This is a genomic window from uncultured Aquimarina sp. (assembly GCF_947492965.1).
Classification (GTDB): domain Bacteria; phylum Bacteroidota; class Bacteroidia; order Flavobacteriales; family Flavobacteriaceae; genus Aquimarina.
The window spans coordinates 1-54883 of sequence record NZ_CANLOZ010000016.1 but is presented as its reverse complement, the minus strand read 5'-3'; the positions used below and the strand labels follow the sequence as shown (position 1 = coordinate 54883).

Annotated in this window: 36 protein-coding genes; 21 read left to right on the top strand and 15 right to left on the bottom strand. The window is 33.7% G+C overall.

Features of this window, described 5'->3' with window-relative positions:
* The 3 genes from Q1B37_RS23305 to Q1B37_RS23295 all read left to right on the top strand — a co-directional run.
* A partial coding sequence (locus Q1B37_RS23305) for a gliding motility-associated C-terminal domain-containing protein (RefSeq protein WP_299903092.1) occupies positions 1 to 1654 on the top strand: 1654 nt, incomplete at its 5' end.
* Between the two features lie 53 nt (positions 1655 to 1707).
* Entirely contained in the window at positions 1708 to 2655 is a 948-nt protein-coding gene (locus Q1B37_RS23300) for a type IX secretion system membrane protein PorP/SprF (RefSeq protein WP_299903089.1), read from the top strand.
* Between the two features lie 20 nt (positions 2656 to 2675).
* Positions 2676 to 4631, top strand: coding sequence for an OmpA family protein (locus tag Q1B37_RS23295; RefSeq protein WP_299903087.1), 1956 nt, complete (start codon positions 2676 to 2678; stop codon positions 4629 to 4631).
* A 438-nt stretch (positions 4632 to 5069) separates the two neighbouring features.
* On the opposite strand, the gene Q1B37_RS23290 is transcribed toward Q1B37_RS23295, so the two are convergent.
* The 11 genes from Q1B37_RS23290 to Q1B37_RS23240 all read right to left on the bottom strand — a co-directional run bounded on the left by Q1B37_RS23290 (position 5070) and on the right by Q1B37_RS23240 (position 13346).
* On the bottom strand, positions 5070 to 5423 hold the full coding sequence (locus Q1B37_RS23290) for a hypothetical protein (protein ID WP_299607352.1): 354 nt from the start codon (positions 5421 to 5423) through the stop codon (positions 5070 to 5072).
* A gap of 296 nt (positions 5424 to 5719) precedes the next feature.
* Positions 5720 to 5974: a hypothetical protein gene (locus tag Q1B37_RS23285; protein WP_299903085.1), complete on the bottom strand. Its 255-nt coding sequence runs from the start codon at positions 5972 to 5974 to the stop codon at positions 5720 to 5722.
* Between the two features lie 9 nt (positions 5975 to 5983).
* On the bottom strand, positions 5984 to 6400 hold the full coding sequence (locus Q1B37_RS23280) for an NUDIX hydrolase (protein ID WP_299903083.1): 417 nt from the start codon (positions 6398 to 6400) through the stop codon (positions 5984 to 5986).
* Positions 6401 to 6449: 49 nt separating this feature from the next.
* Positions 6450 to 7037, bottom strand: coding sequence for an SET domain-containing protein (locus Q1B37_RS23275; RefSeq protein ID WP_299607356.1), 588 nt, complete (start codon positions 7035 to 7037; stop codon positions 6450 to 6452).
* A complete protein-coding gene (gene rimK / locus Q1B37_RS23270; protein WP_299608088.1) occupies positions 7034 to 8410 on the bottom strand; it encodes a 30S ribosomal protein S6--L-glutamate ligase in 1377 nt (458 codons plus the stop codon). Before rimK ends, Q1B37_RS23275 begins: the two co-directional genes overlap by 4 nt.
* A 28-nt stretch (positions 8411 to 8438) precedes the next feature.
* Positions 8439 to 9218: an RMD1 family protein gene (locus Q1B37_RS23265; RefSeq protein ID WP_299903081.1), complete on the bottom strand. Its 780-nt coding sequence runs from the start codon at positions 9216 to 9218 to the stop codon at positions 8439 to 8441.
* A 4-nt stretch (positions 9219 to 9222) separates the two neighbouring features.
* Complete coding sequence (locus Q1B37_RS23260) at positions 9223 to 9639, bottom strand: VOC family protein (protein WP_299903079.1); 417 nt, start codon at positions 9637 to 9639, stop codon at positions 9223 to 9225.
* A gap of 11 nt (positions 9640 to 9650) precedes the next feature.
* Positions 9651 to 9956 carry a hypothetical protein gene (locus Q1B37_RS23255; RefSeq protein WP_299903077.1) on the bottom strand — a complete coding sequence of 102 codons (306 nt, stop codon included), beginning with the start codon at positions 9954 to 9956 and terminating at the stop codon, positions 9651 to 9653.
* Positions 9957 to 9958: 2 nt separating this feature from the next.
* Positions 9959 to 10933 carry a deoxyhypusine synthase family protein gene (locus Q1B37_RS23250; RefSeq protein WP_299607364.1) on the bottom strand — a complete coding sequence of 325 codons (975 nt, stop codon included), beginning with the start codon at positions 10931 to 10933 and terminating at the stop codon, positions 9959 to 9961.
* Positions 10923 to 11867, bottom strand: a complete 945-nt coding sequence (gene speB, locus Q1B37_RS23245; protein WP_299903075.1) for an agmatinase — start codon at positions 11865 to 11867, stop codon at positions 10923 to 10925. Before speB ends, Q1B37_RS23250 begins: the two co-directional genes overlap by 11 nt.
* Before the next feature lie 36 nt (positions 11868 to 11903).
* Complete coding sequence (locus tag Q1B37_RS23240; RefSeq protein WP_299903073.1) at positions 11904 to 13346, bottom strand: arginine decarboxylase; 1443 nt, start codon at positions 13344 to 13346, stop codon at positions 11904 to 11906.
* Between the two features lie 697 nt (positions 13347 to 14043).
* Between Q1B37_RS23240 and Q1B37_RS23235 the strand changes: the two genes are divergently transcribed.
* The 4 genes from Q1B37_RS23235 (at position 14044) to Q1B37_RS23220 (ending at position 22797) form a co-directional block, all read left to right on the top strand.
* The gene (locus Q1B37_RS23235) at positions 14044 to 16563 is read left to right on the top strand and encodes an RICIN domain-containing protein (RefSeq protein ID WP_299903071.1); all 2520 of its coding nucleotides are present in this window, start codon (positions 14044 to 14046) and stop codon (positions 16561 to 16563) included.
* A 43-nt stretch (positions 16564 to 16606) separates the two neighbouring features.
* On the top strand, positions 16607 to 19330 hold the full coding sequence (locus tag Q1B37_RS23230) for an RICIN domain-containing protein (protein WP_299903069.1): 2724 nt from the start codon (positions 16607 to 16609) through the stop codon (positions 19328 to 19330).
* Positions 19331 to 19350: 20 nt separating this feature from the next.
* Positions 19351 to 22095, top strand: coding sequence for a ThuA domain-containing protein (locus tag Q1B37_RS23225; RefSeq protein ID WP_299903068.1), 2745 nt, complete (start codon positions 19351 to 19353; stop codon positions 22093 to 22095).
* Between the two features lie 81 nt (positions 22096 to 22176).
* Positions 22177 to 22797, top strand: a complete 621-nt coding sequence (locus Q1B37_RS23220) for a pyridoxamine 5'-phosphate oxidase family protein (RefSeq protein ID WP_299903066.1) — start codon at positions 22177 to 22179, stop codon at positions 22795 to 22797.
* On the opposite strand, the gene Q1B37_RS23215 is transcribed toward Q1B37_RS23220, so the two are convergent.
* Positions 22794 to 24089 carry a HAMP domain-containing sensor histidine kinase gene (locus tag Q1B37_RS23215; RefSeq protein ID WP_366944350.1) on the bottom strand — a complete coding sequence of 432 codons (1296 nt, stop codon included), beginning with the start codon at positions 24087 to 24089 and terminating at the stop codon, positions 22794 to 22796. The two genes, Q1B37_RS23220 and Q1B37_RS23215, sit on opposite strands and share 4 nt — an antisense overlap.
* Before the next feature lie 37 nt (positions 24090 to 24126).
* Positions 24127 to 25476 (bottom strand): sigma-54 dependent transcriptional regulator, encoded by a 1350-nt coding sequence (locus Q1B37_RS23210; RefSeq protein WP_299607382.1) that lies wholly within the window; start codon positions 25474 to 25476, stop codon positions 24127 to 24129.
* Positions 25477 to 25684: 208 nt separating this feature from the next.
* Between Q1B37_RS23210 and Q1B37_RS23205 the strand changes: the two genes are divergently transcribed.
* The 14 genes from Q1B37_RS23205 to Q1B37_RS23140 all read left to right on the top strand — a co-directional run bounded on the left by Q1B37_RS23205 (position 25685) and on the right by Q1B37_RS23140 (position 52769).
* Entirely contained in the window at positions 25685 to 26935 is a 1251-nt protein-coding gene (locus tag Q1B37_RS23205; protein ID WP_299903063.1) for an efflux RND transporter periplasmic adaptor subunit, read from the top strand.
* 27 nt (positions 26936 to 26962) lie between these two features.
* Positions 26963 to 27640: an ABC transporter ATP-binding protein gene (locus Q1B37_RS23200; protein ID WP_299607386.1), complete on the top strand. Its 678-nt coding sequence runs from the start codon at positions 26963 to 26965 to the stop codon at positions 27638 to 27640.
* Between the two features lie 36 nt (positions 27641 to 27676).
* The gene (locus tag Q1B37_RS23195) at positions 27677 to 30082 is read left to right on the top strand and encodes an ABC transporter permease (protein WP_299903061.1); all 2406 of its coding nucleotides are present in this window, start codon (positions 27677 to 27679) and stop codon (positions 30080 to 30082) included.
* 25 nt (positions 30083 to 30107) lie between these two features.
* Positions 30108 to 32492, top strand: coding sequence for an ABC transporter permease (locus Q1B37_RS23190; RefSeq protein WP_299903060.1), 2385 nt, complete (start codon positions 30108 to 30110; stop codon positions 32490 to 32492).
* A gap of 36 nt (positions 32493 to 32528) precedes the next feature.
* The gene (locus Q1B37_RS23185; RefSeq protein WP_299903058.1) at positions 32529 to 34910 is read left to right on the top strand and encodes an ABC transporter permease; all 2382 of its coding nucleotides are present in this window, start codon (positions 32529 to 32531) and stop codon (positions 34908 to 34910) included.
* A gap of 25 nt (positions 34911 to 34935) precedes the next feature.
* On the top strand, positions 34936 to 37362 hold the full coding sequence (locus tag Q1B37_RS23180) for an FtsX-like permease family protein (RefSeq protein ID WP_299903057.1): 2427 nt from the start codon (positions 34936 to 34938) through the stop codon (positions 37360 to 37362).
* A gap of 14 nt (positions 37363 to 37376) precedes the next feature.
* A complete protein-coding gene (locus tag Q1B37_RS23175) occupies positions 37377 to 39794 on the top strand; it encodes an ABC transporter permease (protein WP_299903055.1) in 2418 nt (805 codons plus the stop codon).
* 43 nt (positions 39795 to 39837) lie between these two features.
* Positions 39838 to 42222 (top strand): ABC transporter permease, encoded by a 2385-nt coding sequence (locus Q1B37_RS23170; RefSeq protein ID WP_299903053.1) that lies wholly within the window; start codon positions 39838 to 39840, stop codon positions 42220 to 42222.
* A gap of 58 nt (positions 42223 to 42280) precedes the next feature.
* A complete protein-coding gene (locus Q1B37_RS23165; RefSeq protein WP_299903051.1) occupies positions 42281 to 44635 on the top strand; it encodes an ABC transporter permease in 2355 nt (784 codons plus the stop codon).
* Positions 44636 to 44649: 14 nt separating this feature from the next.
* Positions 44650 to 47097, top strand: a complete 2448-nt coding sequence (locus Q1B37_RS23160; protein ID WP_299903049.1) for an ABC transporter permease — start codon at positions 44650 to 44652, stop codon at positions 47095 to 47097.
* Between the two features lie 162 nt (positions 47098 to 47259).
* Positions 47260 to 49683: an ABC transporter permease gene (locus Q1B37_RS23155; RefSeq protein WP_299903047.1), complete on the top strand. Its 2424-nt coding sequence runs from the start codon at positions 47260 to 47262 to the stop codon at positions 49681 to 49683.
* A gap of 54 nt (positions 49684 to 49737) precedes the next feature.
* Entirely contained in the window at positions 49738 to 50481 is a 744-nt protein-coding gene (locus Q1B37_RS23150) for a DUF2807 domain-containing protein (protein ID WP_299903045.1), read from the top strand.
* A gap of 185 nt (positions 50482 to 50666) precedes the next feature.
* Positions 50667 to 51335 (top strand): ABC transporter ATP-binding protein, encoded by a 669-nt coding sequence (locus Q1B37_RS23145; protein WP_299903042.1) that lies wholly within the window; start codon positions 50667 to 50669, stop codon positions 51333 to 51335.
* A 12-nt stretch (positions 51336 to 51347) separates the two neighbouring features.
* A complete protein-coding gene (locus Q1B37_RS23140) occupies positions 51348 to 52769 on the top strand; it encodes a TolC family protein (RefSeq protein WP_299903040.1) in 1422 nt (473 codons plus the stop codon).
* A 115-nt stretch (positions 52770 to 52884) separates the two neighbouring features.
* Here Q1B37_RS23140 and Q1B37_RS23135 read toward each other — a convergent pair whose 3' ends face one another.
* Complete coding sequence (locus Q1B37_RS23135) at positions 52885 to 54024, bottom strand: hypothetical protein (RefSeq protein ID WP_299903038.1); 1140 nt, start codon at positions 54022 to 54024, stop codon at positions 52885 to 52887.
* 40 nt (positions 54025 to 54064) lie between these two features.
* Positions 54065 to 54688: a DUF922 domain-containing protein gene (locus Q1B37_RS23130; RefSeq protein ID WP_299903036.1), complete on the bottom strand. Its 624-nt coding sequence runs from the start codon at positions 54686 to 54688 to the stop codon at positions 54065 to 54067.
* Positions 54689 to 54883: the final 195 nt, after the last annotated feature.

Sequence of the window (54883 nt, the reverse complement as noted above, 5' to 3'; positions counted from 1 at the left end):
AGGTGGAAACGCTGGTGGAACAGTAACTTTCGATCCACTAACTGGAACAATGGAATATACACCTGCTCCTGGTGAAGGAAACTCAGTAGTTACAATCGTATACCAAGTATGTAACGATGTAAATGGCGATAGTCCAGGAACAATAACTGATGACGTGTGTGAAGAAGCTACAGTAAATATCACGGTTATTGGTGATGATTCAGATGGGGATGGAATTCCTGATTCAGTGGATCTTGATGATGATAATGATGGTATTCCAGATATTATAGAACAAGGTGGTGATCCTACCCTAGATACAGATGGAGATGGAATAATCGACAGCTTAGATTTAGATTCAGATGGTGATGGTGTATTAGATGTAGAAGAGGCAGGTCATGATGGAAATGATATGGACGGTGACGGTATGTTGGATGGACCTTATGGAGATGACGGTATTGCTGATGATATACAAGATGATCCTAACGGAGGAGACACTAATTATGATTTACAAGATACTGATGGTGATGGTATTGATGACTATCAAGATATTGATGATGATGGCGATGGTGTAGATACCATTAATGAAGATATTAATACCGATGGTGATCCAACTGATGACGATACAGATGGCGATGGAATACCTGATTATTTGGATACGGACGATGATGGCGATGGAATACCTACGGGAGATGAAAATCCTGATCCTGATGGAGATGGTGATCCTAATACAGGAGATACACAAGATACAGATGATGATGGTGTTCCAGATTACTTAGATACAGATGATGATGGTGATGGTATCGACACTGTAGAAGAAGATATTGATTCTGATGGTGATCCTACAAACGATGATACAGATGGAGATGGAATTCCTGATTATCAAGATATGGATGATGATGGTGATGGAGTAGATACTATTAATGAAGATATCGATATGGATGGTGACCCATCTAATGATGATACTGATGGAGATGGTGTTCCTGACTATCAAGACACTGATGATGATGGCGATGGAATCCTAACGGAAGATGAAAACCCTGATCCTGATGGAGATGGTGATCCTAGCACTGGTGACACACAAGATACTGATGGAGATGGCATTCCTGATTATGTGGATGTAGATGATGATGGAGACGGTGTTGATACCATCGAAGAAGATACCGACGAAGATGGCGACCCAACTAATGATGATACAGATGGTGATGGAGTTCCTGACTATCAGGATACTGACGATGATGGTGATGGAATCCCAACAGAAGATGAGAATCCTGACCCTGATGGAGATGGTAATCCCGATGATGCCGTAGATTCTGATGGTGATGACATCCCAGACTATTTAGAAGAGAATAATTCTAATCCGGAAGAAGAGGATGATATAGAAATATTTAATGTCGTAACGCCGAATGGAGACGGAGATCATGATGTTCTTATTATAAGGAACATCGAAAAATTCCCTTCAAACGAGTTACAGATATTTAATCGATGGGGTGTTAAAGTTTATCAAGCTCTTGGATATGGACGTAATGGAGAGTTTTTCCGTGGAGAATCTAATGGTCGAGCTACAGTAAGTCAAGATAGGCAGCTACCAGTTGGAACATATTTCTATGTTCTAAAATATAAAACGGCTAGTGGAGAGACGAAGAAACTATCAGATTATTTATACCTAAATCGATAAACCTATAATTGGGGAGTAAAACTCCCCATAAAAACAATATAATCCCATTCGAAATGAAAAATATTTATCTATTATTTATACTTGTTATCGTTATTGCCAATAATGGGTTTGGTCAACAAGATGCACAATATACCCAATACATATACAACACTATAAGCGTTAATCCAGCTTACGCTGGATCAAGAGATGCTATAAGTATAACAGGACTCTACAGAAACCAATGGGTTGGAATTGGTGGAGCACCAGTAACCCAAACACTAAACATACATTCTCCTTTAGGGAAGAATAATAAAGTAGGATTAGGACTTTCAATTGTTAATGATAAAATAGGTCCAACACAAGAGACCTATTTTGATATTGACTTTTCCTACACCTTGAATACTTCAAATAATGGACAATTGGCCTTTGGACTTAAAGCCGGAGGACACTTACTTGATGTAAATTTTGATGAATTAAATCAGTATACCAACACGGACATCTTGCTTGATAATAATATAGATAACAAGTTTTCCCCTAATGTTGGAGTTGGATTGTATTATCATACTGAAAAATTTTATTTAGGCTTATCAGCTCCTAATTTACTTCAGACCAAACATTTTGATGAGTCTTTAAGGGAAGGTGCTGAAGCTTCTTCTTTTCTGGCAGCAGAAAGGATTAACTACTACCTGATTGGTGGATATGTGTTTGATATTAATGAGACAACAAAATTTAAACCAGCAACTTTGCTAAAAGCCGTGGCAGGAGCTCCTTTACAAATAGATGTATCTGTGAACTTCTTATTCTATGATAAATTAACTCTTGGATTAGGATACCGTTGGAGTGCGGCGTTAAGTGCGATTGCAGGATTTCAAGTATCTGATAATTTAATGATGGGGTTTGCCTATGATTGGGAAACTACTGCTCTAGGTAATACAGAATTTAATGCAGGATCTTATGAATTCGTTTTGAGATATGAAATTTTCAAAAGAAAAGAGAAGATCATTTATCCAAGATTCTTTTAACATAAAAAAAACAGATCAATATGAAATTTTCGAAACTAATAATTCTAACGATTTATTTGATGCACACTGTTTTTCTTTGTGCTCAGGAAAGAGAATATAAAAAAGCAAATTTAAGTTATGATAATTATGCTTTCAAAGATGCAATTGAATCTTATAAAAAAATTATAAAAAAAGGTAATGCACCTATAGAAATTTATAAGAAGCTTGGAGATTGTTATTTTTTTAATTCCAACCTAAAAGACGCTGCAAAATGGTATCTTAAAATGATGGAAAAGAAAAAAGAATTAGAAAAAAAAGGACAAGAAGTAACTGGAATAACAGCAGAAGATTATTTTAGAACTTCACAATCCTTGAAATTTTTAAAAGAATACAGAAAAGCAGATAGTATTTTATTAAAGCTAAACGATTTAAGTAACACTGATTCCAGAGCTAAACGTTTAATTAATAATCCGGATTATTTAGAAAAAATTGCTGTACAATCGAATAGATACATAATTGAAAATCTTCCGAGTAATTCTGCATTTGTAGATTTTGCTCCGTCGATTTATAAAGGTCAATTGGTATTTGCTTCCGAAAGAAAACAAGGTAAAAAGAATAGTTGGACAAAACGATCATATCTGAATTTGTTTTCATTCAAAATTGAAAGTAAAAGCGATTCTAATTATCCAAAAGAATTTTCAAAAGAAATTAGTTCAAGATTACATGAATCTACAACATCTTTTAATAAACAAGGAACTACGATATATTTTACAAGGAACAATCTATTAAGATCAAAATTTGGTAAGGATTCTACTGGTGTAAATCGTTTAAAGATATATCGAGCTAGTAAAAACAACAAATCTAAATGGAGTGATATAGAAGACCTTTCTATTAATAACGATCAATACTCAATTGCACATCCAACATTAAGTCCTGACGAAAAGAAACTATATTTTGCTTCGGATATGCCCGGTGGATATGGAATGGCCGATTTATACGTTGTAGACATTAATGAAGACGGAAGTCTTGGAAATCCACAAAACTTAGGCCCCGAAATTAATACAGAGGGACGAGATACCTTCCCGTTTATCAGTTCAAAAGGAATATTATATTTTGCTTCTGATGGACATTTAGGTTTAGGCGGATTAGATATTTTTGCTGTTGATCTAGAAAAAAGTTATAAGGAAATATATAATATCGGAGAACCTATTAATAGTCCTGCCGACGATATCACTTTTTATATAGATGGAGATACTAGAAAAGGGTACTTCGCTTCTAATCGATATGGAGGAAGAGGAAATGATGATATTTATAGTTTTGTAGAGACATCTCCTCTCATCACAAAATGTGAAGGCAGTCTGTTACTTAAGATTATTGATAATAAATCAGCTGATCCTATCTCTAATACTGAAATTGAGATAACGAATAAAAATGGAGAACCTATTTTTTCAGGAAAAACAAACGACAAAGGAGAAGCTTATATTAATTTAGAGTGCGGAGATAAAACATATGATGTAATTACTAAAAAAGAAGATTACGAATCTAAATCTGCAAGCATTATAGTTACAAGAGATAATCCTTTTCCATCTAAAACAATCAAATTAAAAAACAACATACCTGATAAGGGGATTGACCTTGCCAAACTTCTAAATTTGAAACCTATATATTTTGCTTCAAATAAAGCCGTAATTCTAAACAATTCGGCTAAAGAACTAGATAAAATTGTGAACTACATGAAGGAATATCCTTCTATCAAAATTGAAATAGGATCGCATACAGATAGTAAAGGCAGTGACGTTTATAATCTGAAACTATCGAAACGTAGAGCTACTTCTACCGCAAATTACATAATAAGCAAGGGGATTAATTCTTCTAGAGTAAAAAGTAAAGGATATGGAGAAACGGTATTGATTAATAGATGTGGCAATGGTATTAAATGCAGTAAAGATGAACATGCTCAAAATAGAAGAAGTGAGTTTATAGTTGTAGAAAATTAAAAAATAATATACCTAATATTTTTTAATTTTCTGTACAATCTTGATTGCCCTTAATTACTCCTGTTACATCAAAACCCTAATAAATAAGTTATTAGGGTTTTGTATTACATTATCAAAAAAATTATACTTTATTTGGTATTAAAAACTGAATCTATTTGTGATAAGATTAAAAATTCAATAACATCCCACCAAAAGCAAACAAAAGTTCCCACCATTAGTACACCTCCAACTCTCTTACCTCTGTATTTACAAGGGTTTATTACATATTGTATCGGGAAGTAAAATAAGAACCTTTGAAGTTTATTTTTTTAATTTACCTAAGAAGAACAACCAATTCTTAACAAAAAAAGTATTGGTAACCTGATTATCACCAATACTTTTCTCTGATACTTAAAAGGACAAAATTGTAAACTTTATATCTTCTATTTAGTTTTACATTTAGTCCAACAATTCTAAATCAATAATAGTTCTAACCTCATATTCCTGTTCATCACCATCTTCATCTGTTTCTGTTTCCCATTCTATCTTAAAAGTGATGTTAAACTTTTTTCCAATAAATTTCTCATCACTAAGATTGTATTTTTCCAATACTTCAGGTGCTACTTTAGGAAAAAGAACTATATCTTCATCACCATCTTCCGTGATATAATTAAATGTGAAATTTTCACCATCAAAACCATCAAAAACTCCTTCAATGGTTTCCTTTTCCTGATTTGTTTCTTGTGCCTTTACTGTAGTGACACCGAAAAATAATACTATTATAATGAATGTTGTATTTATTAAATTTTTCATCTGTTTTATTTTTTGTCAGAAATGAATCAAATAAAAATTTCCTGCTTAGATAACCGCTACGGCTTTTATATAAAAGTTTACTTACTAATAGACAAGCAAAAAATTAATTCTGTTTATACTTCATTTCATGATATGTAAGATTTAAGTTTTTTTATGATATAAAACCAGATTGTTATCACTTCAAGTCTGGTGCTTTTAGTAAATAATCTCTTAGATACTTACACGTGATGATTTCCTATACTTTTTTAACTACGATATTCTTTAAAGCTATATCGATTATACAATCTTTAGTTTTTTTATGCTAGTTCTAATTTTTCGATTCTAAAGGATACAAAATCCTCATCGTCATCGTCAACATACTCTGAGTATGTGATTTCAAAACTTTTGCCTTTAAAAGAATCTGATTTAAGATCAAATTTTCTAAGTGCAAGATTTGACACTTCTTCAAAAACAATGGTTTCACCATTTTCCATTTCAAATTGAAAGTACCCATCATAGTATTTTTTAAACACTCCGTACTCCACATTTTGATTAATAAAAACACCGTCCATATATTGATTTTAATAATTAATCTTACAAGGTTTAAATAAAGATTTTACCATTTTTCGGTCCGACTTACCAAAATATTTTAATGCATCCTTCCAATATATCCATGTAATTTTTGCAAACTTATCGGGCTCACTAAGTGAAAAAGATTTATCCGCATTTTTACAAACAAAATAATGTTTGGAAAGCTTTTGGTTGTCACCCCAATCCAACGTTAAAGAATCGTAATAGTCCATATCTTGTTCAGAAAGTTGTACACCTGTTTCTTCATACGTTTCTCGGATAAGACCTTTTTCTGGAGTTTCTCCTTTTTTTAAAAACCCGCCTATTAATCCATATTCTAATCTATTACTGATCTTTTGAAATACTAATAGTTCATCTCCTTGATAGACTATTAATCTTGATTTTTGTCTGTGTTTTTTAATTTTCATCGGCAACCAATTGATTAAATTAAGTAATCATAAACTTGATCATTTCTTCTTATACCTTCTGATAATAATTTTTTAATATGGATTCCATTTTCTTTTCTCCTTTTTCTATTTCTAAAACTAAAAGACGTAGATCTTCATTTAATAATTTGAATAAAGGCTGTTTTACCTTCGAAACATAATTAAAGGCTTTTGCTAGTTTATTATCCCATGATTTATGGTATTTTAATAAATCATCAGGATACACAATTTTTCTTCTGGTTCCTTCATCTATTCCTCTAAATGGGATTTCAATGTTTAAATACCCATAATCATCTGTTAACTGCTCACCAGGATGAATATCTCTTATCGCTAATTCAAAATTATAAGCAGTAGTTAAGCAATTAGATTTAAAACTGTGATTTACAAATCTTCCATTATCCCAACACAACACCAGATTCCCTAGGTTGTTTTTGAAGGCATACGTTTCTAATATATCTTTATAAATAGGATCTAATTTATCGATTGTATCAGGCGTAAATTCTTGATCAAATTTATCCAGAACCCATGTAATTGTTCCCATAGGAATGAATTCAGTGGCTACTACACCGTAACCAATCTCTTCGCTTATAAATTCTATTTTAGTGCTAGGGTGTATCATCTCTTAAACTTTAACTTTTTTTCAATTGATTCGATCATAATATTAGCAATATCCAAACCTGTAGCATTCTCAATACCTTCAAGACCTGGAGATGAATTTACTTCTAGTAAAAGTGGTCCTTTATTGGATCGAATAATATCGACTCCTGCTACTGGTAAATTCAATATTTTAGCTGCTTTTATTGCTAGCTTTCGTTCCTCAGAAGTGATTTTAATTTTAGAAGCTGAACCTCCCTGATGGATATTTGCTCTAAACTCTCCTTTAGCTGCTTGTCGTTGCATAGATGCTACCACTTTTCCATTGACCACAAAACAACGAATATCCTGTCCATTTGCTTCTTTGATAAATTCCTGGACCAAAATATTGGTTTGCACACTTTTAAAAGCATTGATCACACTTTCGGCAGCTTTATTAGTTTCTGCAAGCACCACCCCTTTTCCTTGAGTACTCTCTAGAAGCTTTATAATCAAAGGGGCTCCATTAACCATTTTAATTAAATCTTTAGTATCTAAAGGAGACTTTGCAAAACCAGTAATAGGGATATGAATATCATGTTTAGCAAATAATTGAGTAGCAAGTAATTTATCTCTTGATTGCGTAATTGCTTCCGCAGAATTTAAACAATAAGCTCCCATAGAATCAAACTGACGAATTAATGAACAAGCATAAAACGTTACCGAAGGTTTTATCCTTGGAATAATCGCATCAAATTCATCAATAATATTACCTCCACGATAGCGTATTTCAGGTTCGGCAGCATCAAGCTTCATGTAGGCTTGTTCGACATTAAGAAATACCATTTCGTGACCTCTGGCAATTCCTGCTTCTATAATACGCAAATTACTATATAACTGAGGATTACTAGCCAATAATGCGATTTTTAACCCTGATTTTTCTTTAAGAAAAGGTTTATATTTTATTTGGATCTCATCTGGAGTGAAATCTTGCTGTGCAAAACTAATGGAGGGATTAACAATATACCGATCAACTAACGCTTCACGTCCTAATAACATTCTATATTCCATCGCATCACGATTGGCTAATGTAAGTTCTATATTAAAAATAGTTTCACCTAGTTTTACAGGTGTTTTAATTACAAAACGTAGTTCGGCAATACCAGATGAACTTTTTACTATTCTTTTACCATATAATTTAGTTTCACATCGAATTACAATACTTCTATTGTCCTGAATAGGGTTTACTTCAAAACGCACCCATTCCTCACCTCCTTTATGAATGAGTTTGATATTGTTAGCTTGGATAGAAGAAGTTTTTGCTCCAGAATCTACCCTAGCCTTGATAGCTGGGATACCAAATTCGGCAAAGACACACCATTCCTCACTCCCAATTATTTTTAGTTCCTTATTTATTATAGTTTCAATCACTTAATTAGTTTCTTTACTATGTTAATTTTTGTACAAAAAGATCCACCACTTCTACAAGAATTAAAATGATAATAATCCATTCGAGTGTACTACTTTGTCTATGGAACATAATATCTTTAAAGAGTTCCAAGTTTTCTTTAATAATTCCTATTTGATCATGAATACTGCGATAGCGGTCTTTTAGATCAAAAATTCTTTTTAAATCCTGATCTAACTTATTTAAAGTTTCATCTTCCCATGAGACATCATGCGAATCAAAAATGTATAGATTCTCCGAGATCTTATTCTTAATATTCAATACACGTCCTATATACCTTTTCAATTTTTTGCCACTGATATCTAGCTTTCCATTTTCTTCGAGATACGAAGTATGTTCTCTGGTATCTTCTAAAATTTGTTCAGAAATATTAGCATACTTATCCAAGGCAACAGATTGAGAAACATTAAGCATAATTAGTCGTATGGATTCTACATCAAACTGTTGCAGTGACACTTTTCCAAAAGATACTTTGTTCACATTCCCACCAATCATGATCTCCATACTTTCCGAAATCTCTTCTGAAACAGCATTTTTAGCATATTTCAAAATTTCGAAACACTTCTTATTTATATTTTCAATGGTAAGATCATGAAAGGAAATTACTCCATATTTAAAGATATATATGTATTGCCCCGAATGTAATTCATAAAATAACTCATCACTATCGGAGAATAAAAGTTTTTCTTTAAAGCCATTTTTACAATCTCTTATAGAAATTGAATCTGCAACTTGCACTGAATAGGCTACTGTTCTCATGTTCTTAAACAGTGAACACCTCTCCTGTATTCTTAAAACTTTTAAACTCTACCATATATCCATCGGGATCTTTGACAAAAAAAGAAAGATGCTCTCCCACTTTATTTTCAAAAAAGGTTACCTCTGTAGTAACTTCGATATCCTTACTAGATAAATGTGAATACAACTTTTCCCAAGTTTCCATATCTACAATGACTCCGAAATGAAAAGATGGCAAAATTTGGCCTCCTAAACGATAATTCTTAAAATCGAAATTAAAAGTACCTGCTTTAGTAAATGTAATTTGATTCCCATACAAGTTAATATCTATCCAATTGTCTGTATGCCTCCCCAATGTAGCACCCAATATATTGGTATAAAAATCTTTTGTCTTGCCTATATCTTCACAAGGCAATGCTAAATGAAATTCTGCCTTTTTCATATTATGATATTTTATTCTTCTTCAACATTAGAACCATCAGGTAATTCCTGATTTTTTTCACTAGAATCTTCATCAGTGTCATCAAAATCTTCCATAGCGGCCACTAAGCGTTTACTTACTTTAATAAGATAAAGTGTATCTTCTGTTGTTACCTCTACACATTCCACAATTTCGTTTTGCGCATTTCTAAACGTGATAACATCACCATCACCATATCCATCTGGGTACTTATTGACTAATAGATCTAAAATCTGATTATTTAGTTTTTTATAATCTACAATAACTCGTTTTAAATGTGCGTTTCTTTGTCTTTTCATTTTTACATATCTAATAAGTAGCCAAATATTAATGGTGCTACGATGGTTGCATCACTCTCTATTACAAATTTTGGAGTATCAATATCTAGTTTACCCCATGTAATCTTTTCATTAGGTACCGCACCCGAATAAGAGCCATAACTTGTGGTAGAATCACTTATCTGACAGAAATAATTCCAAAATGGAGTATCCGTTCTTTCTAAATCCTGATATAACATTGGTACTACACAAATAGGAAAATCACCTGCAATACCACCTCCTATTTGGAAAAATCCTATACCGTCTTTAGAGTTTTCTGTATACCAATCTGCCAAAAATGTCATATATTCTATTCCAGATTTCATGGTGCTTGCTTTCAGCGCTCCCTTCATTACATAGCTCGCAAAAATATTCCCCATAGTGCTATCTTCCCACCCAGGAACTACCATTGGTAGATTAGCTTTGGCAGCAGCATACATCCAAGAGTCTTTGATGTCAATTTCATAATATTCTTCCAATACTCCAGAGAGTAAAAGCTTATACATAAACTCATGCGGAAAATAACGTTCTCCTGCTTCTTCTGCATCTTTCCAAATTTTAAAAATATGCTCCTGCAGCCTTCTAAAAGCTTCCTCTTCTGGTATGCAAGTATCTGTAACACGATTAAGGCCTTTTTCTAATAACTCCCATTCCTGTTGTGGAGTTAAATCTCTATAATTTGGTACCCGTTCATAATGGCTATGCGCCACTAGATTCATAATATCTTCTTCAAGATTTGCTCCAGTGCAAGAGACAATATGCACTTTCTCTTCTCGAATCATTTCAGCAAATATTTTCCCTAATTCTGCAGTACTCATAGCTCCTGCAAGAGAGACAAGCATCTTACCTCCTTTTTCTAATTGAGATTCATATCCTTTTGCTGCATCTACAACAGTCGCTGCATTAAAATGAAGAAAATATTTTTCTATAAATTTTGAAATTTCACCTTTACCTTTCATCGTATTCTTCGTAACTAGATTTAAATTTTCTTAATGCTTCATTTTCTGTAATATCATCCTCTTCATCGATTGTATCTTCTGTGTCCTCAAACTTATAAGACAACATTTTATAGTATAATTTTGCAGCAGCAAAATCAGATGGTTTACTCGTTTCATTAGGACATAATTCCACGATATCAAATCCTACCACATTCTTTTCTGAAAAGACTTTTCTTAAGAATTCTAGGGTTTCGTACCAGAACAATCCTCCTGGTTCCGGTGTTCCGGTTGCGGGTAATATAGATGGATCAAATGCATCTAGGTCAAACGAAATATATACATTATCCGTCATAAGTTCGATTGCATTATCCATCCAATAATCATCTTTTGCCATTTCATGGGCAAAAAACACCTGATCATCATTCATTACCAAGTTTTCTGAAGCATCCATACTTCGTATCCCTACTTGAATCAAATTGGTTTTCTCATTGGCCTCATACATAGCGCAAGCATGATTATACTTAGAACCATTATATTCTTTTCTCAAATCCGCATGTGCATCAATCTGTAACACCGTAAGGTTATTAAAACACTCATCAAAAGCTCTGATAGCACCAATTGAGATAGAATGTTCTCCTCCAAATAGGGTTACAAACTTATTCCTCTTTATATTATTTTTGGTTGTATTATATACTGCCTCTACCATAGATTCTGGAGTATCATTCTCCGTAATTGGTTCTAATAAACATATCCCTTTTGTATATACTTCGCTGTCCGTTTCTATATCGTACAATTCCATATTTTCAGAAGCTTCTAGAAATGCTTCAGGGCCTTTGTCGGCTCCTTTACCCCAAGTGCTGGTTCCATCATACGGAACGGGTACTAATACTATTTGAGATTTTTCATAGCCCGCAAACTTTTCAGAAATGCCGGCATATGTTTTACTAGTTTTCATTGTATTAAATTATAAATGGTTTTTAAATTATAGTCTTTAAATGATGTTTGATACCTTTAACTGTAAAGGATCTTGTTGATATTCTTTCTGATAGCCAAGAATAGATAATAATTGTTCTGAAGTTTGTTGTTCCGTAAAGACAGAGGTTTCTAAGTTCCCATCTTGGTCTCGATCAATAATAATATGTTTTGGCTGTGGAATCAAACAATGTTGTAATCCTCCGAATCCTCCAATGGTTTCCTGATATGCTCCAGTATTAAAGAAACCTATATATAGTGGTTTTTCTTTTTTATACTTAGGTAAATAAATCGCATTCATGTGCTGCTCAGAGTTGTAATAATCGTCGCTATCACAAGTTAGACCTCCTAATAACACGCGTTCATATTCATCATTCCAACGATTAACAGCAAGCATTACAAAGCGTTTATTGATAGCCCATGTATCAGGTAAAGTAGTAATGAATGAAGAATTAATCATATTCCACTTTTCGCGATCATTTTGCTGTTTTTGATATAATACTTCATAAATAGCTCCTCCACTTTCTCCTACTGTGAAGCTTCCAAACTCTGTAAAAATATTTGGTACATCTACGCGAGCTTCTTCACAAGCGATTTGAATTTGATTTACAATCTCATTCACCATATACTCATAATCGTAATCAAATCCTAAGGAGTTTTTGATCGGGAAACCACCTCCAATATTTAGGCTATCTAAGGATGGACATATTTTTTTGAGGCTTATATATACTTTGAGACATTTTAATAATTCATTCCAGTAATAAGCAGTATCACGAATTCCTGTATTTATAAAGAAATGCAACATCTTTAGTTCTACTTGAGGGTTCGCTTTAATCTGGTTATTGTAAAAAGGAACAATATTACGATAGCCTATTCCTAAACGAGAAGTATAAAACTCAAATTTTGGTTCTTCTTCAGAAGCAATACGAATACCAACTTGAAACTTATCATTAATACTTTCGCTTAGTAAAGATAATTCTTCATAATTATCAATAATAGGAATACAGTTTTGATGACCATTATTTATAAGCCTTGCTATATTTTGGATGTATTGATCTCTTTTAAAACCATTACAAATGACATAAGTATGATCATTAATTTTACCTTGAGCTTTTAGATTTTCAACAATGTCAATATCAAAAGCAGAAGAAGTTTCGATATGAATATCATTTTTTAATGCCTCATTCAACACATGTTGAAAATGAGAGCTTTTGGTACAGTAACAATAGTTATAAGTACCTGCATAATTATTCGCTTTAATCGCGTTATCAAACCATTTTTTGGCTCTGTTAATATTTTCAGATATTTTGGGCAAGTATGTAAATTTTAAAGGTGCTCCGTATTTAGCTATCAATTCCATTAAATCAATTTCATGGAACTGCAGCTGATCATTCTTTAGGTTAAATTCTTGCTGAGGAAAATCAAAAGTTTGATCGATAAGATCAATATATTTAGTCTTCATTTATTCGGTTTTGTTTTGCGTATAAAAGAAATCAATAGATATAAAGATTAACATCGTTAAACTATAGCTAATCGAGATTCTATGATGTCATATTTGAAAAATTACAAATTGTAGATAAAATGATAAAAGCATCTTATCAATCTATACTCATATCCGAATAATTGAAATCGTATGTGGAACGAATTTTATCCGTTCTAAAAACTGAAGTGCAATTGTATATTTTTTAGAAGTCAGCCTGAGAATTCGGTTCCCTATCCTTAAGGCAGCTTTTGGAGTAGACTTCTTTATTCTCCTAAGCCCGAATCTGAAAAAAGATTCCATTTTATTTAGGCAATGCGTCTGATTGTACAGACTCATTTGTTAACAGTTAATCAAACATAGTAAAAAAACAAATATCAAAAACTTTTTTACATATTTTTTTAAAATTTATTTCGCTTTGTAAATTTCAACCAAAAAAAACCCTAACATTATAAATATCAATAGATTAACCAATAAACAACTTCTAGATTTATAATTTAAAACTGCGAATTATTTTCACTCCTCTACGAATTCTACTTTTATAAAGTCGAAAAATCATTTAACTCTCTTCTCCACAGATAATAAACATACTTTAGACAATTATAAAATTGGTTGACCAATTTTATAATAATGATAAACTCCATAAAAAAATTAAAACTACACTATCAATCTAACAACAATGAAAAAAATACTATTACTCTTATTAACCTTTACCACCTGGAATTCCTTTTCTCAAACTACAGTCAATTCTTTACAACAATTATTACCTTATTTAAACGACAATAATGTACAAGTAAAATTAGCTCCTGGCATCTATAATATTTCAGCTACTGATGTTGCCGCAGGAAAATTTAGCAACCCACTTTTTCTTTTCGAAGGGAATAACAGTACTTATGATTTCACAGGTGTTACTATCAATTTTGATACAGATATTTTTACAGCATTTGGAAACATCGGTGTTGAAGAACTCAAAGTAATTGGTAATAACAACATACTTAAAAATTTAAAGATGGTCGATGTAGGTAGTGTATATGATAGACCTACAAGAACAGCACTTGGTATAAGTTTACAAGGTCAAGATAATTTGATCGAAGGTTTCGACATGACCATTGTAGGATCTCAACCATATGGATACGGTGATGCTTTTGGTAAAGGATCTGGATATGTAATCAAGCATTTCAAACATTCAGCAATATTAGTTGGAGGAAATAGAAATCATGTAAAAGACTGTAATATTAAGCATAGAGCCTATGGGCATGGAGTCTTTATGCAAGGAGCAGTTGATGCGTTGATTGAAGGTGTTTATCTAGAAGGAGAAGTGAGATCTACTGATGATATGTTGGCTGGAGCTTATGAAGGAGATGGAGTCACCGGTGAAGATGTGGATTGGATGACTGTTTGGGGGTTTCCGCTTCCCGCTGGTCATACAATGAGTCTACAGGAAGATGGAATTAGAACGTACACCAGAGGGACTACTATAATTAATGGAGAAACAATATCTGATAGAAGAACAACAAATATTACCATTAAAGATTGTATTATAAAAAAGATGCGCTCTGGATGTTCAATAACGTTAACAGCTGGAACAAAATATATTGAAAACACTACTGCTATTAGTTGTGAAACTGGTTTTGGAGCAGGTAATGGTGGTCAAGTAGTGAATTGCTTTGCAGATGCCGCAATAGGACCTGTTTACAGAAACGCTTACAATACTACTAATAATTTTGAAGGTGAGATCACTGTTATTCCACCAGAAAATGGATATTACAATGGAGCTAATTGCTTGGCTTATTTAGGTGGAAATAATCATGAGGTAATTCTTAGAAATGCTGAGCCAAATTTACCCTCTAATCTAGCAATCATGTTTGGGGGAGATTTTTTAGCACATCGTTTTTTAAGTGATGATACTAATGTAGATCACCCATCAAGAGATGTTTCTCTTATTAATTATACAACTGCACCAGTTTTAATATCATCCGAAAGTTCAGGAAATCAAATTGAAACCTGTTCTACCGTGACTAATAATGGTTCTAATAACAGCATCTCACAATTAAATGATTGTGATACTGTTCCACCGCCAAGTTCTAGCTTTACTCCAGATCCTAATAAAACTTATTATATAGACAACCCATATCACAACCTTCGATTAGCTTCTAGCGGATCTAGTGAAGATGCATATACTACATCTACCCAGACTACAGGAGATGATGTAGCCTGGAAATTTGTAGATAAAGGGAATGGATACTGGCATATACAAAGGGCTGCCGGAGGAACTAAACCACGCTTACGTACAGATAATTCAGAACTAGCGGATATGCAAGCAACCACTAATTCAGGTACGTATACTTATTATGATTTTACTCAAGGGGCTGGTGCTAACACACATTTTATAACACTTCCCGATGGTCCTTCAGGGCGTCAACGCTTACAAATCAACAATTCAGGTTTAGTTCGTTTTATGAGTTCTAGTTTAAATGGTACTTGGGAATCATTTACAATTACCGAGATAAACAGCACTAGTATAGTTCATATTACAAAACGTAATGCTCCGAACTTTGCGATTGATGGAATGAATGGTGGTGCTAATGGCCAAAATGTATACTTATGGTCTGCAAATGAAAATAATGATAACCAACAATGGATTGAGATTGATCGTGGTAATGGCTATTATTCTTATCAAAAAGTAGGAACTAATTATTGTATCGATGGTAATAATCAAGGTGCTAATCGACAGAACGTATACCTATGGAGTTGTGGAGAAAACAACCAAAATCAACAATGGCAAAAAGTAGCAATTGGAGGAGGTGCATATAAACTCATTAAGAGAAATGCTCCCGGATATGCTCTTGATGGAGGTTCTAATGGTGCAAATGGTCAAAACATACAACTTTATGATGCATCAAATACCAGTCAAAACTTACAGTGGATTATTACTCCGATTAATGACACGAAATCCCCAGAGGTTACTGATAAAAATACTATAATCTTATATCCAAATCCAGTAGTAAGTACTGTAACTATAATTGGGGCTGATAATTCAATTATCAGAGTGTATGATATGAATGGAAAAGAGGTATGGTCAAAATATGTTTCTAGTAATAACGAAACTATAGATTTAAGTTTTCTTCCTTCTGGCATTTATTATGCTAAGGTAAATGGCTCACAAAGCATTTCTACAATTAAAATAGCAAAGCAATAATCCCATAATTAAGAATATAATTTAATATCAATATAAAATAACAATGAAAAAAATAGTATCAATTTCTTTGCTTTTAGTAGGTCTATTTGCTTCACAACTAAGTTTTGCTCAAAGAACAATTTCTAGTCTTCAAGAATTTATAGAACTTCAAGATGCAAGTAATCAGAATATCAAAATGACACCAGGTACTTATCATATCTCATTGTCAACAAAAACTTTATTTGATGGTGATGATTGGATTGTGCGTACAACAGGTTCGTGGCCTGGGCTTTTTAACTTTACAGGTAGTAATAATATCTTCGATTTAACTGGGGTAACGTTCACTTTTGATTCTACTATAATCAATGACATGCCTAATCTAGCGCATGGAAGCTTGGTAAGATTGGGAGGAACTGGTAATACCTGGATAGGATTTAATTTGCAAGAATTGCCCGGTAGCAATGGAAACTATGGATACTACATTCATGTTTCGGGTGGTGTGGTTGTGGAAATAACTGGAAGTGGGCATCGTTTTGAAGACTTTACCCTAAAAGCACGTTATTCTCATCCATATGGTTTTGGATCGCTCTACGGAAAAACAGGTAGTAGTAGTGGCATGCTACCTGGATCTCGTTTGGGAAAAAAGAGTGGTGTTATCCTTTCAGATTTAACCAATAGTACTTTTACAAATATTTTAGTAGATCATAGTGCTTTTGGCCATACTTTATTTTTTAATGGACCTATTAATAATGTTGTTGTAGAAAATGTAACCATTATAGCTGAGTCCAGATCCACAAATGATCTTCGTCAAAATGGTATAGGCGGTACAGATCGTAATGGAGTACCCTTTGGAGTTAATTATCAAGGAAATGTTTTGTTTGGGGCTTCAGATAATGATACTTTTTTTGATCTTTTTGATACAAATAATTTAGATCAGTGTCAAAATTTAGATGGCGGTTCTCAAAGATCTCCAATCCGTAATAATTATCAATTTAGTTTGGTCGAAGGTGCATTTAGGGGTTATACCCAAGGTGAAATAGAAAACCTTACCATTCGTAATGCTTATGTTGAAGGAGCACGAAGTGGTATCGCAATGGATATTGCCAATCGAGGTTTTGTAGTTGAAGGCATGACCGTAAAAGGAGTTGCTGGTCATGGAGTTCCTGCATGTAACGGTGCCTGGAATAGTGCCAATGGAGGTGAAGGTGATGCTACCGCTTTTGGTGTTCCCTCATATGCGGTTATTAAAAATGCTCAAGCTGATGCTGCATATGCCACAGTTTTAGAACTTGCTGGAGCACGACAAGAAGTTACAGCTGATATTGAAGTATTAGATCCGGATAATGGCTATTTACGCCCGTCTGGATCCACAGCATTAGCACTAATAAGTGGTAGTGATCATAAACTCCGATTATGGAAACGTGATGGACAAGCCCTGGATAAAGACCTAGTCATAAAAGTAGGTAATCAAGCTACCTCAGGTATTTTGCTCTGCAACATGACTAAACAATCTGTAACATTATCCAATAATGTAACTAACTCCACAATTTATTCTATTGGAAACGTAGTAGATTCTAGTAATGGTAGCAATACCATCATAAATGTATCTAGCATAAACCAAGAACCTTGTGAATGTAGCTCTATTGCCAATGATAGTTGTGTGGATAATTCATTCACTCCCGATCCTAATAAAACGTATTATATCGATGCACCGCATCATAATCTTCGGTTAGCAGCAGACGGCAGCAGTGAAGATCCTTATGCTACTGCTATCAATACTACAGGAGCAGATGTAGAATGGAAATTTGTAGACAAAGGAAATGGATACTGGCATATACAAAGAGCAGCTGGAGGGAGTGTTCCGAGACTTAGAACAGATAATAGTTTATATGCAGATATGCAGGCAACTGCTAATTCAGGAACCTATACTTATTATGAATTTACAGAAGGGGCAATAAATAACACCCACTTTATTACACTTCCTGATGGTCCAACTAATTTTAAACGATTACAGATGACTCCTAATGGCGAGGTTCGATTTTTCCCTACTACCTCCAATGGTACTTGGGAATCCTTTAGGTTTACAGAAGTAGTCACTGGTGAACAAATCGTACATATTACCAAAAGAAATGCTCCAGGATTTGCTATTGATGCTCCGGGATCTACTCCGTCCAATGGAGATCAAGTGTATTTATGGTCATCCAATCAAAACAATGCAAACCAACAATGGGTTGAGATCGATCGTGGTAATGGATATTACTCCTATAGAAAAAAAGATACAAATTACTGTATAGATGGTAATAACGGAGGAGCGGATCGACAGAATGTCCATTTATGGACTTGTGATCTAAACAACCAAAACCAACAGTGGCAAAAAGTAGCTGTTGGTGGAGGCGCCTATAAATTGATAAAACGCAATGCTTCAGGATATGCAATAGATGGAGGTTCCAACGGAGCAAATGGACAAAACGTACAGCTTTATAATTCAGCTAACACTAGCCAAAACTTGCAATGGATTATCACACCAATTAATGACATCAAAGCTCCAGAACCTTCCGAAGATAAAACTATCGTCGTATTCCCTAACCCTTTGGTAAATAAGTTTACCGTAGAAGGAGCTGAAAATTCCATAATTCGCATATATGATATAAATGGAAAAAGGGTTTTTACCAAACATATTTCCCAGGATTCAGAAACCATTGATATAAGCTCATTTGCTCAAGGGCTGTACTACCTAAAGGTGAATACATCCAAAAGCATCCGTACAATTAAAATTAGTAAACAATAAAACTCTTTAAACTTAAAACCATGAAAAATGTAACCCCATCTAAAAACAGTATTTTGATAATACTATACTGTTTTTTCGCTCTACTTGTTCAGTTTAGTTATACTCAGGATTTCAATGTATTAGTATTCCATGAAACCAATGGGTTTAGACATACTGGCGCTATTAATGCCAGTATAGCTATGTTAGAAGATTTAGGGGCCAATGCAGATCATGATACGTGGTCTGTTGATGATACCAGAGATGCATCTGTTTTTACGGATCAAAATCTAGCCAATTATGATGTTATTATATTTTCAAATACATCAGGTGGAGATTTATTAGATGATAATCAGAAGAATGCCATGGAAACATTCATACAAAATGGTGGTGGTTTTGTTGGTTTTCATGCAGCTAGTGATACCTACAGAGGTACCAATGCAGGTTCTACATGGCCATGGTATAATGAGCTTGTTGGTGCCATCGTACAAACCAGTCCGAATCATACTTCTAATAATCTACCAGGCGTAATGAATGTGCTGGTAGACCATCCTGTCACTAACCATATAGGAAATGCAGGAGATGTATGGTCTCATGAAGAAGAATGGTATTATTGGGAACTAAACGGCGGACAATTAAGTGATACTAATTTTGATCTTTTAGAAGTACAGACTACAGGAAATCAAAGTTATGATGCCACTCGTCCTATTACCTGGTTAAAAGAATTTGACGGAGGAAGATCATTTTATACAGCTCTAGGTCATAATGCTACTACGTATAATGATAATGAAACTTTTAGAAGAATGATCGAAAAAGCAGTGCTATGGGTAGCAGATCGATTAGATACAAATGAACCTGTTAATGATTGTGGCGCCACTTTAACTAGTGAATGGACAGATCTTCTAGAAAATGATTTAGATTGTTGGGAAATATGGATGGGAGTGCCACATAGCACAACTGGATTACCTGGTGCTAGTGATAATGTTACTAATGGATCTGGAACTCCTTTGGAATTAAACAATGATCCTCGAAATGTGTTTTCTATAATTGAAGAAAATGGTGAAAAACAACTCTATATAACTGGTGAAGTTTACGGAGGATTAACTACTTTAAATGAATTCGAGAATTATCATCTAAGCATGGAATTTAAGTGGGGAGAGCTAAAGTGGGAACCCAGATTAAATCGCCTTAGAGATAGTGGTATTTTATATCATTGTAATGGAGAACACGGAACGTTTTGGGATGTATGGAAGTCTTCATTGGAGTTTCAAGTGCAAGAAGGAGACTTAGGGGATTATATTGGTTTAGCAGGAACGAAAGGTTTGGTTCCGTCAGAAAATAGAAATGGATTAACCTTTACACCTATGGCCCCATTGAATACGGGAACACTAATTAGAGCTGGATCAAACCCAGAATTTCCAAATGGAGAATGGAATTTATTAGAAATTATTGTAATTGGTGATAGAGCAATTCATTATGTAAATGGTGTTATGGTTAATGCATTGCAAGATGCTACCTGGAATGGAAATACAGTAACCAGTGGACAAATACAAATACAATCTGAAGGAGCAGAATTATACTATCGGAATATTAGGATAAAGTCAGAAACTGAATTCCCAGCAGAAGATGTTGCAACACTAGGATGGGGTGATGACACTACTCCTACTCCAACCTGTGATACTGATGCTCCCATAGGACAAATGATTGCGCTTAAAAAATCAGGTGGTGATCAAAAATGGGTTACTATCGATCCTTCTAATTCCAGCCTTATTGCTAATGGTGAAATTGCTGATAGAGCATTATTTTATGTAGAAGAACATCCCAATGGTTGTATTGCTCTTAAATCGGTAGCTACCGATAAATATGTACAAGTAGTTCGCAATTCGAGAACCACACCTATTCGTGCTACAGGTAACGCTCCAGGAACTTGGGAAAATTTTGGTTGGGAACCTAAAGCAAATAATCAAGTTGCATTAAAAAGTTTATTTAATAACGGATGGGTACAAGCTAATTGGAATATCAATAACACATCACTTTTTCCTGCTGGAAATGCGGATGGCATATGGGAAACTTTTGATTTCGAAATCATAGATAATTCTCCGACAACTACCATAGTACATATCACTAAGCGTAATGCTCCAGGTTTCGCTCTAGACGGAGATCATGGTGGTGCTAATGGACAAAATGTGTATTTATGGTCTGAGAATTCTAGCAATGTGAATCAACAATGGATTGAGATTGATCGTGGTAATGGATATTATTCATATCAAAAGATTGGAACAAATTATTGTATCGATGGAGATCATGGTGGTACAAATGGACAAAATGTGTATTTATGGAATTGTGCCGAAAACAATCAAAATCAGCATTGGTTAAAAGTAGACGTAGGAGATGGAGCTTTTCAATTAATTAAACGTAATGCTTCAGGTTTTGCCATCAATGGTGGTAATGCGGGATCCAATGCTCAAAACGTTAACCTATATGATTCTTCTAATACAAGTCAAAATCTACATTGGATTATTACTCCAATTGATGATATCAAAGCGCCAGAAATTTCAGAAAATACCAATATCATCTTATATCCTAATCCAGCTGCCAACTCTATTACTATTGAAGGTGCTCCAAATGCTGTAGTACGCATTTATGATATCAATGGAAAGGTTGTTTTAAACAAAAGTTTAAGTTCCGAAAATGAGATCATAGATATACACACTTTTGCTAAAGGAATGTATTATCTAAAGATTCTCGGTGATATGGAAAATAAGGTAATAAAATTTGTAAAGCTATAAACCCTTTAAAAATGAAGTAAATACTAAATTGAAAGTTCTTGCAAAATAAGCAGACTATTTACTCATCAAAAAACTAGTAGCATGAGTAAAAGTTTTATTAGTGATATCGCTTTTAGTCCAGAAGTTAAAAAACGCCAAGAAGAGATGGGGTCTAGAGAGACCTATCAAAAAATGGCAGAGCGTAGAGATTGGCAAGATACTATAACTGAAGGTTTAGAATCATTTCTTGCGCTAAGAGATTCATTTTATATGGCTTCTGCAAACAACGAAGGCCAACCTTACATTCAGCATAGAGGTGGACCGAAAGGTTTCCTGAAAGTTTTGGATGAAAAGCATTTGGCATTTGCAGATTATTCTGGAAACAGACAATACATTTCTGTGGGTAATTTTGATGTAAATAACAAAGTACATCTCTTTTTAATGGACTATCCAAATAGAATGCGAATAAAAATTTGGGGAGAAATCGTTCCTCAGACTGAAGAAGACGTTACTCTTTTTGAAAAAGTTTCAGATAAAGATTATGCGGCTAAAGTAGAACGAATTATTAAAATTAAAGTCAATGCTTGGGATGTAAACTGCCCACAACATATAGAACAACGATTTACAGTAAAAGAATTTCAACCTAGAATACAGCGATTAGAAGATAAAATAGAAGAATTAGAAAAACAGTTGAAGGAATTTCAAGACAAGAAATCAAACTAAAAAACCAAACTAAACACAGTTCCTTCGTCTTCTTTACTATTTACGAGTATTTTACCTTTATGCAATAACATAATCTGTTTACATAAACTAAGACCAATACCACTACCAGTTGATTTACTCGTAAAAAATGGAATAAAGATACTCTCCATTATATCCTGAGGAATTCCAGAACCATTATCGTATACTTTAATAACAATATTCCTATTTGGTTTTTGCTCTGCAATTACTCTTATTTGTGGTTGCTCTCTATGTCTACAGGCATCTACAGCATTTACAATTAGATTTATTAGCACTTGCTCTATGAGGTAGCTATCAATATTTAATTCTAATTTTGGAGGTGTTACTTTAAAATCTATATGAATATTCTTTACATCCAGTGAGGGTTGCATCAATAGCTTTATGGTGTCGAATAGTTCTACTACCATTTTCTTTTCCAAGCTCAAATGTGTTACTTTACTTAGGCTACGATAGGTTTTAGCAAACTTTAGTAGCCCCTCACTCCTATTCTGAATAGTTTTGATACCTGCATTGATGTCTTGTAATTCTAGCGGATATTCCTCTGGATTATCTAACGTTAGCTGTAAATGTGTTTGTAATGTATCTGCCAATGACGAAATCGGAGCAATAGAATTCATAATTTCATGAGTCATCACACTTAATAACTTTTTCCAAGCTTCTGATTCATTTCTATTTAAAGTATCATCAATATTCTGCAGTACGATTAGTTTAAACGGATCATCCTTTACCTGAAAAACAGTATCAGAAATGAGAACTTTTATCTTTTCATTTTGTACTGCTATAGAAATCGAATTGGGTTCCCTATGATAGGTTTCAAAAATAGCATCATACAATTCTGGTTTTCTACCTTCTACAAAGCGAATATTTTTAAACGATGGAAAATCAAGTGTTTCTCTAAAGGAATCATTGGACCACAAAACATCTCCTGTATCCAGATTATACGCAATAATTCCTATGTCTACCATTTCTAATATTTTTTGGAGATATACATATTGCGCTTCATTCTTAGAATTAATTTCTTTAATGGTACGATTTACTTCATTAAAACCTCTATATAAAAATCGAATATCTTTAGGACCTCTATCTTCTGGAAACCATCGTGAAAAGTCTCTATATTTTACAGCCTCAAAAAAGTCATCCATCACTACAAAACGACGTTTTACGAAAACATAGGTGGTGTAGCCGAAATAAACAATTACAAAACTTACTATAGTTCCAATACTAGTATATCCCTTATCAAAAGCATATACTACACCCAAGATAAGCCCTACCAAAACTAAAATCCTTAAAAAAAGGCGGGTAATATAACCATTATAATTCATATTTGTCTAACCTTCTGTATAACGCTGCTCTTGTGATTCCTAATTCTTTTGCCGATTTAGAAACATTTCCTTTATTCTTCTCCAGAACTGTAAGAATTGCATTTTTCTCTATACTATCTAAATTCATTGTAGTGGTCGATGAAGTCTTGGTTGTTTGGCGTTCGATAGTTGAAAACACCAAATCCTCCGGTTTCAAAACATTCCCATCTGTCATAATTACTGCTCTTTCTAAAACATATTGTAATTCTCTAACGTTTCCTGGGAAATCGTGTTTTTTTAATTTAGATATAAATCCAGAATCCAACGAAAACTGTGCTTTATTATATTTATCCGCATAGATACCGATAAAGTGTTTTGCTAATAACGTAATATCAGTTCCTCTATCTCGTAATGGTGGCATTACGATATCCACCGTATTTATTCTATAAATCAGATCTTTTCTAAACTTTTGCTCATCTGCAAGTACTTTGGGCTCCAGGTTTGTTGCACATATCAACCGGATATCGATCGGTATTTCCTGATTAGAACCTAAAGGAGTTACTAATCTGTTTTGTAATACTGTTAATAATCGTACCTGCTGTCCTAAGGTGATATTTCCTATCTCGTCTAAAAATAAAGTACCGCCGTTGGCAGCTTCAAACCTTCCTGTTCTATCCTCTTTCGCATCTGTAAAAGCACCTTTTTTATATCCAAACAATTCACTTTCGAAAAGAGAAGAAGTAAGTGCACCTACATCTACTTTTACAAATGGCTTATTCCTCCTATTAGAATTATCATGTAAAGCTCTTGCAATTAAATCTTTACCAGTACCATTCTCTCCAAGAATCAAAACATTCGCATCTGTTGGAGCGACTTTTTTAAGTTTTAAGAAAACATCTTTTATCGCGTCGCTTTCTCCAATGATGGTACTCGTAGAAAGTGTTTGAGGATTTTTGTTGGTTGTATTAGATTTTCGGGCTTTTAATAATGAACTAATAGTATTTATTATTTTTTCATTCTTCCATGGTTTTACCAAAAAATCCGAAGCTCCTTCTTTTAGGGCTCTAATCGCCAAATCGATATCAGCATACGCTGTAATTAAGACTACATCGGTATCAGGTCTCGACTTTTTAATTTCATTTAACCAAAATATCCCTTCATTACCAGTATTTACCAAACCATTGAAGTTCATATCCAAGATGATAATATCAAAACTCTTCTTGTCTATCTGAGCACCAATATTACTTGGATTTTTTTCAATAATTACCTCCTTTACCAAAGGCTTTAATAAAAGACGCAATGCAGTTAATACATCTACATCATCATCTATAACTAAAATCGTAGCTTCCTTTAATACCATTGATACAATATTACAATATTATCCTGATGTCGTAAAAATTATAAAAACAAAATATTTTGGGATTGCTAAATGTACTATTTCCGAACAGAAAGTGTATCAAAACCGAACACTTTTATTTTTACAAAAAAACATTAAATACTGATAATCAGACATTTAATTTTTTGGCATCATCTTGACTATCTAAAGATTGTAATTAAAAAATCAATCAATGGACGTTCCAATTCAAAAAAAGAAATTTTCTAAATCACGTATAGCGATGGTAGTAGGTGGTTTATTAGTAGTAGCACTCATCATCTTTGTCTTTTCTCAATCTCTGGGAGGATCTAAATTAAACGTAGAAAAAGAGCGTATTGCTATCAGTACTATTAAAAAAGATGTGTTTCAGGAAAACATTCCTGTAAACGGAATTGTCCTACCCATTACAACAATCTATTTAGATGCATTAGAAGGAGGAAGAGTTGAAGAAAAATATGTTGAAGATGGAGCAATTATGAAAAAAGGAGAACCTATTCTAAGATTATCAAATACAGACTTAGAATTAAGTCTGATCAATCAGGAAACGTCAGTGTATAATCTACTTACTCAGATGCAAATTTCTCAAAATGCGGCAAGACAAAATACGATTAATCGTCGTAATCAATTTACGGATGTAGAAAATAGCCTTATTGAGGCAAAACGCGTGTATGAATTAAATAAAAGACTATATGATAAAGGAGCTGTAGGACGACAAGAGTATGAATCTTCTGAGAACAATTACAAATACCAGCAAGAAAGAATGCAGTTAGCCAAACAAGTATTAAGTCAGGATTCTATCTCTACTAAACTAGAATTAAATCAAGCACAAAGCTCTTATACCAGAACTCAAAATGCTTTAGAATTAATGCGAAAAAAAGTAGGAGATCTTGTCGTTCGAGCACCGGTTGATGGTCAATTGACTTCTTTAGATGCGGAAATCGGACAATCTAAAAACAAAGGAGAGCGATTAGGTCAAATAGATGTACTTAGTGGATATAAAGTAAGAGTTGATATAGACGAGCACTACATCTCCAGAATATACAACGGTCAAAAAGGAACCTTCAGTTTTAATAACAAGATGTACACCCTAGTGATCAAGAAAGTATTCACTCAAGTAAATAATGGTCGTTTCCAAGTAGATATGCAATTCGAAGGTGACGTTCCTGAAGGAATTAGAAGAGGACAAAATCTACAAATACGAGTGGCACTTAGTGCTGAAAAACAAGCCCTGTTAATCCCTAAAGGTGGTTTTTTCCAAAAAACAGGTGGAAACTGGGTTTATAAAATAAGTGAAAACGGAAATTCAGCATATAAAGTGAACATAAGTTTAGGTAGCCAAAACACTGAATACTATGAAATTATTGATGGATTACTTCCTGGAGATAAGGTAGTAACCTCTAGTTATGACAGTTTTGGAGATACCGAAGAATTAATATTAAAGTAAAAGCAATCAATTAAAAAATAGATCGAAATGATACAAATAACTGACTTAGAAAAGTTTTACAGAACTGAAGAAGTACAAACTATCGCATTAAACAAATTATCCTTTGAAGTAAAAGAAGGTGAATTCGTAGCCATCATGGGACCTTCTGGATGTGGTAAATCAACCTTATTAAACATCCTTGGATTGCTCGATGATCCAGATGGTGGAAGTTTCAAATTTAACGGCGAAGAAGTTGCTGGATATAACGAGCGTAAGCGTTCAGATCTTCGTAAGCATAATGTAGGTTTCGTATTTCAGAGCTTTAACCTTATTGATGAGCTTACCGTTTTTGAAAACGTAGAATTACCTCTTATTTATACTGGTGTAAAACCTGCAGAACGTAAACAACGTGTAGAAGAAGTTTTAGAAAAAATGCAAATCATGCACAGGCGTAATCACTTCCCTCAGCAATTATCCGGTGGTCAGCAGCAAAGAGTTGCCGTAGCAAGAGCTGTAGTAAATAATCCAAAATTAATTCTTGCCGATGAACCTACTGGAAACCTAGATAGTACAAATGGTAATGAGGTTATGGATTTATTAATAGAACTTAATGAAGCGGGAACTACAATCATAATGGTAACGCATAGCGAACATGATGCCAAATACAGCCATCGCATTATCCGAATGTTAGACGGTCAGAAGGTAACAGAAAATGTATTAGTGTAGAGGTCATTCATCAAATCATCAAAAAAACGAGCAATCATGATTAAGAATTATTTTAAAATAGCGTGGAGAAATCTTTTAAAGAATAAGGTCTATTCTTTTATCAATATATCCGGTTTAGCTATAGGAATGGCGGCCACGATACTTATAGGTCTCTGGATACACGATGAACTTAATCACAATAAGCATTTTGAAAATCATGATACGATTGCTCAAGTGTTCCAGCATGAATCTTCAAACAACGTCGTAGGAACAGGACCTGCAATTCCAAGACCATTGGAATTTGCTTTGCGAGAAGAACACAATGATAATTTTAAACATATCATTATGTCTTCTTGGGAACAACCAAGGTATATCCGTTATGGAAATACCAATATCAATAGACGTGGTTATGCGATGCAAGAAGGTGCTCCAGAAATGCTAAATCTAGAAATTATTGCAGGAAAAAAAAATGGAATCAAAGAAAAAAACTCCATCATGTTGTCCGAATCTTGTGCTCAAGCATTATTCGGAGATGACATAAGTATAGCTATTGGAAAAATAGTAAAAATTAATAATCGTGATGATCTTGCGATTACAGCTGTTTTTAAAGATAATCCAGAGAATACTTCTTTTAAAGACATGGATTATTTAGTGCCTTGGAAATACTATGTCACTACACAACCATGGTTAGAACGTGCCAAAACTGCTTGGGGTAATAATTCATTTCAGTTATTTGTACAGATCAATGATAACACCACTATGGAAGCAATTACTTCTAAAATCATTGATGTAAAGAAAAATGCTTCTCCAGAAGAAGCAGAATTTAATCCGCAAATATTTCTTTTTCCAATGAAAGATTGGTATTTGAGAAGTGAGTTTGAAAATGGAGTTCAAACAGGAGGACGTATTGAAAATGTGTGGTTATTTGGTATCATTGGAATATTCATTTTATTGCTTGCTTGTATCAATTTCGTAAATCTAAGTACCGCACGTTCCGAAAAAAGAGCTACCGAAGTTGGGATTAGAAAATCTATTGGTTCGCAAAGAGGACAACTTATATTCCAGTTTTTAAGTGAATCATTTTTAATCGTTGTGTTGTCATTCGTTGTAGCAATAACCATTGTACTCATCAGCTTAGGCGGATTTAATAACTTAGCTAGTAAGGAGATTCTTTTTCCTTGGGCTAACCCAATCTTTTGGATCATTTCTGTATTATTTATTTTACTTACGGCATTCCTATCAGGAAGCTATCCTGCACTGTACTTATCATCATTTAATCCAGTATCGGTATTAAAAGGAACTTTTAAAGCTGGTCGTTTTTCTGCACTTCCAAGAAAAATATTAGTGGTCACACAGTTTACGGTTTCCATCGCATTAATTATAGGAACGCTGATTGTCATGAATCAAATTCAACATAGTAAAAACAGACCCACAGGATATGATAAGGAAGGATTGGTGCAAATGCCTGTAATGAGTAGTGAATTTATCGGAAAAGCTGATGTAATGCGAGATCAATTCATAGCCTCTGGAGGCGCTATAGAAATGGCAACTACCAGTAGTCCTACAACAGATGTCTGGTCTAATAGAGGTGGATACACTTGGGAAGGTAAACCAGTAGGGTTTCAGGAAAATCTTGCTTATACAGATGTGTCTTATGAGTTTGTAGAAACATTAGGCGCTGAAATTATTGAAGGAAGAGGTTTCTCCAGAGATTTTCCATCCGATTCATCGGCTGTTATTTTAAACAAAACGGCAGTAGCATATATGGGTATTAAAAATCCTATTGGAAAATTAATCAGACATTCTGATGAAAATGACCCTAACCCACCTCTTAAAATTATTGGTGTAATCGATGATATCATTATGCAGTCGCCTTACAGCCCTGTAAAACAATCTATGTATGCTTTTGATCAACACGGAAATGTTTCTTATTGGAACTTAAGACTAAATCCAGAAAATAGTGTTCGAAAAAACTTAGAAATCATAGAAGGAGTTTTCAAAAAGAACTTCCCTAACGTTCCTTTTGATTATCAATTCATAGATGAAGAATACGCGAAAAAGTTTAGAGCCGAAGAACGAGTTGCAAGCCTTTCTAAAGTATTTACGGTATTAGCCATCTTTATCAGCCTTTTAGGTTTATTTGGACTTGCTTCATTCGTTGCAGAACAACGTACTAAGGAAATAGGAATTCGTAAAATATTAGGAGCTTCGATTACACACTTGTGGATGCAATTATCTAAAGATTTCATCACTTTAGTAATGATTGCACTTATCATGGCTGCTCCATTGGCATATTACTTTATGAGTCAATGGCTTCAAAAATTTCCTTATAGAATCAATATATCCTATACAACTTTTTTAATTGCTGGTTTAGGTGCATTGCTCATCACAATCATTACGGTAAGTATCCAAGCCATACGAACCGCAACTACCAACCCAGCCAATTCTTTAAGAACGGAATAAATCATCAATCAAAAAACGAACAGTAATGTTTAGAAATTATCTAAAAATATCCTTAAGAAACTTACAGAAAAACAAAACGCTTTCTCTGTTAAACCTGATTGGTCTAAGTATAGGAATATCAAGTGTATTAACACTATTGTTTTCTGTATATGCATACTATAACGCTGATAGTCCAATACCCAATAAAGAGCATATATTCTATGCAAAAACGATTTTAACAGATGGTAATCATTATAACGAAGTACCCTACCCATTACTAGATCGTGTGTTGAATAGTTCTCCAGACGTTATTGCAGGAACACATTTACATAGTTGGAATACTATGTGGTTAGCTTCCGACGGAAAAGATTTTCAAAATAACACGAGTTATGCTGATCCTGAGTTTTTTGAAGTATTCGATCTTCCTTTGAAATATGGAAACAAAACAACTGCTTTAAAAGAAAAATATTCTATCGTACTGACGGATAAAGTAAGTAAACAGATTTTCGGAGATATGAATCCTGTTGGTAAAACTATCGTTGGAGCGGATACACTCAACTTAAAAGTTACTGGAGTTTTTGAACCTATTAGTCCATATTCGTCTTTTAGATTTGGAGTTTTACTTCCTAATACAATTCTTGAAACAAATACTTCTTTTATCGCTCAGAATAACTGGGATAATACTTTTTCTCCTACTTATTTTAAAATGAGACCTAATAGTGATCTAACCAAACTTAAAACTAGTATATCAGAATTGATTATCGGAAACCGTACAGAGGGAAGCCCGATTGCCGAAATGAAGATAATACCATTCACAGATTTGCGAACGGATGCTATTCCTGTTGTTGACATTATCATTAACAGTTCCATTGCCGCAGCATTGTTTATTTTACTTATCATATTGGTTAACCTTCTGAATCTAAACACTTCTACTATGCTGAGTCGTACCAAAACAATTGCTGTGAGAAAAGTATTAGGTAGTGATAAGAAAGGGCTCATTTTACAATACTGTATAGAGAATGGTATCCTGGTTTTCGTTTCTATACTTATATCCATGTTGCTGTTCTTTACCGTAAACCTTCCTAGATTCAATGATACATTCGGTCCAGAATTTGGAAGAATTTCCTTTAATCTAATCGACGATTATCCAGTTATTTTAGGAATTATTTTTATTGGAATTGTTGCAACCTTAGTTGTGTCTATATTACCTAGTCTCCGTTTTGTAAAAATCCCTGTAACCTTAGGTATTAAAGGAAAAATCCAGCAAGTAAAAAGTAGCTTTTTGTTACGCAACTCTTTTATAATTCTTCAATTTACTATTGCTATCCTATGCATAAGCGTTGCTATTATACTCAACAAACAGATAGGCTTTATGAAAAATGCAGATTTAGGTTTTGAACGTACTAATGTTTTGGTAGGTAATATAGATCTAGATTATAAAAACTTTGATGTTGCTCAATCAAAATTTAATGCGCTTTTAAATGAATTAGAGTCTAATCCTTATGTAAAGAGTGTTTCTACGAGTCAGGCAGTGCCATCAGAATATTATTTCAACTATACCACGTATTATGATAAAGAAAATAATAGGGACGTAAGAATCCGAAGGTCATACGCAGACGAATCCTATTTTAAAACATTAGGTATCCCAATAACCAAAGGGCGTAATTTTGATAAAAATCTGGATCAGGCTGATGAATATCCAGTCATCATAAATGAAGCAGCGTTAAAAGCTTTTGGATGGAAAACAATCGATGGAAAAACACTTGGGTCTAAAGGAGAAAATACAATAAAACAACCTATAGTAGGTGTCGTAAAAGATTTTCACTATCAAGATTTACAAAATGCTATTGAACCTTTGGTTCACATTTACAGAGATCGAAAAACATTAGACAAGCATAGGTTTTTAACAGTACGTGTACAAGAAGGTCATGAAGCTAGTATTGAGAAAATGATTACTACCGCATTTGAGAATATTCCTTCGAGAAAAACTTATATACAATCGAGATTAACAGATAAAGTTAGTGGTCAATATTTATTAATTGAAGGAATTCTAAAATCTGTAAGTATTACAGCAATACTCGCAATTTTTATTTCATGTTTAGGCCTTTTCGGACTCATTTCTTTTTCTGCGAAAAGAAGAGTAAAGGAAATTGGAGTTCGCAAAGTTTTAGGTGCTGGTGTTACCAAGATAGTACTCTTATTATCTAAAGATTACATCTTCCTGGTAGGAATTGCCGCACTTATTGCATTTCCAATTGCATGGTACGCAATGAACTCTTGGCTAAATGGTTTCGCCTATAGTATCTCAATTAAATGGTGGATGTTTGGATTGGCTGCTGTTATCGCCGTATGCATTACCTCATTTACATTAGGAATAAGAGCTATTAAATCCGCTATGGCAAATCCAATAAATTCATTAAGAACGGAATAAATCATCAATCAACAAACGAACAGTAAACCAACAATCATGATCAGGAATTATTTTAAAATAGCATGGAGAAACCTTTGGAGGAGAAGAGGTTTTACATTTATTAATATCACGGGCTTATCGATAGGAATGACAGCCAGCTTTCTAATGCTTTTATATGTTAGTTTCGAATTAAGTTATGACAACTTTCATAGTAAAACAGATAATATCTACAGGGTTGTTGCTGATATTAAAACTCCTTCTGATAATATAGAAGCGAATATAACTGCTTGGGCTGTTCCTCCTAATTTAGAGAAGGATTTTCCTGAAATTACATCTGCAGTACGGATAAATGATTTAAATATGATCGTTCGCAAAGATGATCTAAAATTTAAAGAAACCAATGCTATTGCAGCAGATTCCAGTTTTTTCTCTGTTTTTGATTTCGAATTGGTACAAGGAAATCCAAAAGAAGTACTCAAAAAGCAATTTAGTATTGTATTATCTGAAACTACAGCAAAAAAATACTTTGGAAACCAAAATCCTGTTGGGAAATCATTAAAAATAACTGAAGAAGGGTTCAACTCTGTAGTAACTGGAGTAATGAAGGATTTTCCCGAAAACTCTCACATCCAAGCGGATATGATACTATCGCTAACCACATTTACACAAAATTTAGACAAAGAATTAGATACCAGATGGGGTAGTTATGATGCGGCAGCCTATGTGTTGGTAAATCCAAATACCAATATAGATCAACTAACTTCTAAATTTCCAGCATTCTTAGAGAAGCATAGCGGAGAATTTATGAAACAAAGTAAAATGTTCGTCACATTACACTTAGAACCTCTTAAAACATTATATCTACAATCTACCAGAGGTGGAACCGGTGGTGGGAGTATGACCAACGTATATATATTTTCTATCATAGCTATTTTTATTCTTCTTATTGCGTCTATCAATTTCATTAACCTTACTACCGCTCGTTCTGTAGAAAGAGCAAAAGAAGTAGGTATCCGAAAAGTAATGGGTGCCGAAAAACAACAGTTATCACTCCAATTTATTGGAGAATCAATTATAACTTGTTTAATAGCTTTTTGCATTACAACGGTCTTAACCATGCTAATCCTACCGTTTTTTAATGATATAGCAGGAAAGGTAATTAGCCAAGGCTTGTTTTCTAATTATTCTAATATTTTTAAACTATTTGGAATTTCACTCGCCATAGGAATTTTTGCAGGAATCTACCCTTCCATAGTATTATCCTCTTTTAAACCTATACAAGTACTTAAAGGTAATTTCTCTACTGGTGGCAAAGGTGTTTTGCTTCGCAAAAGTCTTGTAATTATACAATTTACTATTTCGATTATACTTATTACTGGTACGATTATTATCTATAATCAAATGGAATATATGCGTAATCAGGAATTAGGGTTTAACAAGGATCAATTATTAATTCTTGAAGCAGAATCGTCTACATCTCAATTAGCACTAAAGAATGCTATCAGTAATATTTCTGGAGTAAAATTCACAAGTCTAGGTTCTAGTGTACCTGGAGGAGGAAATTCATCTGCCTATTCTGAAATAGAAAATAAATCAGGGGATTTACAAATAGCAAATTTAGACCTCTACTTTGTTGATCATGATTATATCCCACAATTTGATCTTGAAATTTTAGCTGGAAGAGCATTTTCTAAAGATTTCGCTTCAGATTCTACAAAAGCGATGATCATTAATGAAGAAACTGTAAAATTACTAGGATATAGTGATCCACAGAATGCTATTGGTGCCAAATTTAAACAATGGGGTCGTGAAGGTCAGGTAATTGGCGTTATTAAAAATTTCCACTTCAACTCTCTTCATGATCAGATTGGACCTCTAACCATGAGAATGGAGACGAATAGAAATGATTTGATCACAGTAAAGCTAGCTTCTAATAATATGAAACAAACTATTGGTGAAATAGAGAAACTATGGGAGTCATTTTTACCAGAACAGCCTTTTGATTATTACTTTTTGGATGATGCATTCAACGAACAATATGAAAGTGAAGAGCGATTTGGAAATCTGTTTCTGTACTTCGCTAGTTTAGCAATACTAATATCCTGTCTAGGTTTACTGGGACTTGCTGCTTACAGTACATTACAAAGAAAACGAGAAATTGGTATTAGAAAAGTAATCGGAGCTTCGGTATCTGAAATTGTAAATCTTTTATCCAAAGATTTCCTAAAACTTGTAATGATTGCTTTTGCTATTGCTTCTCCTATTGCTTGGTATGTGATGCATAATTGGTTACAAAACTTCGCATTTAGGATTGATATACAATGGTGGATGTTCCTATTATCTGGTGGCTCAGCGATCCTTATAGCCATATTCACCGTTAGCTTTCATGCGGTAAAAGCTTCTCTGTCAAATCCAGTAAACGCACTTAGAACCGAATAAATCATCAATCAAAAAACGAACAATCATGATCAGGAATTATTTTAAAATAGCATGGAGAAGCCTTCAAAAAAACAAACTACAAACTACAATTAATCTGCTAGGGCTTACAGTAGGTACAGTCTGTTGTTTGAGTATATTATTATATGTATTTGCGCAGTTAGGTTATGATGATCATCATAAGGACGCTGAGGCTTTATATAGAGTACGAACAATTATCGATGATCCCAGTTCTGTTCAATTCAATGCTGCATCAAGCGGACCTCCAATCGGTTTTGCCATGAAAGAAGATTTTCCTGAGGTTATAGAAGCTACTCGATTGGTATATATGGGTGAGGGTACAGAAGAACTTATTAGAGCAAGTGATCAGAATGAAGGTTTTTATGAACCAAGAGGTTACCTTGCCGATGCTACCGTTTTTAATATTTTCACGTTTAAGTTTTTAGAAGGAAATCCCGAGACTGCATTAGTGGAACCTAATACCGTCGTACTATCTGCTTCATTAGCTCAAAAACTATTTGGTAATGTGCCTGCCATTAATAAAACTGTATTATCAGGAAGTGGAGAGCAACAATTATCACTAAAAGTAACCGGTGTTTTTGATGATAGTAATCCAGAAAAGTCTCATATCAATCCTAATTATCTGGTTACGATGAATACTCCAGGTCTTGGAGAATTTGTAAGAACAGTACAAAACTTTGCAACACAAAACTTTATTTATACCTATGTAAAGCTAAACTCGTCAGATAATGAGGCCTTAGTACAAAGTAAACTTCCGGGCTTTTTAAATGCTCGTGGAGCGAAAGATTTTGCTAAATTAAATTTCACAAAACAACTGTTCCTTCAAAAAGTTAGTGATATACACTTACATTCCAAAGGCATATCCAGACAAATCGGACCTATATCAGATATTAGTTATCTATATCTTTTAATCACTCTAGCCTTATTTATTCAATTAGTAGCTTGTGTGAATTTTATCAATCTAAGTACTGCGAGAGCCAACAAAAGAGCTAAAGAAATTGGTGTTCGTAAAACCATTGGAGCTGACAAAAAATCACTTATCGGTCAGTTTTTGGGAGAATCTATATTACTTTCTCTTTTTGCTACCTTAGTAAGTATTCCTCTAACGACAATTCTTCTTCCTGTCATAAATATGCTTACCCAAGGTAATGTAGCTTATCTCGATATATTAGATTGGAGAGTATTAACAACGCTACTGGCAGTTGGCATTCTTACAGGATTTGTTGCCGGAATTTATCCTGCACTTATACTTTCCTCTGTAAAACCAACTCGTGTATTAAAAGGATCGGTATCAACAAACCCTAAAGGCACTTTATTACGCAAAGGATTAGTCGTTTTTCAATTCGTAGTATCGATTGGATTAATCGCTACGGTATACATTATTACGCAGCAAGTTCGATTTGCTCAAAATAGAGATATGGGATATGAAACTGATAATCTAATCGCTGTTCGTTTGGGTACCCAAGAGGCCTTTGCACAATATGAAACGCTTAAAACCAATATGAGTACCGTATCAGGCGTAAAATCTGTCTCTGGATGTAATATTTTCCCTTCTCAATTATTAAGAAGTGACGTTGGTGCCTATTTACCAAGTGGAGATCCTACAAAACCCAAATTGGTAAAAACAAATGGTATCAATGCTGATTATTTACAAACCACTAAGACTAAACTCCTTACTGGTCGTCCCGTAAAAAAACAAGACACCACTCAAGTATTAGTCAATAAAGCCACAATAGATGCCTTTAACATAAGTCTAGAGAATGCAGTCGGACAAAAAATTCTTTTCTCTACTGGTGGTGATGTTACTACTGTAGAAGTAATCGGAGTAACTGAAGACTTTCATTATGCTTCGCTAAAAGAAGAAATCGAACCTTTATTAATGTATGTAGATGATACACCAGAATGGTTATTAGTAAAAACAGAAACATCTAATTTCGAGACCATTCTTAATCAATTAAAAACCGCTTGGAATGAGGTAAATAAAACAACTCCTTTTGTTTACACTTTTGTCGATAAAGAAGCTGAAAAACTAATTGCCGAAGAAAAACGCCTAGCGAATATTTCAGTTGCCTTTACTACACTCGCTATATTGATCAGCTGCCTGGGATTATTTGGATTAATCTCTTTTATGGCAGAACAAAAGAAAAAAGAAATTGGAATACGAAAGGTACTTGGTGCTAGTGTAAGTACGGTAGTAAAAATGTTGACCAAAGACTTTTTCATCTTAATTACGATAGCACTAATCATAGCTACTCCTCTAGCCTACTATCTGATGGAGAACTGGTTGCAAGATTTTACTTATAGAATATCAATAAGTTGGTGGGTGTTCTTATTGGCTGGTATCGTAACTATGGCTATCACCCTTTTAACAGTTAGTATCGAAGCTATGAAAGCAGCTACCGCAAATCCAGTAAATTCATTACGAACAGAATAAATAAACGCATAATTATGATTAAGAATTATATCAAAATAGCCTTTCGTAATTTATGGAAGAATAGAATTTTCACATCCTTTAATATTGTAGGATTGACATTAGCATTTGGGGCAGCTTTGTTATTAACTATCTATGCTGTTTTTGAATTATCATTTGACCATTTTCACGAAAATGGGGATCAAATCTATATGGTATACTCAGAAGACAGCACACCTAATGGCATAGAAGCCAATACTTCCAAATCAGAACCTTTTGCAGAAACTTTACAGAAAGAAATAAGCGGAGTTGAGAAAATAACACGTCGTGCTGGTGGAAATTTATTATTAAGTTATGAGGATAAAGAATTGAGAATGAATGGTGCTTTTGTAGATCCGGACTTTTTCGACATCTTTAGTTTTCCCATCATTAAAGGGGATACACAAAATCCCATAACATCAGAATCTTCTATTGCCATTACAGAATATGCTGCAAATCGAATATTTGGTGATAAAAATCCGATTGGACAAACGGTAACAATTCTTAGGGATGGTAAACAAGTACCTTTTACCATTAGTTCGCTTATCGAAGATTTTCCTGATACTAGTTCTATTGGTTTTGATATCGTATTAAACTTTAAAAGTCAAGGAGAACATGCATATGGCAGAACTGTGGGTCGTTGGGATGTTGAAAACCATGAAGTGTACATGAAATTAGCGCAAGGAATCACACCTGAGCAATTTGAAAACAGCACAAAAGATTTTACAAAACTACATTATAAAGATGCTATAGAAAGTGCAAAAAGAGATGGTATCCAACCGATTGTTAATGGGGAGTACAAACAAATAAAATTACTATCATTTTTAGATAAAAAGTTTGCCAATTTTGATCAAGGTCCTGCCAAAGTAAATCGAAAAATGCCGTATATCGTTTTAGGTATAGCACTACTCATACTGTTTATAGCATGCGTAAACTTTGTGAATATGAGTGTTGCCAAAAGTGATCAAAGACTCCGAGAAATTGGTATGCGAAAAACTCTTGGAGCCAATAAAAAGCAATTATTTTTCCAATTTTGGGGAGAAAGCGTTCTTGTTTTTATAATTTCTGTGATTCTAGGTATTTTAACTACCATTCTTCTACTTCCCCATTTTAAAGTACTTTTTAAAACCAAAGCAACTTTTGGTACCTTATTAGATCCTGTATCTATAGTCTTCTTACTATTAGCAATAGTTGGCATCACACTCATAGCAGGCGGATATCCTGCGATACTAATGAGTCGTTTGAATACCATACAAAGTTTAAAAGGTAAATTAAATAACAACGGAAAAAACTATTTACGAAACGGTTTAATCGTAGCGCAATTTGGAATTGCTACGATATTGATATGTGGAACTCTTGTGGTTTGGGAACAAGTACAATTCTTACGAACCAAAGATTTAGGATACAATAAAGAACAAGTGATTGCCTTCCCATTAAATGGAAAGCGAAATGATCAACAAGCTTTACAACTTTTGCGAAATGAATTAAAAGATCAGACAAACATTTTAAGCGTATCTGCATCCAACAATATCTTAGGTTTAGGTAAAGATGGATCCCGATCAACAAGTGTTCTTGGGTTTGATCATAAAGGTGTCGGCGTTGAAACTCATATGCTTGTAGTTGATTCAGATTATATCAAAACTTTGGATTTAGAATTGCTAGAAGGTAGAGCCTTCAGGAAAAATCTGGCAAGTGACAGTCTATCAGTCATTATCAATGAGTCTATGGCTAGACAACTAAATGAAGATCAAATACTAAACGCTCAGTTAAACATAGATGATAAATTCTATTCTATAGTTGGAGTTATTAAAGATTTTAATTTTCAGGATTTAGATAGAAATATTGCACCAATGTCTCTTTTTGCACTACCTGATTGGAATCTGAGAAACGTATATGTAAAAGTTGCTCCTCAGAATCTAGAAGCATCTTATGATATTGTAAAAAATGCTTGGGCTACTATAGAACCTAACGCAGAGTTTCAAGCTTCCTTCTTGAACGAAAATGTTGACAGAACTCTGAAAAGAGAACGCGATATGATCTCTATGATTAGTAGTGGTTCTTTATTGGCAATTATTTTAAGCTGTATTGGTCTTTTTGCGATGACCTTGCTTATAGTTGCAAAAAGAAAAAAGGAAATAGGCATTCGAAAAATTGTTGGAGCAAATATTACAGCAATCACTATGCTTCTAACCAAAGACTTTTTAAAGTTAGTTTCTATTGCCTTTTTGATTGCTGCACCTATTGCCTGGTGGATGATGAGCAAGTGGTTACAAAACTATATCTATCGTATCGATTTGAATATAGTATTATTTCTTGGAGCTGGAGGTATTGTTTTATTAATTGCTTTACTTACAATATCCTTCCAAACGGTTAAAACTGCAACTGCAAATCCGGTGAATTCATTACGAACAGAATAATATCAATTTTTCTGCTCCAAAGCAGATCTAAAAGCAGACAATTATGATTAGGAATTATTTCAAAATAGCTTGGAGAAATATACAGAAACGAAAAGTGTTTTCCTTTATAAACATCTTAGGATTAGCGCTTGGGTTTGGATGTTCGATTTTAATATTTCTATTTGTAAACTACCATTTACAATTCGATAATTTTCATAACAATTCTGATAGGATTTATAGAGTTGTCACCGAAGAACATCAAGATGCTATAGAATATGAAGCAAGTGTTCCTCCAGGTTTTGCAAGTGTATTCAAATCTGATTTTAATTATTCTGAAAAAGTAGCGAACATATTTATTAGACAAGAATGGCAAATCGATGGAATGGATTCTAACACCAATCGTTTATTAGAAGATGTAGTTTTTGCGGAGCCCGATTTTTTTGAGATATTCAATTTTCCCCTACAAGAATCTCTAGGTACTCATAATTTTTCAGCACCTAATGTTGCATACATCACCGAGAGTTTTGCTAAGAAAATGTATGGAGATAGTACATCTTCTTTGGGAAAAACATTTACACTTCAGAATACAGGAACTATACAAGTTATAGGAATACTTAATGATATCCCCACTAATTCTTCTGTACAAGGAGATGTATTTATATCCTATGAGAGTCTTAAAAATTATAGTCAATTTGCATATAGCAAGAGTTGGGGAGGTATCACAAACAGTTTACAGTGTTATACCCTTTTAAGACCTAATCAAGACATCTCTCATATAGAAAAAACACTTATTCCTTTGGTTTCTAAATACAGACCAAAAAGTAAAAACGTACACAGATACAAGTTACAACCACTTAGTGATGTTCATTTAGAACAAAAATATGGTGGTATTAATGTGAGTTTACTATGGATATTTTCTTTAATTGGTATATTTCTCATAGCAGTTGGTTGTATTAATTTTATTAATATTTCCACAGCACAAGCATTTTCCAGATCTAAGGAAATTGGAGTTAGAAAAGTACTTGGTGTAAGTAAAACCAAACTATTCTGGCAATTTATATTAGAAACTTTTTTAATAAGTCTCTTCGCATTACTACTAGGAATTGGGATTTCTATTGGAGGATTACCCAAGTTCAATGAATTATTTGAATTGCAGTTAAGTATCCAATCTTTACTTTCCTTTAAGGTAATAAGTTTTCTTATCACACTTTTATTACTAGTATCACTTTTGGCAGGTAGCTATCCTGGGATTTTAATGGCAAGAATTCTACCTACTCTAGCATTAAAAGGGAAACTTACCCAGAATGATACTGGTGGTAAATTGACACGAAAAGTATTAGTAACTACTCAATTTGCAATTTCAATTATGCTTATTGTAGCAACTATCGTAATCGGTAAACAAATCAATTTTGCAATTACTTCCGATCTAGGCTTTGATAAAGAAGCTATCGTAATGTTAGAAATTCCAGAAGAAATTGAACTATTAAAATTACAAGGACTAAAAAACAGATTAAATAATATTTCAGGAGTATCAAATACTACAGCTTGTTTATCAAGTCCTGGAGCAGCAGAAAATGAATGGGGAACTAGTTTCCGATATCATAATAGACCCCAGTATGAAGAGTTCTCCATAGGTGCTAAACTTGCCGACGAGAATTATCTGAATACATTTAATTTAAAACTAATTGCCGGGCGTAATTTTTTCACTTCGGATTCTATAACTGAAGTTGTAGTAAATCAAAGAGTAGCAGATAAACTGGGACTCTCCTCCTATGAAGAACTGATAGGAAAACAAATAGAAGCCAATCGTGGAAGAGTAAAAGCTACCATCGTTGGTGTTATTGCTAATTTCCACGATCAAAACTTCTTAAGTGGCATTGGTCCTGTTTTTATAGCACCAGAAAAAACTGGTTATAGCGAACTCGCTGTTAAAATAGATGGTGCCAATATAAGTACTACATTAAAAACCATCGAAAGTCGCTGGAAGGAAGTGTTTCCAAAATTTGTATATCAATATAAGTTTTTAGACGAGCGCATAGCTCAGCAATATATTGAAGAACAACGTTTCTTATCAATGACCAAAATATTTTCTGGTCTTGCAATTTTTATCAGTTGTTTAGGGCTTTACGGGCTTATTTCTTTCTTTATCGCACTAAAAACAAGAGAAATTGGTATCAGGAAAGTATTAGGTGGAAAAGTTAAGGATATCCTAGCTATTATAATGCAGGATTTCTTCAAATTAATCTTATTAGCAGGTGCTATAGCATCGCCAATAGCCTGGTATTTTATGAATAACTGGTTACAAAATTATACGTATCGAACAGAAATAAACTGGTGGATTTTCGTAGTTGCTGTGGGGTTACTATTAATTATCACTTTACTTACCATTAGTTACAAGGCTATTAAAGCAGCCACTGCCAATCCGATCAAAAGCCTTAAAACAGAATAAATCAATCAATGTGTCCGCCTATCGTGGATCTAATAACACAAATCAAAAACGAACAATTATGATCACTAATTATATAAAAGTTGCTTTCCGAAGTTTATTAAAAAATAAAGGATATAGCTTTTTAAACATTTTTGGATTAGCTATTGGTATTACTTGTGCAAGTCTTATTTTTCTTTGGGTAGAAGATGAAGTAAGTTTCAATAAGGATTTTGCGAGACAAGATCATATCTATTACACACCTACCAATCAGAATTATGAAGAAGAATGGAGAACCTTCTACTCTACGCCAGGTCCTCTTGCTCAGGCAATGAAAGATGAAATTCCTGGTGTTATTAGAGCTACCAGGTCTAGTTCTGAAGAACGACTTTTTACGGTTGGTGATCGTGCTATCAATAGGACTGGAAGATATGCAGATACCGATTTTCTAGATATTTTTAGTTTAGAATTTATTGAAGGATCTATAAAAGGAGCCTTTGAGAATCCAGAAGCCATAGTCGTTACCCAGGAAACAGCTGAATTGCTCTTTGGTAAAAACGAAAAAGTACTCGGAAAAACAATAAAACTTAACAATAAGGATAATTACCTTATCACTGGAGTTGTAGAAAATTTACCAGAAAATGTTTCCTTTCCATTTGATTGGGTAGCTCCATTTGAGCGCTACAGAAATGGTGCTGAATGGATGACAGAATACGGTAGTAATTTCTCTGATACGTTTGTAGAGTTATCGCCAGAAGCTAACGTAGCCGAAGTGAATGAAAAAGTTAAAGCTCTGATCCCTGCAAAAGATCCTGAAAGTGACACTTACGCCTTTTTACATCCTATGAAAGATTGGTATTTGCGTTCCAAGTTTGAAGGAGGTAAAAAAGTTGGTGGAAAAATCACTTATGTACGCCTATTTTCTCTAATAGCACTGATCATATTATTGATTGCTTGTATTAATTTTATGAACTTATCAACCGCTCGCAGCGAAAAGAGAGCAAATGAAGTAGGTGTTCGAAAAGCTATCGGTTCTAGTCGATCTCGTTTGATTATTCAATTTGTATCAGAATCCATGATGATGGCTTGTTTTGCAGCTATCATAAGTGTGATATTATTGGTAGTATTATTACCGCAGTTTAATCTCCTGATTGATAAAAATCTTGTTCTTGGTTTATCCAAACCTTCTCATATTGGTATATTATTAGTTATTACTATAGTCTGCGGATTGTTTGCTGGTTTATATCCTGCTTTTTACCTATCCTCTTTTAGACCAGTAGAAGTTCTAAAAGGCATAAAAGTTAAAAGCGGATCCGCATCTTTTATAAGAAAAGGATTAGTGGTAGGACAATTTACTATTTCCATTGTTTTTATCATCTGTACGATTATCGTATATCAACAAATTCAACATGCTAAAAATAGAGAGCTTGGATATGATAAAGAACGATTGATTTCTATGCGTGTTAATGATGAAATTATTGATAAGTTTTCTGTAATTCAGCAAGATCTAATTAAAAGCGGATATGCTCATAATGCTGCATTGTGTAATTCTCATATCCTATCTGGAGGTAATAATGGTTCTGGATTTACCTGGCAAGGAGGTGTTAATACCCAAGATGTTTTGCTATCCTTTAGAAATATAACAGCTAGTTTTTTTGAAACTACAGGCATGGAAATTGTTGAAGGTCGTGGTTTTGGGACAAATGTAGATGCCGATAGTACCAATGTGATGATTTCTCAATCACTAGCTAAACTAATGAAGACTGATAATCCAGTAGGTAAAAAGATTAATAGAGGTGATGAATCTTACGAAATCATAGGAGTTGTTAAGGATTATCTCTATGATGATATGTTCGATACCAGTGATCCTGTTTTATTTATAAACAACCCAAATTTTGCAAGATATATGTATATCAAAACAAAACAGGGCACGCCAATTGATCAGGCAATATCCGGAATAGGAGAAGTACTGAAAAAGCACAATCCTGCTTTCCCATTCGAATATACTTTTGTGGATGAAGCTTTTGATGCTAAATTTAAAAGTGAGCAACTTATCGGTGAACTATCTAGAATCTTTGCTTTGTTGGCAATTTTTATATCCTGTTTAGGACTTTTTGGATTAGCAGCATATACCGCAGAACAGCGAAGCAAAGAAATCGGAGTACGAAAAGTATTAGGTGCCAGTGTAACCGGTATTGTAAAATTACTATCCAAAGATTTTCTAAAATTAGTCTGCATTGCCATTGTATTAGCAGTACCCTTAGCTTGGTTCTTTATGAACAACTGGTTACAAGACTATGCTTATCGTATAGAAATTAATTGGATAGTGTTTGTCATCGCAGGAATTGTCGCAATTCTCATTGCATTAGCAACTGTAAGTTTTCAGGCTGTTAAAGCGGCAATAGCCAACCCTATTAACAGTCTAAAAACCGAGTAATAAAAACTAACATTATGATCCGGAATTATTTTAAAATAGCATGGAGAAACATCTTAAAAAACAAGGTGTTTTCTTTTATTAATGTTATTGGACTTACTATTGGTCTAAGTGCTTCTTTTGTAATAGGTCTTATGATTTATTATGATTATACTTTTGATGATTTTCATAAGGATGGAGATCGAATTTATCGAGTGGTAACAAATTTTAAAAACCCTGAAGGTGAATTTTATAATTCTGGAGTTACCATAGCTTTAGAAGATGCTATTCGCGAAAATTCAAACTTTGAAATGGTGAATGGTTTTTACAGCGAAAGACCCGCAAAAGTAGAAAACAAAGAAAATGATCTTACGCTGAAGTGGCCCAATTTTGTAATTTTTACAGAGCAAAATTACTTTGATATGTTTCAATATGAATTCTTAGCAGGAAATACAGATGAAATATTATCACAACCTAACCAAGTTATTCTAACAAAGACAAGGGCTTTGGAGTATTTTCCAAAACTAAAACCCACTGAGATTATTGGTAAAACTTTGATTTATAATGACTCAATTCCTATTACTGTTTCTGGAGTAGTTGAAAATTTCACAAGACGCACTGATTTAGTATTTCAGGAATTTATATCACGTCCTACCCTTTTACAAACCCGACTTAGAGAAAACATTTTAGAAAAAAACTGGAATAGTACTAACTCTGCTTCACAGTTATATGTAAAGGTTAATAAGAATGCAAATCTTGATCAGATTCAAAAAGATTTTGATGCATTAGCCGAGGCACATATAGATGAAGAAGTAGCACAATATGGACAAACAAGACAATATGTTTTACAACCACTTAGAGAGATTCACTTTGATGATCGTTATGGTATCTATGATTGGACACGTACTCAGGCAAGTAAATCTTTGCTACGAAACCTCGCGTTAGTAGCCTTGTTTCTTTTACTATTGGGGTGTATTAATTTCATTAATCTTAATACAGCGCAAGCCACACAGCGAGCTAAAGAAATTGGAATACGAAAAACACTGGGTAGTTCTCGCAAACAAATTATTAAACAATTTATGGGAGAAACCTTTATACTAGTGATGTTATCTGCAATTATTTCTATAGCATGTACTAGTTGGTTAATCAAGTTATTCTCAGACTTTGTCCCCGAAGATTTGGAATTCGAGCTTATTGGAACTCCAATAATCATATTTGGTATTGCGATCGTATTGATGGTCGTTACTTTCTTAGCTGGTTTTTATCCTGCCTTGGTACTATCAAAATTCAATACGGTTTCTGTTTTAAAAAATCATCTGGGTATTGGCGAAAAGAAAGTAGGACTCAGAAAGTTTCTAACCGTTTTTCAATTTACCATAGCTCAGGTTTTTATAATTGGAACCTTGCTAGTTAGCAAACAAATTAATTATGTATTAAGCAAAGACATGGGCTTTAAAACCGAGGCCGTAGTCTCCGTTTATAGTCCGCGTAGCGAAAGAGAGCTTTCTAAGAAAGAAATATATGCACAAAAACTAAAGGCAATACCGCAAATAAAAACCATTAGCCTTGGAGGAGTACCTCCAGCATCACGAAATACGAACATTTCTAACACTACAGTGCATAATGGAAAAACTGAAGTAAAATCAGAATTACACTTCATTTTTGGAGATACTGATTATCTAGATCTATTCGAGCTACGGTTATTGGCTGGTCGTGTTTACAAGAATGATACGATACGAGAAATTGTTATCAATGAAACTGCTCGAAAAATATATGGCTTTGAAACTCCGGAAGAGGCACTGGGAGCTATTGTGGATTTTGGAGATGAAAAAATTCCTATCGTAGGAGTGATGGGAGATTTTCATCAACGCTCTTTAAAATCTGACATAAGTCCAATGGGATTGATTGGAGATTGGTATAGACCAAATTTTAGTAGATTTCAGGCAGTACATATTGCTTTTCAAAACAATACCGAAGAAGGGTTAACACCTGTTCTATCTAAAATTGAATCCGCTTATAAATCTGTTTATACAGAGATTGATGATTATCGTATCGAATTTATGGATGAAACCATTGCTAAGTTTTACAATAGAGAAAAGAATATTTCTAAGTTGCTAAATTGGGCCACAGGCTTATCTATTTTAATAAGTTGTTTAGGATTGTTAGGACTCGTTATTTATACCACCAACAGACGTATCAAAGAAATTGGAGTACGTAAAGTCTTAGGAGCATCTCTACTGCAAATTAATACTATCTTATGCAAAGAATTTCTGGTATTGGTAGCTGTTGCTTTTGTTATCGCAGCACCTATAGCATGGTATGGGATACAAAATTGGCTAAATGATTTTGCTTATAGAACTAATATTAGCGTATGGATATTTCTTCTTGGAGGTAGTGCGATGATTCTTTTAGCACTTATGGTGATTAGTGCTAAAACCTTGCAAGCTGCTAATGCAAATCCAATTGATTCTTTACGATCAGAATAACAAGGATTGTAAAGTGTTCGATTTTGAACAAAAAGTGTATCAAAATCGAACACTTTTTATTTTAAAAATAATTTTAAAACACTGATTTTCAGTGTTTTATTTTTTTGGCATCATCTTCACTATATACATACCAAATTCAACAATCAAAATAAAATCAACATCGTGATCAGAAATTATCTTAAAATAGCGTGGAGAAATCTCATTAAGAACAAAGGGATTACTATTATTAATACCGTTGGACTTTCGTTAGGAATATGTTGCTTTATTCTTATTGCATTATTTGTAACGGATGAAATAAGTTATGATCGGTTTCACGAAAAAGCGGATCAAATTTATAGAATCAATTCTGATATCCTCTTTGGAGGTACCGAAATGCATATGGCTGTGAGTTCTGATCCGATGGGAGCTACACTAAAAAAGGATTATCCTGAAGTAGAGGAATATACCCGAATATACGCTTCTGAAGGATCAAAACTAATCCGAAAAGGAACGGAACTTATTGATGAATATGCCATTGCGTATGTGGATTCGACTTTTTTTAATGTATTTACCTTTCCAGCTTTAAAAGGAAACCCGAAAATAGCATTGAAAGCACCTAATACGGTTGTTTTATCTGAAAAAGCAGCAATAAAGTATTTTAATGGTGTAGATACAGCTATTGGAGAAGCATTAGAAGTAAATAATACTTTGTATAAGGTTACTGCTATTATTGAAGACATGCCTAAAAACTCACATTTTCATCTAGATGTTTTACTATCTATGGCTAATGTGGATTATAACTTTGGAGATTACCTAAGCCATAATTTCCACACCTATATTGTGCTAAAAGAAGGTACTGATTATAAAAAGTTTAATAACAATTTTAGAGAAGTAATTGCAAAATATTCCTTACCGCAGATATCTCAGTTTACTAATATTAAAAGTATAGAAGATATAGAAAGTTCTGGTAATAAATTAGAATATTCTTTAATTCCTCTTACTGATATTCACTTGCATTCGACTCAAAATATAGAACTCAGTACTAATGGTTCGATAAAGTATGTATACATTTTTTCTGCAGTAGCGTTGTTTATTCTACTTATTGCGTGTACCAATTTTATGAATCTTACTACAGCTAGATCTTCTGGTAGAGCAAAAGAAGTTGGTATTCGTAAAGTATTAGGTACAGAGAAAAAATCTTTGGTATTACAGTTTTTAAGCGAATCTACACTGATCGTAGTACTAGCGCATAGTATCGCCATTATATTTGTGTTTCTTTCTTTGGAATGGTTTAATAACGTCTCTGGCAAGGAAATTTCAATAAAAGCATTATTACAACCACAATTTTTGATTTTCCTGATTCTATTACCTTTTGTAGTGGGACCTCTAGCAGGTATTTATCCAGCATTTTTCCTTTCTAAATTTCAACCGATAAGTGTATTAAAAGGAACTCTATCTAAAGGAGGCAATAAAAACAGCCTGAGAAATTTCTTAGTTATTTTTCAGTTCACCACCTCTATTATATTGATCATCGGTACCATTGTTGTCTACCAACAATTAAATCATATCCAGACTACAGATGTAGGGTTTAACAAGGATCAAGTACTGATCGTAGATAATTCTGGATTAACGAACGAAACAAGAAAGTCTTTAAAATCAGAAATCGAACAATTTCCAGAAGTAAAATCAGCATCATTTGCAGGATATATTCCAGTATCTCAATCTGCTAGATCGGATACCACCTTTAATACTGGAAGTGTAAACACCGCAGATAATGGTTTTAATATGCAGTATTGGAGAGCAGATTACGAATATATAGAAACGATGGGCATGGAACTTATTGCAGGTAGAAACTTCTCTCGTTCTTTTGGAACAGATTCCACAGCTATTATCATCAATGAAAAAGCGGTTGCTCTAACTGGTTTTGAGGATCCAATCGGCAAGAAGCTTTATAAAACTATTGGTAAAGACGACAAGATTGTATACACGATTATCGGAGTAGTAAAAAACTTTAATTTCGAGTCCTTACGACAAGATGTTGGTCCTTTAAGTCTTAGACTAGGAGATAATAGTTGGAGAACTGCCTATCGATTTAATACAGCAGATGTAGAAGGTTTTATTAGCAAAATTCGTAATAAATATGAAGCTGTTTCTTCCGAACTATCATTTACCTATAGTTTTTTAGATGATTCTTATCTTGATATGTATCAACAGGAAAAAAGAATTGGAACGATTGCTTTAATTTTTACAGTACTTGCTGTGATCATAGCAGCTTTAGGATTGTTTGGATTAGCCACCTATATCGCAGAACAACGTACCAAAGAAATTGGAATTCGTAAGGTTTTAGGAGCTTCTACAGCGATTATCGTAAAGATACTGTCTAAAGATTTTATCAAACTAATTGTATTTGCCTTTTGCATCGCTACACCAATTGCATGGTGGTTCATGAGCAGTTGGTTACGAGATTTTGCTTTCAGAATTCAATTAAATTGGTGGGTTTTTGCCCTTACAGGAATCATCACCCTGCTAGTAGCCATTATTACCCTTAGCTTTCAGACGATCAGAGCAGCCGTCGCAAACCCTATTAAAAGTTTAAAAACAGAATAAAAAATAATATCATCATTTCAATCAAATAAAACGAACATTAAAAACTCATTCATCATGAAACATTTAAAATACTTACTAGCACTTGTAACCTTAACCATCGCACAATTGTTAGCCGGACAAACAAAGAAAAACGTTGCTGATTTTGATAAAGTAATCATTAGCCCACACATTCAGGCAAGATTTGTAGAAAGTAGCGAAACCTCTGTAATTATAGAAGAAAGTACAGAACCAAACGATAAGATTAATATTGAAGTAAACGGAAAAACACTACGTGTATATCTAGATGGTGCCAAAGAAACTACAAAACATAAGGTTGTTGTGAAAAATGGTATCGAGCGAAAAGTACCGATCTATAAAGGAAGAGTATTAACCATTACCGTAAACTATAAAGATCTGGAATCACTTTCTGTTCGTGGTGAACAAGACGCTACTTGCGAAAGTAAATTAGATTCAGAATCTTTTAGACTAAAAGTTTTTGGGGAGTCTAGAATTACCTTAAACGAAGTAGATCTAAAATATTTGGATGCAGATATTTTTGGAGCGAGTACCTTAACGATCAAAAAAGGAAGTATCGAAAATCAAAAAATCACGGCTTTTGGAGAAAGTTTTTCGGATCTTATTGCAGTAGACAACAAGAACACTAAAATCAAAGCTTTTGGAGAAGCAGAATTTAAAATTAATTCTTCTAATCGTATTAAGCTTACTGCTTTTGGAGAAGCAAAACTATATTATAAAGGAGATGCTAGTATCCATAAGGGATTAAATATTGGAGAAGTAGAAATTTCTGAAATTCAATAATATCATGATCGAAAAAATGAATTCAATTTCCGAAAATTATGTCTGTCTGAGACATGAAAATTCTAGGGTTTTTAACACCATTAGGCCCAGACGCATCTCTCAGAAGACTTATAGAAAATTACACTAGTTAATTTTTTTATATCAACGAAACGTACAACATAGATAATCATCATCAAAAAATAATTATGATTTTACGACTTAACAGCGCCTCTAGAGTAATTAGTTCTGGAGGAAAGAAAATAGCATTACTAGACAACATCAACTTAGCAGTAAAAGAAGGAGAGTTTATTTCTCTAATGGGACCATCGGGTTCGGGAAAATCTACTTTACTTAATTGCATTGGGATGTTAGATAGTTTTACTGCTGGGAATTACACCTTTTTAGACGAAGAGGTGCATACGCTAAAAGAAAAGCAACGTTCTAAATTATATAAAGAATATATAGGATTTGTTTTTCAGGCGTATCATCTGATCGATGAGCTTAATGTGTATGAAAATATCGAAACTCCCCTACTCTATAAAAATGTAAAGTCGTCAGAACGTAAAGCTTTAGTAGCTGATATGCTAGACCGATTTAATATCGTAGGTAAAAAAGATCTGTTTCCAGCACAATTAAGTGGTGGTCAGCAGCAGTTGGTAGGTATTGCAAGAGCATTGATTAGCAAACCGAAACTTATTTTGGCAGATGAACCTACTGGAAACCTCAACTCTAAACAAAGTACAGAAATCATGGAATTGTTTTCTGAGTTAAACAAAGATGGTGTAACGATTATACAAGCCACCCACTCTGAGAAAAACTCTTCCTATGGTTCTAGAATTATTAATTTATTAGACGGACGAATCGTCAGCGAATAATCCAACAATCACATGTCACTGAAATCAATTATTTATATCAGTGCTTTTCTTTTATCTTTTACAGGATTTACCCAAAGAAAAGACACAGAGAGGTACTCTCTTGACCAATGTATAACCATGGCTTTAGAAAACAATCTAGATCTAAAGTCTACTACATTGCGCGCCAATACTGCGCTCATTAATCATAGACAAGCAAAAGCAAATATACTTCCAAGCCTAAATGGTAATTATAATATAGGAGTAAATAATGGTAGAAGTATCGACCCTTTTACGAATGATTTTATCAATCAGGAGCTTACGTTTTCTAATGCAAGATTAAACCTGGATGCTACGATTTTTAATGGTTTTCGGATATTGAATACCGTAAAACAACAACGTTATAATCGATTAGCTTCTGAAATGGAAATTGAAGAAGCAAAGCAAACGCTCATTCTCAATGTGACATTGGCATATCTGCAGGTACTCAACCAAACCGATGTATTAACGCTGGCCAAAGACCGATTAGTTGCTACCAATAAACAATTAAAACAACAAGAAGATCTGTATAACGAAGAGTTTGGGAATCCAGCGGATTTCGCAGATATCAAAGGACAAAAAACCATTGATGAAACTAATATTCTGATAGCAGAAAGTAGCTTGAATAATGCAAAACTAAGTCTGGCACAATTACTAAACACAGATGCTGATATTACGGCTGATAAATCATCTATCTTCTTAGATTTTAAAGAGTATACGCTAAGTTCTGATGATGTCTTTAAAGATGCCATGCAAAACCTAGCCACATTTAAAGCACAAGAACTAAGAGTGAAAGCTGCCAAAAAAGGAGTTCAGGTGGCAAGAGCGCTATACATACCAGAGATTTCATTCTTTGGGCAGATAAACACCAATTATTCTAGTGTGGCAGAAACTTTTACCGAAACTGGATCTGAAATTGTAGAAACTGGTGATTTTGTAACCGTTAATAACGAACAGCTTTCTGTATTTACGGATCAAACGCAGTTTAGAGGAGAAAGTATTGACTACTTAGATCAGTTTGATAACAACCTAAATACGGTGGTAGGGATTGCCGTAGATATTCCCCTTTTTAATGGATTTAGAGCAAAAAACAATGTTGCGTTGGAAAAAATAAGAGCCGAAGAATCACTCATCGAATTAGAAAGAACATCACAACAAGTAAAAAATGCAATTGATCAAGTACATTTTGATATGCAAACTGCTTATGATCGCTATCAAAGTTTACAGAACCAGGTAACTGCTTTTGAAGAATCCTATCGTGTAAACGAAATACGATTTAATAATGGTGTATCTAATTTTATTGCTTACATCACTAGTAAAAACAATCTAGACAATGCCAGAACCAACCTTACCAATGCACAATACGAATATTTATTACGGGTAAAAGTATTAGAGTTTTATCGTGGAAATACATTGTAAATAGAATGCTTTTAAAAATTCGATGCCGCTAGTTTGTAACTAGTGGCTTTTCTTTAGTATTTAACAATCCAACTCATCAAAACAATATTCCTCTTTTCTGAGATATATTTTTATGTTATTCTGAAATAAATATTGAAATAGGAAAAGAGTATAGAACATTTACAGGTTCATTGTCTTTTTTTCCTGGTTCTAAAGCGGGTATGGCATACAAAATCCTCGTTATTTCATTAACTATAAATGGATTATCATGTAGTACAAAAACATCAATGATTTTACCTGTTTTCGAAACTTTGAATCTACTCAATATACGATGCAACCCCGGTTTTAGATTTGCATACTCTACAACATTATGATCAAAATTATTATCCACAAAACTTTTAAAATAATTCGAAAAACAGGTTTTTATCTTTTCGTTATCCTTAAAGTCTTGACAACTTTTTGGCCCTGGGTATTGTTGTAATTTCTTGTCTTTTAAAATACCATTACTCTGAAGAGCTCCAATGGATTGATTCATATTATTATAAGTGATATCTGTAATTACAGAATCTAAACGAGCGTTATCCCTTATTTTTCTATTTACAATCGAATGTCCAAGAATCGCATCAAAATGATTATTCTTTTTGATCATTTGTTTATACCAAGCTTTTGCAACACCATACTCCCCATTAAGCTCACAAGCCCAAGCAAGATGATATGTTATTTTATCATCATTCGGATCATCTTCCTGATAGGTATAAAAATCTGCTTTGGCATTTTCAAATTCTCCTCGTGACATATAGATAAGAGCTCGTTGAAAAAGATGTTCTTTCTTATGCTTTCCTTTTCTTATTTTCTTAGATATTGTTTTAAAATATTTTTCGTCAACATTATATCTAACATTGATCAATTTTTTGGCTCTTTGAGCACTTACATACCAATAATAGGGTTGACATTCATTCACAAAATATTCTTGATGTCCAGCAATAAAAGCATTCAGATTTTTAGGGTCAATTTTATAAAGGGAAGCAAAAGTTTCTTCACTTTTTTTAGCAAATTTTTCATTGAGTAGTATTTCCTTAAATTCCGGAGAATAAGAATTTATCTTCTTACCTAGGCATTGTTCTAATACTAAATTCTCTCTGTTAGCTTGTCCACTTTTAAAAAGTTCATCCAAACAGTAGCAAATATCATTTTTTAAAACATCTTGTATATCCTGTGCAGAAAGTATATTGGAAATTAATACCAGTATGCAAACAATGTATTTTCTTATTCTCATGTGATACTATATCGTTTATAGAAAAGATGACTTTTTATCCTTAAGATCCTGATGATAATTTTTTGAGCTTCGCTCGCCAACGTTGTTTTACTTTAGCATAGGAATACTCTTCTAATTCATATAGTTCTTGATCTACTTTTAGTAACCAATCGCTACTAGATTCTGCCAACGTACCATTAAATGTTTCTTGATCATACTTTCTCTGATACGCCTTACATTCTTTCCAATAGGTAGTATATACATTTTGATAAGCATTAAAGTCTTTAATCTTTTTTTCTTTTAGCTCTTCAAAAGCTTTTCTCATTTTTCTGGCAAATAGTTCTCCGATATTAAAATGATTCTGTTCATGAGCCAATAACTGTTTGTCATTTTTTTTGCCAAGCCAAGACTTATTCTTATAAAAATAGGTAGCAAGATTCATTTTTAGAAAATTGGCTATCTGGTTATTTTCGTCTACCAAAACTTCTTTTGGTAAGATCTCTATTTTATAGGTAGTTAATCCATTCCTAGTATCATACGGATCTACTTCTTTTATGATTCTAAAATCTTCTGGCTGTAAAAACACTCCTTTTTCCCATAGAATAATATCATCGCCAACTTTAATATCTTTTTGACCAAGTATTACCATTGGAAATAACAGTAGTATATATTGTATTTTATTCATGTACAGTTCTTTTTATGTAATAAAACCAGTTACATCTTAATACTATAAAATGTAACTGATTTTCTTTCTATTTAACACCTAAGATTACCCTTAAAGCTGTATGGGCACCCGTTACAAACGGGCGCTAGCCCTTAGTTTAGCATTGTTATTCACATAGAGTTATCTTAACGAAGTTAATAATGCTGTAAGTGATTG

Bases quoted from the DNA above. Each gene is read 5' to 3' on its own strand.
- Q1B37_RS23295 (WP_299903087.1), top strand. From the start codon at position 2,676: ATGAAATTTTCGAAACTAATAATTCTAACGATTTATTTGATGCACACT.
- Q1B37_RS23195 (WP_299903061.1), top strand. From the start codon at position 27,677: ATGATTAAGAATTATTTTAAAATAGCGTGGAGAAATCTTTTAAAGAAT.
- Q1B37_RS23260 (WP_299903079.1), bottom strand. From the start codon at position 9,639: ATGAAAAAGGCAGAATTTCATTTAGCATTGCCTTGTGAAGATATAGGC.
- Q1B37_RS23240 (WP_299903073.1), bottom strand. From the start codon at position 13,346: ATGAAGACTAAATATATTGATCTTATCGATCAAACTTTTGATTTTCCT.
- Q1B37_RS23190 (WP_299903060.1), top strand. From the start codon at position 30,108: ATGTTTAGAAATTATCTAAAAATATCCTTAAGAAACTTACAGAAAAAC.
- Q1B37_RS23175 (WP_299903055.1), top strand. From the start codon at position 37,377: ATGATTAAGAATTATATCAAAATAGCCTTTCGTAATTTATGGAAGAAT.
- Q1B37_RS23275 (WP_299607356.1), bottom strand. From the start codon at position 7,037: ATGATACACCCTAGCACTAAAATAGAATTTATAAGCGAAGAGATTGGT.
- Q1B37_RS23160 (WP_299903049.1), top strand. From the start codon at position 44,650: ATGATCCGGAATTATTTTAAAATAGCATGGAGAAACATCTTAAAAAAC.
- Q1B37_RS23180 (WP_299903057.1), top strand. From the start codon at position 34,936: ATGATCAGGAATTATTTTAAAATAGCATGGAGAAGCCTTCAAAAAAAC.
- Q1B37_RS23185 (WP_299903058.1), top strand. From the start codon at position 32,529: ATGATCAGGAATTATTTTAAAATAGCATGGAGAAACCTTTGGAGGAGA.
- Q1B37_RS23250 (WP_299607364.1), bottom strand. From the start codon at position 10,933: ATGAAAGGTAAAGGTGAAATTTCAAAATTTATAGAAAAATATTTTCTT.
- Q1B37_RS23145 (WP_299903042.1), top strand. From the start codon at position 50,667: ATGATTTTACGACTTAACAGCGCCTCTAGAGTAATTAGTTCTGGAGGA.
- Q1B37_RS23150 (WP_299903045.1), top strand. From the start codon at position 49,738: ATGAAACATTTAAAATACTTACTAGCACTTGTAACCTTAACCATCGCA.
- Q1B37_RS23230 (WP_299903069.1), top strand. From the start codon at position 16,607: ATGAAAAAAATAGTATCAATTTCTTTGCTTTTAGTAGGTCTATTTGCT.
- Q1B37_RS23225 (WP_299903068.1), top strand. From the start codon at position 19,351: ATGAAAAATGTAACCCCATCTAAAAACAGTATTTTGATAATACTATAC.
- Q1B37_RS23130 (WP_299903036.1), bottom strand. From the start codon at position 54,688: ATGAATAAAATACAATATATACTACTGTTATTTCCAATGGTAATACTT.
- Q1B37_RS23165 (WP_299903051.1), top strand. From the start codon at position 42,281: ATGATCACTAATTATATAAAAGTTGCTTTCCGAAGTTTATTAAAAAAT.
- Q1B37_RS23265 (WP_299903081.1), bottom strand. From the start codon at position 9,218: ATGAGAACAGTAGCCTATTCAGTGCAAGTTGCAGATTCAATTTCTATA.
- Q1B37_RS23290 (WP_299607352.1), bottom strand. From the start codon at position 5,423: ATGAAAAATTTAATAAATACAACATTCATTATAATAGTATTATTTTTC.
- Q1B37_RS23140 (WP_299903040.1), top strand. From the start codon at position 51,348: ATGTCACTGAAATCAATTATTTATATCAGTGCTTTTCTTTTATCTTTT.
- Q1B37_RS23285 (WP_299903085.1), bottom strand. From the start codon at position 5,974: ATGGACGGTGTTTTTATTAATCAAAATGTGGAGTACGGAGTGTTTAAA.
- Q1B37_RS23205 (WP_299903063.1), top strand. From the start codon at position 25,685: ATGGACGTTCCAATTCAAAAAAAGAAATTTTCTAAATCACGTATAGCG.
- Q1B37_RS23200 (WP_299607386.1), top strand. From the start codon at position 26,963: ATGATACAAATAACTGACTTAGAAAAGTTTTACAGAACTGAAGAAGTA.
- Q1B37_RS23135 (WP_299903038.1), bottom strand. From the start codon at position 54,024: ATGAGAATAAGAAAATACATTGTTTGCATACTGGTATTAATTTCCAAT.
- Q1B37_RS23170 (WP_299903053.1), top strand. From the start codon at position 39,838: ATGATTAGGAATTATTTCAAAATAGCTTGGAGAAATATACAGAAACGA.
- Q1B37_RS23255 (WP_299903077.1), bottom strand. From the start codon at position 9,956: ATGAAAAGACAAAGAAACGCACATTTAAAACGAGTTATTGTAGATTAT.
- Q1B37_RS23210 (WP_299607382.1), bottom strand. From the start codon at position 25,476: ATGGTATTAAAGGAAGCTACGATTTTAGTTATAGATGATGATGTAGAT.
- speB (WP_299903075.1), bottom strand. From the start codon at position 11,867: ATGAAAACTAGTAAAACATATGCCGGCATTTCTGAAAAGTTTGCGGGC.
- Q1B37_RS23280 (WP_299903083.1), bottom strand. From the start codon at position 6,400: ATGAAAATTAAAAAACACAGACAAAAATCAAGATTAATAGTCTATCAA.
- Q1B37_RS23300 (WP_299903089.1), top strand. From the start codon at position 1,708: ATGAAAAATATTTATCTATTATTTATACTTGTTATCGTTATTGCCAAT.
- Q1B37_RS23235 (WP_299903071.1), top strand. From the start codon at position 14,044: ATGAAAAAAATACTATTACTCTTATTAACCTTTACCACCTGGAATTCC.
- Q1B37_RS23220 (WP_299903066.1), top strand. From the start codon at position 22,177: ATGAGTAAAAGTTTTATTAGTGATATCGCTTTTAGTCCAGAAGTTAAA.